This is a genomic window from Nonomuraea monospora, from assembly GCF_039531895.1.
In the GTDB taxonomy this organism is placed as follows: Bacteria; Actinomycetota; Actinomycetes; order Streptosporangiales; family Streptosporangiaceae; genus Nonomuraea; species Nonomuraea monospora.
In genome coordinates this window covers 1-56,916 of record NZ_BAAAQX010000042.1, presented here as the reverse complement: position 1 = coordinate 56,916, position 56,916 = coordinate 1, and the positions used below count along the sequence as shown (strand labels likewise).

The following is a 56,916-nucleotide window of genomic DNA, read 5'->3' as shown; positions in this document are numbered from 1 at the left end:
GAACGTCCGGAACATCACCCTCAAGGGCCTGAAGCTGAACGGCACCACCGGCACCGGCGTCCGCCTGCTGGACGCGGAGTCGTCCACCGTGGACGGCCTGGAGATCCTCAACGTCAGCATGGACGCGGTCGCGATCGGCGAGGCCAACGACGCGATCACGGCCATCGCCGAATACCGCACCAGCCGGGGCGGCCACCGCAACCGCGTCGTCAACAGCAAGCTGCACGACCTGGGCGGCGGCGGCGTCTTCACCGCCGGCGGCGACCGCGACTCGCTCGAACGCGGCAACCACGTGGTCGAGCAGAACGAGATCTACGACTTCTCGAAGCTGGCCACCTACACACCGGCCGGATACCTGTACGGCGTCGGCAACACCTTCCGCCGCAACCACGTCCACGACGCGCCGCACATGGCGATCCAGATCATGGGCAACGACATGGAGATCAGCCACAACAGGTTCGAACGCCTCGTGACGCACGCCTCCGACCAGGGCGTCATCTACTCGGGCCGCGACTACACGTACCTGAACAACGTGGTGGCGTACAACCTGTTCAAGGACATCGGCGCGGACGGTAACCAGGCCATCTACATGGACGACGGTATGTCGGGCATGGTCGTCCACCACAACCTCTTCGACAACGTCCAGCATGGCCTGTTCTACCAGTCCGGCCACGGCAACGTGGCAGCGGACAACGTGTTCAAGGACGTCAAGTACCTCGGCCACGACAAGCTCTACCACGAGGGCGGCAAGCGCCTGCCGGTCGCCAACGCGAAGGTCGTCGTCGAACGCTTCAACGACATGCTCAAGATCGGCGACGGCACCGGCTTCACCAACACCCGCTCGAACGTCGAGAAGTGGCACCGCCGCTACGCCAAGCAGTACCCGAACATCCGCGACTGGTACGTCCCCGTCGACTCCCAGGGCCAGGTGTGCACGGCGATCGGCACCACCGACTGCACCGACGAGTACGTGTGGAGCAACCCGAACTCCGTCTACGTCCCGGCGGGCAACGTGCTGACGCGGTCGGTGAGCATCGCGACGGGCGACTTCGCCTACACGGACGACGCGGGCGGGCTCACCAACAAGACCTTCAACCCGGACTTCGACTCCTACAACGTGAAGAGGGCCACTGCCGCCGAGCTGGCCTTCGACCCGGCCACCGGCAAGTTCGACGAACGCGCCACGCCGCTGTCGTCGGTGGAGGGGTTCGGGCGCGCGTGGGTGCAGGAGTGGAACAGGGGCTTCACGCTGGACGGGATCGGGCCGCGGAAGTAGGAGGCAGGAGGAAGGCGCGGCGTTCGTCGTCGGTGAGGGGGCGGAAGACGCGGGCGCGCGCCCTGGCCAGGAGCTCTTCGAGGTCCGAGGCGGGGTCGTGCACCTCCCAGATCCGGACGGTGCGGTCGCTCGAGCCGGTGGCCAGCCGAGTGCCGTCTGGATGCCAGGACAAGCTGTTGACGTGATCATCGTGAACCCCGATGACGGCCGACTCGTGCCCGCCATCGGGGTTCCACAGACGGACGGTCCCGTCCCATGAGGTGCTGGCAAGGGACCGTCCGTCCGGGGACCAGGCGACAGCGGAGACCCGCCCTTCGTGGCCGGTGGCGACGGCGAGTTCGGCACCGGTGCGGGGATCCCAGACGCGGATGCTCTGATCGCGGGAGCCAGTGGCGATCCGGCCGTCGCGGGCCCAGTCGATACTCCAGGTGTGGTCGCGGTGTCCCTTGAGCGTGGCCTCCACCGTCATGTTCAAGGTGTCCCTGATGACGACTTCGGCCCGGTTGGACGATGTGGCCAGGTATCGGCTGTCGGGGGACCAGCACACGTCCCCGGCCTCGTCGCCGTGGCCGGGAAACTTGGCGAGGTGAGCGCCGTTTCCAGCGGCCCACAGGTGGATGTTCTGGTCGAGGGATGCCGTGGCCACACGCAGGCCGTCCGGGGACCAGGCGACAGCGGTGAGGTTGTGGAGGTGATGCTGGACGGCATCGTCCTCCAGCCAGGCGGACTCTCCTGGGTGGAAGGGGAACCAGCCCATCTGATCGGATCCGAGGAGATCGCAGACGACCGCGCCCATGAGGACGCGTCCGCCATCAGGGGACCACGCACACGCTGGGCCGTACTGTTCCCATCCTTGCGTCGTGAGCACCGGACGTGCTCCTTCGATGTCCCAGATCATCGGGTGCACCTGCTGGACGATCGCCAGGTGATGGCCATCCGGAGACCAGGCCACGGCGGTGATCGTGCCCGTGTGCCCGGCGAGCGTGGTGCCCGATCCACCTCGCGGGGTGGCATCCCACAGGGTCACCGTGCGGTCGCGGGACGCGGTGGCGATCGTGTCGCCGTGCCAGGCGATGTCGTCGACGGTCTCGGCGTGGCCGACGAGAGGCGTGTGGACCGAAAAATCGGCATCCCACCAGATATGAACGTCGCCATGATCGTCCCCGGCTGCGAGCCGTGTACCTGCCTGAGCCCAGGTCAAGCACGGCATTCGACGCGGACCCAGCAAAATTCCAGTGAGCCGCTGTCCATGAGCGCCGTCTCGGATCACCACGGTCTCGGCTGCTTCGGTCGAAGCGAGCATCAGCCCGTCAGGGGACCACGACAAGGACATGGCGGAACCGGTGCCGATGGTCGGCTCGACCGGCAAGAACGGCTGGTCGAGATCCCAGCACCACACCCCCTCCGCATCTGCCGCCGCCGCGAGCCGGCGTCCGTCCGGGGACCAGGCGAGATCCCGAAAGGTCCGGTAGTCCGCATTGAGCGTCATCAGCGGGGCCAGCGCCTGTACATCCCAAATCTGCACGGTTCCGTCCAAGGCCGCCGTGGCCAGCCGTTCTCCGTCCGGTGACCAGGCGGTGGCACCACCACTCACACCGGGCAGCACTCCGTACACCGCCCAGGTCCCGGTGCTCCAGACGGTGGCCGGGCGGCCCCACGACCCCGCCGCCAGCCAGCGCCCGCAGGGGGACCACGCCACGCTCCACAGGGGATCGTCACCGTCGGCAAGCACGATCGGCCCCGCTTCCCCGCGCACGTTCCAGATCCGCACGGTGCCGTCGTCACCTGCACTGGCCAGCAGGCTACCGTCGGGTGACCACGCGACCCCGCGCACGCCGCTGTCATGTCCACGCAGCACCGCCAGCACCCTGGAGACGGACAGAGCGGTCTGCAGCGCTTGCCTTGCCGCGGTGGTAGGCGCGCACTCCTCGACCACGGCCAGCCCAGCGAGGATGGCAACCTCCGAGTCGCGCCCGGCCCGCTCGATGACCCGCCGGGCCGCCGCGTCGGCGACCCGCTCCATGGTGGCTCTCTCCTGCCGCCTGGAGCCTTCCAAGAACTCCTCGCCCAATGGCGTCACCGATCCGATCACCCCCGTCCTGACCAGCGACAGACGCTGCCCGCTCAGCAGATAGGCGTCCTGCCTGCCCGACTGTTCCCACTCCCGCGCCCACCGCTCCAGCTCGGAGCGCCGCCGCAACCGCTCCGCGTCCGCCTCGACGGCCCTGCGCAGCGGTGGCCACTGCCGGAAGAGCGTCTCGTGCGCGACGTCCAGCATGTCCCCATCACTGACCAGCAGCCGCCCCGCCACGAACGCGTCGACCACGGCGAGCTCGCCACCGCCCACGTCCTGTCGGCGCACGCGCCGCCGGGTGGGTTCGGCGCCTTCCAGGCTCACGAATCGCAGCAACGTCGGCACCACCGCGTCGGCCCCGCCCAGCGCCGCGGTGATGCGATCGGCCTGTGCGGACAGGGCGCCGCTCACCCCGCCCAGCCGCAGGTAGTCGTCCTCGGTGACCGTCCCGCCCGGGCCGGCCTTCAGGAACAGCTCCTGCAGCGTGTACGCCAGCAGCGGCAGCGCGTCCCCGCCGCCGGTGTCGTCCACCATCCGGGAGACCACTCCGGGAGCGAAGCTCAGCCCGGCCCGCTCCCCCGGCTTCTCGATGACTTCCCGTAGCTCGGCCCGCCCGAGCGCGCCCACGGTCATCGGCTCGCGGAGCAGCCCGGCGTGCCCGGCCTCCAGGAAGGCGGTCAGGAAGTCCGACCGTAACGTGGCCACCACCCACAGCCTGGGCTCGGCGGCCAGCGCGCCTGCGATCAGCTCCAGGAACGCCGTGTCGGCGGGCAGCTCTTCGAGCTGGTCGATGACGACGAGCAGGTTCGCGCCGCGCGCCCGTTGCACGCACCACCGCAGCCCGGTGACCCCGCCGGCCAGTTCGCTGCGCACCGCCTGCTCGCTCATGCCCGGCAGCGCCGCCGCCAGGCCGTGTGCCAGCCCGGCCACCGGGTCGGCGCCGGGGGTGAACGGCGGCACGACCACCCAGCGCTCCCGCCGTCGTTGCAGCGCGGGCAGCAGCCCTGCCCGTACGAGGGAGGACTTGCCCGAGCCCGACGGGCCGAGCACGAGCACGAAGCGGTGTGCGACCGGCGGCTGGAAGCGGGCGGCGAGGTCGCGGATCTCCTCGTCGCGGCCGAAGAAGACGCCGGCGTCGGCCTCGGTGAACGCCTCCAGCCCGGGGTAGGGCGGTTTGCCGGAGGGGTCCCACTTCCGCACGATCGTGGCCGGCCGGTCGAGCGTGTGCAGCCACACCTGCCCGGCCACGAGCAGCACGACGACGGTGACCAGCAGCGGGAAGGACCATTCCTGCAGCAGGCGCAGCGGGCCGGGATCGGGGTCGTTGGTGGTGTAGTTGGCGACCAGGCCGAGAAGCGCGCCGAACAGCACGAGCAGGATGTTGACGACGAGCTTGATCCGGCGACGATTCATACCCGCCCCCGCGAACGACTGCGGGCACCCTCGTCGAGGGTGCCCGTTCGTGGAGTGCGCCGCCAGGGACTCGAACCCCGGACCCGCTGATTAAGAGTCAGCTGCTCTGACCAACTGAGCTAGCGGCGCGCTGGCAGAAAGGAATATACCGGTGATCCGCATCCTGGTCGAATCGGTATCCGCGGCACATCACCGGCTAGAATAAAGTTCGGCTCACAGGCTCAACGGCCCCGGCAGACAGGATCATGCATGTTCGACTCGCCCGCCGAAGTGACGGAGCGGCTCGCCGCCGTGGACTACCTCTCCGACGACGCCATCTCCACCTCGGTGTTCCTGGCCGCGGCGCTGGGCAAGCCGCTGCTGGTCGAGGGCCCGGCGGGAGTCGGGAAGACGCAGCTCGCCAAGGCCGTCGCGCGGACGACCGGCGCCGACCTGATCAGGTTGCAGTGTTACGAGGGGCTCGACGAGGCCAGGGCCCTGTACGAGTGGAACTACAAGAAGCAGCTCCTGCGGATCCAGGCCACCAGCGCCGACGACGACATCTTCAGCGAGGAGTTCCTGCTGGAGCGGCCGCTGCTCAAGGCCATCAGGTCCAACAGGCCGACCGTGCTGCTCATCGACGAGACCGACAAGGCGGACGTCGAGGTGGAGGGGCTGCTGCTGGAGCTGCTGTCCGACTTCCAGGTGACGATCCCCGAGCTGGGCACGATCGCGGCCACGCGCAGGCCGTACGTGGTGCTGACCTCCAACGCGACGCGCGAGCTGTCGGAGGCGCTCAAGCGGCGCTGCCTCTACCTGCACATCGAGTACCCCACTCCGGAGCGCGAGCGGGACATCGTGCTGGCGCAGGTGCCGGACATCCGGGCCGAGCTGGCCGAGCAGCTCGCCAGGACGGTGGCGACGCTGCGGGCGCTGGAGCTGAAGAAGGCGCCGTCCGTGGCGGAGACCGTCGACTGGGCCAACACGCTGCTGGCGCTGGGGCGCGACGAGCTGGACGAGGCGACCGTGGCCGGGACGCTGGGCGTGGTGCTCAAGCACGCCTCCGACCACGAGCGGGCGGCCAAGGAGCTGGGGCTTCCCGATGCCTGAGCCGGCGGCCGTGACGGCCGCTGAGCCGGGGGCGTCCGCCGAGTCGAGGGCGTCCGCGCCCGGTAAGGCGTCGCTGGTCGACCGGCACGTCGGGTTCGTGCACGCGCTGAGGGCGGCCGGGGTGCCGGTCTCGGTGGCCGAGGGGCTGGACGCGGCCAACGCGATGCGGGTGATCGAGCTGGCCGACCGCGAGTCGCTGCGGGCGGCGTACGCGGCGACGCTGGTGAAGAAACCGGCTTACCGGCCGGGCTTCGACGTGCTGTTCGACCTGTGGTTCCCGTCCTCGACGACCGGCCTGTCCGCCGCACGGGACACCGACCTGGCGACGGCGAGCGTCAAGGAGCTGCGTGAGCACCTGGCGGGACTGCTGGCCGGCACGACGTCCGACCAGGAGATGCGCGAGTTCGCCGAGGCCATGGTGGAGCGCTTCGGCAGGCAGGAGGCGACGGGGCCCGGCCGGCAGAACTGGTTCTCCTACAGCGTCATGCGCGCCCTGTCGCCCGAGACGCTGATGGCCGCCATCCTGCGCAACGTGCTGCAGGGCCGCGAGCGCGGCGGGCTGGCGGAGAAGACGGTGCGCCGGCAGGTCACCGCCGGGATCAAGCGCTTCGAGGACGCCGTGGCCACCGACGTGCGCCGCCGCATCGCCGAGGACGGGGGCATCGAGCGGATCGCCCGCTCGGCCGTGCGCCCGCCGCTCGACCAGATCGACTTCCTGCGCATCACCAAGGCCGACCTGGCCAGGCTGCGCAGGGAGGTGTATCCGCTGGCCAGGCGGCTGGCCGCGCGTCTGACGATCAAGCATCGCAAGGGCAGGCGGGGCAGGCTCGACTTCCGCAGGACGGTGCGGGCCTCGCTGCAGAGCGGCGGCGTGCCGCTGACCACCCACTTCAAGCCTCCTCGCCCGCACAAGCCGGAGCTGGTCATCCTCTGCGACACCAGCGACTCGGTCTCGTCGTTCGCGCACTTCACGCTGCTGCTGACGTACGCGTTGCGCGAGCAGTTCACGAAGGTGCGGGCGTTCGGGTTCGTGGACACCGTGGACGAGATCACCCGGTTCTTCCAGCCCGGCTCGGACGTGGTCGAGGCCATGACCCGGCTGGTGAACGAGGCGGACATGGTGCGCTTCGGCCGTACCAACTACGGGCACAGCCTGGAGGGCTTCGCCGAGCGGTACGCCGACGCGCTCGGCCCGAAGACGTCCCTGCTGATCCTGGGCGACGCCCGCTCCAACTACCAGCCACCCGCCCTGGACGTGCTGAAGTCGCTGGTGTCGAAGACCCGCTCCGCCTACTGGCTCAACCCCGAGCCGAGGCAGCAGTGGGACACGGGCGACTCGGTCGCGAGCGAGTACGGCACGGTCGTGCCCATGCACGAGTGCCGCAACGTCTCGCAGCTCACCGCGTTCATCGAGACGCTGGCCTGACCCCCTTACATGGCTGACCCTAGATCCGCTGCAGCTCGCGGGCGGCGGTGCGGGCGAGCAGCTCGATCTGCGAGTCGTTCAGCACGCCGGTGTCGGCGGCCTTCATCACCCGGGCCGCCGTGCGCGGCCTGAGCAGGGTCAGGCCCTCGGCGGCCACCACGCCGTTCCTGGGCAGGATGCCGCAGTGGACCGCGATCATGGGGTTGATCGTGACCGGCACGCCGGTCTCGCGGGTGAGCAGCGCGGCGAACGCCTCGGCCTTCTCGACCAGCGCCTTGGCGGTCTTGCTGCCGTACTTCTCGCCGAAGAACAGCCGGCCCACGTAGCACGCGATCTCGATGTCGGGCGCCCAGGACTCGTTGTCGACGATCCATACGCCGCCGGGGCCGATCACGAGATGGTCGATGGAGGCCTGGCCGCGGATGGCTCGCCCGTCCAGGACCTGGTAGCCGTGGCGGCGCAGTGAGCGGCGCAGCAGGCGGCCGGTGATGGCCTCGCCGCGCCGGGCGCCCCGCCACACGGCGGTGCGGTAGAAGGAGTACCAGTCGAGCAACCAGTCTCCGCCGTAGACGATCCCCGCGAGCAGCAGGCCGGTCAGGACGGAGGCGGCGGCGAGGTCGAACCTCAGGCCGAGCGCCACGCCGATGACGAATCCCACTCCGGCCTTGACATAGCGGTACTTACGCCGGTTCGGCGCGTCCTCGCGCCAGAACTTCTCGTACCACCACTGCGGGGAAGATCCTGTGTACTTCTCGTTGGGCTGCACGTAGATAGAGCCACCGGGCACGGCAAACTCCCCGAATGAGTAGGTGTTGTGCAGGATCTGCCACGCCGAAGATCCCTCGCCGGTCAAGAGATACCCGTTCCCCAACCAAGGCGAGCCTAAGGTGACGGAATTAGTACCCGCAAGACCATCAACCGACCAGTCGGTATGCTAAGGCGGTGACCAAGGGGGACGATGTGAAAGACGAACCGGTCAGACAGCGCCTGCTGGCCGAGGCGACCCGGCTCTTCGCCGAGCGTGGCTTCGAGAGCACCTCGGTACAGGAGATCGTAGTGGCGGCCGGTGTCACCAAGGGCGCCATGTACCACTATTTCGATTCCAAGGATGATCTGCTGCACGAGATCTACGCCCGCGTCCTGCGCATGCAGATGGACCGGCTGACGCAGATCGCCGACGGCGCCGGCACCGTCCGGCAGCGGCTGCACAGGGCCGCGGCCGACGTCGTGGAGACGACGGCCGCCAACCTCGACGACTCCAAGATCTTCTTCAGGTCGATCCACCTGCTCGCGCCCGAGACGCAGAAGACCGTGCGGGCCGAGCGCCGCCGCTACCACGAGCGCTTCCGCGGCCTCGTGGCCGAGGGGCAGCGCACCGGCGTCTTCAGCACCCGCGTCCCGGCGGAGCTGGTCGTCGACTTCTTCTTCGGCTCGGTGCACCACCTGGGCTCCTGGTTCCACGCGGACGGGCCGCTGACCGGCGCCCAGGTGGGCAAGCACTTCGCCGACCTGCTGCTGACGTCCCTCGACGCCCCGCCGTCAGGAGGGCCCGGGCACGTCGACGAGTGAGGCCAGCGCCGCCCGGTGATCCCCCGGCGAGCCCAGCGCGATCTCCGTCGCCTTGGCCCGCTTGAGGTACAGATGCACCGGGTGCTCCCAGGTCATCCCGATCCCGCCGTGCAACTGCAGGGCCTCCTCGGCCGCGTGCACGGCCACCCCCGCGTTCCACGCCTGCGCCACCGCCACGGAGATGGACGACGCGTCCGCCACCGCGTTCCTGGCGGCGGCCCTGGCCCGCACCACGTCCAGCCAGAGATCGGCCAGCCGGTGCTTGACCGACTGGAACGAGCCGATCGGCCGGGCGAACTGGTGGCGCTCCTTGACGTAGGCCAGCGTCGTCTCCAGGCACCACTCGGCCACGCCGAGTTGCTCGGAGGCCAGCAGCCCCGCCCCGAACCTGAGCACCGCCGCCAGGTCGCACGCCCCGACCCGCCGCCCCCGCGCCTTCGCGAACGTCACCGTGGCCACCGGCCTGGTCAGGTCCAGCGACGGCCCGACCTCGACCGAGGCGCCCTCGACCGCGTACAGGTCGCCGTCCACCGGCACCAGCAGCACGTCGGCCACCTCCGCCCCGGCCACGCCGGTGACGGTCCCCGACAGCCGCCCGTCGCCGTCCACGCTCACCGACGAGCCACGCCCCGGCGCGTACGGCGACGCCGCGAACGACACGGCCAGCGCCGCCGTCCGCCGCCCCTCGGCCAGCTCGCCGAGCAGCGCGTCACGCGTCGGCAGCAGCGCCCGCGTGGCCAGCACCGAGCTGGTCAGGAACGGCACCGGCGCCACCGCCCGGCCCAGCTCCTCCAGCACCACGGCCGCCTCACTGGCCGACGCGCCCGCGCCGCCCAGCTCCTCCGGGATCAGCAGCCCGGCCACGCCGATCTCGCCGGCCAGCGTCTTCCACAGATCCAGGTCGTACGGCTCCGCCTCGACGCGCTTCAGCACCGCCGCGGACGGGCAGCGGTCGGCGAGCAGCCCGCGCACGGAGGACCTGAGCTCCTCCTCGACCTCGGAATACAGCAGGGTCATCGCGGCAGGTCCTTCCAGGGCACGTCCTTGTCGACACGGGGTTCAGAAGGCAGGCCGAGCACCCGCTCGGAGATGATGTTGCGCAGGATCTCGGACGTGCCGCCCTCGATCGAGTTGCCCTTGGCACGCAGGTAGCGGTAGCCGGGGCCGCGACCGTAGAAGTCGACGTCCTCAGAACGGCGGAAGGTCCAGTCGTCGTAGCCCAGATCGCGCCGCAGCTCGACGTCCAGGCCCGTCAGCGCCTGGTTGAGCCGGGCGAACGACAGCTTCATCCCCGACCCCTCCGGCCCCGGCTGCCCGGCGGCGAGCTGCTCGCGCAGCCGCGCACCCGACAGGCGGGTCACCTCGGCCTCCACCCACAGCGACAACAACCGCTGGTGCAGGTCGTGGGTGCGCAGCTCGGGCTGCTCACGCCAGGCCGACAGCACGGTCGCCATGACGCCGCCGCCGCGCCGCGTGGGCGCACCGCCGATGGCGACGCGCTCGTTCATCAGCGTCGTCTGCGCGACCCGCCAGCCGTCGCCCACCTCGCCCAGCCGCAGGTCGTCGCCGAGCCGCACGCCGGTCAGGAACACCTCGTTGAACTCGGCCTCACCGGTGATCTGCCGCAGCGGGCGCACCTCGACGCCGGGCGCCTGCATGTCGCACACGAAGTACGTCATGCCGCGGTGCTTGGGCACGTCCGGGTCGGTGCGGGTGACGAGGATGGCCCAGCGGGAGTGGTGCGCGCCGGACGTCCACACCTTCTGGCCGTCCACCACCCACTCGTCGCCGTCCCTGACGGCCCGCGTCGCCAGCGTGGCCAGGTCGGAACCGGCGCCGGGCTCGCTGAAGAGCTGGCACCAGATCTCCTCCCCGGTCCACAGCGGCTTCAGGAACCGGCGCTTCTGCTCCTCGGTCCCGAACGCCAGGATCGTCGGCGCCGCCATGCCCAGGCCGATGCCCTGCTTCCCGCCGTTGATCTGCGGCGTGTCGGCCAGCTCCCGCTCGACGACCTGCTGCAGCTCCCGGGAAGCCCCCAGCCCGCCGAGCCCCTCGGGGTACCAGACCCACGCCAGCCCGGCGTCGAACCTGGCGCGCAGGAACTCCAGCCGGTCCCCGCTCGGGTCGTGCTCGCCGAGGAACGCCGCCACGCGCTCCTTGATCTCAGCTTCGTTCACAGTCCGCCCACCCATGGGGAGGCCGGCTCCGTTGAGCCAGGAAGAAGATGCTTCACGATTCCCTCTCTTTTCGTGACTCTGAGCGATAATCTGGTTACATGCTGGTGACCGAGTTGCTGAAACTCGCTCCGGACGCCGATCAGCACGAAGCGCTGCTGGCGACCATGCGTGCGTGTAACGCGGCCGCCAACCAGGCAGCCGAGGTCGCGTTCGCGCATCGGACCGCCAATAAGATCAATCTGCAGCGGCTCGTCTACTTCGATCTGCGGGTCTCGTACGGGTTGCCCGCGCAACTGGCGATCCGCGTCATCGCCAAGGCATGCGACGCCTACAAGCGCGACAAGACCATCCGTCCCCGTTTCCGTGAACTGGGTGCCGTTGCCTACGACCCTCGTGTCCTGTCCTACAAGGGCGGTGACCGGATCTCCATCGCGACGCTGACCGGCCGCATCATCGTGCCCGTTATGTACATAAACCGCTGGTCGTCCGTCAGTGGCGCGATCCGGCGCGGCCAGGCCGACCTCATTCACCGCGACGGAGTGTTCTACCTGGCGAGCGTCATCCAAGTACCGGAGCCGGAACCGGGCACCCCCCAGGACTGGCTCGGAGTGGACCTGGGCATCGTCAACCTCGCCACGGACTCCACAGGAGCCGTCCACTCCGGTAAGGCCGTCCGGGCGGCGCGCCACCGCAACCGAATACTCCGCGCCCGCCTTCAGCTCAAGGGCAGCAAGAGCGCCAAGCGACTGCTGAAGAAACGGCGCCGCAAGGAAGCCCGGTTCGCTCGCGACATCAACCATGTGATCAGCAAACGGCTGGTCGGCAAGGCCAAAGACACCCAGGCAGGCATCGCTCTGGAAGATCTGAGCGGCATCCGTGCCCGGGTAACGGTTTCCAAGGCCCAGCGTGCCGATCTTCACGCATGGTCGTTCCGCCAACTGCGGCTGTTCGTCACCTACAAGGCCGCGTTGGCCGGGGTGCGCGTGCGACTGGTGGATCCTCGCAACACGTCTCGCACCTGTCCGTCCTGCGGTCACTGTGCGAAACGCAACCGTCCTCACCGGGACTCCTTTCTCTGTGTGGCGTGCGGCTTCGCTGGGCCTGCCGACCACATCGCGGCGATCAACATCGGTCGCCGGGCAGTGAGTCACGCTGCCGACGACGCGGCCCACACCACCGAAGCCGTCGGCGGCATGGAGCTGCAGCTCTTCCCATCACGTCAGGGTTGAGAAGTTGACATCCACCTCTTCAGCTCGCGATAGGCCAGCGACCGCTTGTGCACCTCGTCAGGGCCGTCGGCCAGGCGCAGGGAGCGGGCTCCGGCCCAGAGGCCGGCCAGGGGGAAGTCCTGGGAGACGCCGCCCGCGCCGTGCACCTGCACGGCCTTGTCGAGGATCCACTCCACGGTGATGGGAGTGGAGATCTTGATGGCCTGGATCTCGGTGTGGGCGCCCTGGTTGCCCACCGTGTCCATGAGCCAGGCCGTCTTGAGGACGAGCAGGCGGGCCTGCTCGATCTTGATTCTGGATTCGGCGATCCAGTCCTGGACGACGCCCTGCTGCGCGATGGGCTTGCCGAACGTCGTTCTGGCCAGGGCCCGCTTGCACATCATCTCGACCGCGCGCTCGGCCATGCCGATCAGGCGCATGCAGTGGTGGATGCGGCCGGGGCCGAGCCTGGCCTGGGCGATGGCGAAGCCGCCGCCGTCCTCGCCGATGAGGTTGGCCGCCGGGACGCGGACGTCCTCGAAGAGGATCTCGGCATGGCCCCCGTGGTCGGCGTCGGTGTAGCCGAAGACGTGCATGCCGCGTTTGATGTGCAGGCCAGGGGTGTCGCGGGGGACGAGGATCATGCTCTGCTGCCGGTGCTTGGGCGCGTCCGGGTTCGTCTTCCCCATGACGATGAAGATCTTGCAGTTGGGGTTCATGGCGCCGGAGATGAACCACTTGCGGCCGTTGATGACGTACTCGTCGCCGTCTCTGGTGATGGAGGTGGCGATGTTGGTGGCGTCGGAGGAGGCCACGTCGGGCTCGGTCATCGCGAACGCGGAGCGGATCTCGCCGTCGAGCAGGGGTTGCAGCCACTCCTTGCGCTGCCACTCGCTGCCGAACATGGACAGCACTTCCATGTTGCCCGTGTCGGGGGCCGCGCAGTTGGTGGCGACGGGGGCGAGGGACGGACTCCGGCCCATGATCTCGGCGAGCGGCGCGTACTGGAGGTTCGTCAGGCCCGCGCCGTGCTCCCCCGGCAGGAACAGGTTCCACAGGCCGCGCTTCCTGGCCTCGTCCTTGAGGTCCTCCAGCAGGGGCGGCGGGCTCCAGCCGCTGGCCTGAGCCTGTTCCTCGAAGGCGGACTCTGCTGGATAGACGCATTCGTCCATGAAGCGGAGCAGGCGCTCGCGCAGGTCCTCGGTGACTTGGTCAAAGGCGAAGTCCATGGGCGTGAGCCTACCGACCGGCCGGTATGCGTGTCGACAGGTGGTTCCCCGCAAAAAGGTGCAGGTGGCCATAAAAGTGCCACAAGTGGTCTCGTAAGGTGTGCGGCATGACCGCGAAGCTGCCTGCGCCTGTGGTGCTCGAGAACGACGTCGTCCGCCTCGAGCCGCTCACCATGGACCACGTACCCGACCTGTTCGCCGCCGGCGGCGGTGACGACGAGCTGTGGCGCTGGCTGCCCATCGACACCCCGCGCACCGAGGAGGAGCTGGGCAAGGTCGCCAGGAAGCTGATCGACGACGACGTGCACGTGCCGCACGCCGTCGTCCTCAAGGAGAGCGGGCGCGCCGTCGGCTGGACCACCTACGCCGACGTGCCCGGCTTCGAGGCCAGCATCGAGATCGGCTGGACCTGGTACGGCAGAGCCGTCTGGCGCACCGCCGTGAACACGAGCTGCAAGCTGCTGCTGATCGACCACGCCTTCTCGCTCGGCTACAACCGCGTCCTGCTCAAGACCGACAACCTCAACCTCCGCTCGCAGAACGCCATCAAGCGCATCGGCGGCGTGCACGAGGGCACCCTGCGCCGCCACCGCAAGCGCTCGGACGGCACCTGGCGCGACACCGTCTGTTTCGGCATCCTCGAAGAGGAATGGCCGCAGCACCGCGACCGGCTGCGCGCTTCGTGAACCTTTCTTAGAAGGGCGGCGTCTCATCCCGCATGACCGACCGGCTGGGGGGCTACTGGCTCGGCGCCCGGCTCGACAGGGGCGGGCAGGTCGTCGTGCGCGAGGCGTACGACGAGTCGGGGGGCCGTCACGCGCTGGGCGTGCCGTGCCTGCCTGACGCCGACGCGCGGATCCGGCTGGCCGCCTCCGCCGAGGCCGCCGCGCTGGTCCGGTCGCTGTCGGTGGCCCGGGTCACCGCGGTGTGCCTGGACGGGGAGCCGCCCTACCTGGTCAGCGAGTACATCGAAGGGCCGACGCTGCGGCAGGTGGTGCGGCTGCACGGGCCGTACTCCGGCGACGACCTCTACCGGCTGGCCACCGCGACGGCCACCGCGCTGGCGGCGGTGCACGAGGCGGGCGCCACGCACGGGGCCCTGACGCCGGACAAGATCGTGCTGGGGGGCGAGGGGCCGCGGCTGGTCGGGCTGGGGCTGTCGGGTGACGGTGGCGGGCCGCCCGCGGACGTGCAGGCGTGGGGACGGCTGCTGGTCTTCGCCGCCTACGGGCCCGAAGAACCAGGGGATGGCGGGGAGCGGTTCGATCGTCTGTTACGCGGTCTCGTGGCCGCCGCGTTGCGCCGCGACCCGGAGCGCCGCCCGAGCGCCCGCCAGCTCCTGATGTCCCTCCTCGACGCGCCCCCCTCGCAGCAGGGCCGCCTGCTTCCTCCCGAGCCCGTGGACGACCCGCCGCTCGGCGCCCGCGCAGAGGCCGTGCACGCCACGCTGAGCCCGGCGGAGCAGGACCTGGTGCCGGACGTGTTCCTGCGGCTGGTGGGCGTCGACTCCGAGGGCGCGGACACGGTCGTCACCGTCGGCAGGGACGAACTGGTCGCCGGACGCGCGGCCGACGAGGTGGCGGCGATCGAAGGGGTGCTGGCCGCGTACGGGAAGGCCGGGCTGATCGAGGAGCCGCCGGCGATCGCGCACGCCGCGCTGTTACGGGCCTGGCCCCGGCTGCGGGAGTGGCTGGACGGCGAGCGCGCGGGGCTGGCCGTGCACAGGGAGCTGGCGGAGGCGGCGCGGCGGTGGGAGGCGGGCGGGCGCGGCGAGTCGCTGCTGTTCCAGGGGGAGCCGCTGGACAGGGCGCTGGCGTGGGCGGCCGGCGGGCGGCGGCGGGTGACGTTGAGCGCGGGCGAGCAGACGTTCCTGGACGCGGGCCTCGCGCTGACCCGGCGGGAGACGCGGCGGCACGCCCGCAGGCGGCGCACGGCCACGGCGGGCCTGCTGTCGGTGGCCATGGTGGCCGTGCTGCTCGCGCTCTGGCAGCGCGGCGTGGCGGACGGGCGGCTGGACGAGACGATGGCCAGGGTGGCGGCCTCGCGGGCCGAGGCGGTGCGGGTGGCCGACCCGGTGACCGCGCGCAAGCTGGGCCTGGCGGCCTGGCTGCTGGCGCCGATCCCCGAGAGCAGGCGGGCGCTGACGGCGCCCGATCCTGCGGTGGAGGTGTTCGCCGACCCGCACGCGGGGCCGCGCACGCTGCACGCCATCACCGCCGACGGCGCCACGCTCGCCGCCCTGGACGAGGGCACGCTGCGGCTGTACGACGTCGCCTCCGGCCGGCTGGTGACCACCACGGGAGGCCCGGCGCAGAGCGTGCGGGCGATGGCCTGGTCGCCGGACGGCGCGACCCTGGCGCTGGTGGGCGTGGACCGCTCGTACCTGTACGACCCGCGTACCGGCGAGATGGGCCGCCCCTTCGGCCGGGGGCTGGGCACGCCCGGCGAGCAGTCGGCGTGGTTCAGCCCGGGAGGCGGGCTGCTGTTCGCGGCGGCCAGGCAGTCGGGCGAGCGGTGGGCGTGGGACCTGCGGGCGCGCCGGGCCGCCTACGTCGGCGAGTACGCGGTGATCGGCCCGGGTGACCGGCTGGCGCTGGTGTTCGACGGCAGGCGCTCGCAGATCAGGCGGTCCGGCAAGGCGTCGCCGGCGCCGTGGCTGGACAGGATGCCGTGGGAGTACACGACGTTCGCCCCCGACGGCGTGCGGGTGGCCATCGCCGAGGAGACCGGCATCCAGATCTACGGGCTGGACGGCGTGCCCACCCACAACAGCCGCTACCGGCCCTCCCCCGGCCATCTGCGCTTCAGCTGGGACGGGCGGCTGCTGGTCAGCACCGACAGCGACCGCGTGCGGGTGTGGCGGCTCGACCACGGCACGCAGATCGCCGACCGGCGGGTGCCGGCGTCCGTCGATCGGCAGGCTCAGGCGGCGATCTCGGCGGACGGGCGGTGGCTGCGGGTGCTGGCGGGGCGCGGCACCGTCCTGACCATCGACCTGGCGGCGCCGGCGGCTCCGGCACGGCCCGAGGTGTGGGTGTGCGAGCGCTACGGGCCGCTGACGGCCGAGGAGTGGGGACGGCACCTGCCCGAGGTGCCCTACCAGCAGACGTGCTGAAGCGCGGCTGGGACGAGACGGCACCGTGACGCCACGCTCACTAGGTTGTGTACTTGATCGTATGCGAACCTGGTTCTTAAAGGGGTGCCCATGAAGACAGGCGCGACCCTGCGCGCGGTCATGACCGCGCTCAGCGGCCCGGTGACCGGGCTCGTCACCGCCCCCGGCGGCCTGGACGTCGAGCTGCGCGCCGTCGTCATAGCCGAGCCGGGCGACCCGGTCGGGCCGGGTGACCTGGTGCTGGTGGCGGGCGCGCGCGGCGAGGCGGCCGTGCCGGTGATCGAGGCCGCGGCCGGGTGCGGCGCGGCGGCGGTGGCGGTGAAGGGCGCCCCGGTCGAGGCGATGCGGCAGGCCGGGATCGCGGTGCTCGGCGTCGCCGCGGACGCCCGCTGGGACCAGGTGGAGACGCTCGCCCGCGCCGTCATCGAGGGCGCGGGCGCCGACGGCGACAGCCACCAGGACCTGTTCTCGCTGGCGCAGACCGTCGCCACGCTGACCGGCGGCGCGGTGACGATCGAGGACACCGCGCACCGCGTGCTGGCCTACTCGGAGTCCGACGACGAGGTGGACGAGCTGCGCCGCCAGTCGATCCTGGGCCGCAACTGCCCGGAGCCCTACCTGGCCCACCTGCGCGAGTGGGGCGTCTACCAGCGGTTGTGGGCCGGCGAGGAGATCGTCGACATCGCCGAGCGGCCCGACCTGGGCGTGCGCCGCAGGCTGGTGGTCGGCGTGCACGCCGGCAGCAGGCCGCTGGGCAGCATCTGGGTGCAGGAGGGACGGGCGCCGCTGGCCGGGCGCAGCGGCGAGGTGCTGCGTGGCGCGGGCCGGCTGGCCGCGCTGCACCTGGCCCGCCTGTACGGCGGCACCGCCACGGCCCGCGCCGAGGAGGACCTGGCGGTGGGCCTGCTGACGGGCAGCTTCGACTCGGAGGGGCTGGCCAGGCACCTGGGGGTCGATCCCGCCACGCCCACCGCGGTGATCGCCGTGGACCTGCGGGAGCGGCCCGACCGCTCCTGGCTGGAGCTGCGCAGGACCCAGGCCACCGAGATCATCTCGGTGCACGCCGCCGCCTACCGGCGCGACGCCATGGTCATCCCGGCGTGCGGCTTCATCTACATCCTGCTGCCGGACCCCGCCGGCGCCACGCTGCCCGCCTGGACCACCGACCTGGTGGCGGCGCTGCGGCGGCACATGGGCACGCCCGTGCAGGCGGCCGTCTCCGGTGTGGCCGCGCACGTGAGCGAGGTGCCGAGGGCGAAGAAGGAGGGCAGCAGGATCCTGGAGATCATCGCGCCCGCGCCCGAGCGGCTGGTGGCCACGCTGGAGGAGGTGCGCTCCTCGCTGGTGCTGCGCGAGATGCTGAACGTGCTGCGCGGCAGCGGCCTGCGCGACCCGTCGCTCGACGCGCTGGAGCCGGAGCTGGCGCACACGCTGCTGGCCTACCTGGACTCGTTCGGGGACGTGGCGGCCGCGGCGGAGGTCCTGCACGTGCATCCGAACACGGTGCGGCACCGGCTGCGCCGCGCCGGCGCGATCACCGGGATCGACCTGTCCGACCCGGAGCAGCGGCTGGTCGCCATGATCCAGTTACGGCTGGGCTCCTGACCGCGCCCGCTCGCCCGCCGACCTCATCGGCTGGGCTCCTGACCGCGTCTACTCCTCCGCCGACTTCATCAGCTTCGCGTACGCGAGCTGCAGCCAGTCCGACACCGCCACCGCCGTCATCGTCGCTCCCACGAGCCTGGTCACCCGCGGAGCCAGCACCAGCCCTGCCGCGTACGCCGTGGCCACCCACTGGGCCAGGCAGAACGGGCAGGCGAGCAGCTCGCCGATCGCCCCGCGCGGCTTCTCCTGCACCTCGGAGGGGCCGCCCTGCCCCTCGTACGTGGTGAAGGGGGCCCGCAGCGGGCTGGTGACGGGGTCCTTGGCCAGGCGGCGCGACACCTTGTGCGTGCAGGCCGCCATCAGCGCCAGGTCCATGAGGCCGACGTGCTCGGGGGCCTTGCGCCCGGCGAGCATCGCCGTGACGGCGGCCACCGCGACCGTTCCGCCGTACGCGCTGAGCAGGCCGACGTATCCCCCCAACGGCCGGTCGTGCCCGTTCTCGTAGGCTCGTTCCGTCTTTTCCAGAATGTCGGTCATAGCTCCCCGCGCTACCCGGAACCCCTCACCTCCAACGTCTACTTGACGATCGTTTGGGTAGCCCGACCACATGAGTAGCCACGGTCACGCGGTCACCGACGCCATCCTCGACACGCTCAAGCGCGCCAGTTCGGGGCTGAAGGACGCCGGAGTGAAATTCGCGCTGGCCGGCGGGTGCGCCGCGTACGCGCGAGGCGCCGCACCCTCCCTCCACGACGTGGATTTCGTCCTCACCGAACACGATGTGCCCGCCGCGCTGGAGGCGCTGCGCGGGCTGGGCTTCCAGACGGCCAAGCCGCCCGAGGACTGGCTGGTCAAGGCGTACGACGACGGGCGGCTGGTCGATCTGATCTTCCGGGTGTCCGATTTGGAGATCACCGACGCGCTGCTCGACCGGGCGGAGCCGTTGAAGGCGTCGGCGGTGATCGTCCCGGTGCTGGAGGCCACCGACCTGGTCATCTCCTGGCTGCTGCCGCTGTCGGAGCACGCCTGCGACTACGGCGCGCTGCTGGCCCAGGTGCGGGCGCTGCGCGAGCAGGTCGACTGGCCGCGGGTGGCGGCCGTGACGGCCGAGTCGCCGTACGCGACCACGTTCATCACTCTGCTGGAGCGGCTGGGCGTGCTGAGCGGGCCGGTCGTGCCGTCGGGCGACCCGAAGTGGCCCTGATCGCCTCTGATCAGCCCCTGCGGGTGGCCGCCGTGACCCGCTTGAGGATGCGGTCCCACTCGGTGCCGAACGGGTTGTCCTGCACGAGGTAGGTCCACGTCGCCGTGGGCCGCTTCAGGTCGGGCTCGGGCGACTCGAACGACTCCAGCGAGCGCTTCTCCACCTCGGCCAGCAGCGCCTTGTACTCGGCCACCGCCTCCCGCTGGAACTCGTCGACCGGGCTCATCCGGCCCAGCGCCCGCAGGTGGATGCCCTCGCGCAGGTCGGTCAGGAACGCCAGGTGCTCGGTCCAGCAGCGGTCGATGGCGTGCAGCACGATCTGGCGGGCCGTCTCGTCCCTGGTGTCCTCGGGCATCGACGCCCAGCGCTCGGGGTCGGCCTCGGCCAGCGCCTTGGCGGCGGCGTCGCCGCGCAGCACCTTGTCGCGCCACTCCAGGATCAGCTCGCGCTGGTGCTCCAGCAGCCGGGTGTAACGCCACGTGTTGCGGTGGATCTCCAGGTTGACGCCCTCGGCGACGCGCTGGGCGTGGCCCACGAGGTACGCGCCGCGCCGGTGGCGCACGACACCGTCGGCGTCGGCGGCGGGCGGGCGCTCGTCGGGGACGAACTGGGTGATCAGGTCGTCCTTGGTGCTGACGAAGAAGACGGAGCCGCCCGGGTCGCCCTGGCGGCCCGCACGGCCGCGGAGCTGGTCGTCGAGGCGGCTGCTGGCGTGGCGGCCCGAGCCGATCACGTACAGGCCGCCCAGCTCGGCCACGCCGTCGCCGAGGCGGATGTCGGTGCCGCGGCCGGCCATCTGGGTGGAGACGGTGATGGCGTCGCGCTCGCCCGCCCTGGCGATGATCGCGGCCTCTTCCGCGTCGTTCTTGGCGTTGAGCACGACGGGCTCCAGGCCGCGCCGCTGCAGCAGCTTGGCGAGGTTCTCCGACTCGGCGACGTCGAGCGTGCCGATGAGGATCGGCCGGCCGGTCTCGTGGACGGCCTGGATCTCCTCCACCAGCGCCGCGTCCTTGTCGGGCACGGTCGGGTAGATGCGGTCGGGCTCGTCCACGCGCACGCACGGCCGGTTCGGCGGGATCACCGCGACCTTGAGCCCGTAGAACTCGCCGAGCTGCTCGCTGACGGCCACGGCGGTGCCGGTCATGCCGCAGATGCGCGGGTAGCGGCGGATCAGGCCCTGCACGGTGATGGAGTCGAGGATCTCGCCCTTCTCGCTGGGCGCCAGCGCCTCCTTGGCCTCCACCGCCGCCTGGAGGCCGTTGGGCCAGCGCTGCAGCAGCGCCACCCGGCCGCGCGAGGGGTTGATGAGCTGCACCTTGCCGTCGCGCACGATGTAGTCGACGTCGCGGGTCAGCAGCGCGTGGGCGTGCAGGGCCAGGTTCAGCTCGATGAGCGTGCCTGGCTCGTGCTCGTCGTAGAGCTCCACCCCGAGCAGGTTCTCGACGCTGTCGGCGCCCTTGGGCGTGAGGTAGACGTTGCGGGCCTGCTCGTCGATCTCGTAGTGGTAGCCGCGCACGAGCTGCCGCACCAGCGCCGCCATCTCGGGCACCGCGTCGCCGGGGTCGGCCGCGCCGGCCATGACCAGCGGCACGCGGGCCTCGTCCACGAGCACGGAGTCGGCCTCGTCGATGAGGGCCACCTCGGGCGCGGGCACGATGATCTCGCCTGCGTCCGTGCGCAGGCGGTCGCGCAGCACGTCGAAGCCGATCTCGCTGACCGGCCCGTACGTGACGTCCTTGGCGTACGCCTCGCGCCGCTCCTCGGGCGTGGAGTTCTGGTCGATCCAGCCGACGCTGACGCCGAGCGCCTCGTAGAAGGGGCCCATCCACTCGGCGTCGCGCCTGGCCAGGTAGTCGTTGACCGAGATGACGTGCACGCGCTTGCCCTGCAGCGCGTATCCGGCCGCCGCCATGGCGCCGGACAGCGTCTTGCCCTCGCCGGTGGCCATCTCGGCGACCTTGCCGTCGAGCAGGGCGAGCGTGCCCAGCAGTTGCACGTCGTACGGCCGCAGGCCCAGGGTCCGGTCGGCGGCCTCGCGCGCGACGGCGCAGAACTCGGCCAGATCGCTCATGTCGGGCCTGGGCAGCTCGTCGAGCTTCCTGACCTGGTCGACCCGGCCGTCGGCCGTTTTGACGATCTTCTGGTAGGGCGTCAGAGGGACGCCTCCCGGACGATCCAGGAGGTTCCTCAGTATTCCCTTAATCGAGGCCACAGTTCCTCCAACGCACGCTACGCCGACACCGTTCCCTTCTTCATTCGCCTGAGACCGGGGAGCGGAGCGACGATTCGGCAAGCGTCGCCGTACCGGACCTTAGCTCATCCCGCGTCCCGAGCCGTCACTTCACGCCGCGTCGGCACGTGCGGCGAGCACCGTTACGGCGGCGAGCAGCAGCACGCAGCCGCACCACGCCACCGGGGTGAGGTGCTCGCCGAACAGCAGCACGCCCAGCAGCGCCGCCCCGACCGCCTCGCCGAGCGAGATGATCGACACGGTGGTGGCGCTCAGGGCGGTCAGCGCGCGGAAGAACAGGCCGTACGCGAGCGCGGTCGGCACCGCGCCCAGGTAGACCAGCAGCGCCACCGACGTCCAGCTCACCTCGGGCACCACCCCTTCGGCCAGCGCGAACGGCGCCAGGCACACCGCGCCCACCACGAACCCGCCGACGGCCACGGCCCGCGAGTCGTCGTCCCTGCCGTGGCGGGACAGCAGCGTGACGCCCGCGTACCCGGCGGCCGAGACCAGCGCGAAGCCGACGCCGAGGGACGCCCCCGTCTCCAGCGCGGCCTCGCCGGTGAGCAGGAGCAGCCCGGCCAGCGCGGCGGCCAGGGCGCCCAGCGCGACCCGGCCGAGCCGCTCGCGCAGCAGGAAGCGGCTGCCCAGGGCGGTGAAGATCGGGGTGGCGCCCATCGTGACGACGGTGGCCACGGCGACGCCGGAGTGCGCGATCGCGGCGAAGTACGCCGTCTGGTAGACGGCCATCCCGGCGCCGACCAGCAGCGTCCTGCCGTTCCAGGTCAGGGGTGCGCTTCTGGTCAGGACGAGGAGGAAGGCGGCGCCGAGGAGGTAGCGCCACAGGGAGACGCCGACGGGGCCGAGGCCGCCGGTGTCGAAGAGGAGGGATCCGGCTGCGCCGCCGGTGCCCCAGGCGGTCGCGGCCACGGACACGTACAGGGCGCCCCGCCGGGCGGAGACATGGGTCATGACAGGGTTCTCCGGGAGGAGTGGTCGGAATGGGCCCGGTGTGCGGGCAGCGACCACCCCCGGATCCGTCAGACCCGGAGAGATCAGGAAACGCCGCCCGCTAGCGGGCGGGGGGCGGGGAGCAGATCAGACGTCTCGGCACGGGTGACAGCCTAGGGCCTGCGGGCGGCTCCACCCAACAGCCAGGGCTCGCGGGCCGCTCCGCCCAGCGGCTAGGGCTTGCGGGCGACTCCGCCCAGCAGGAGTTCCTCCCAGGGCGCGAGCGGCCCGGGCACCCGCTCGTCCGGATGCCACTCGGGGAAGTGCACCACGCCGGGCTCCACCAGGTGGAGGCCGTCGAAGAAGCGGGTGATGGCCGCTTGGTCGCGGAAGTAGCCGGTGCCCATCGTGGCCTGCAACATCACCTCCAGCGCCTTGGCCTTGGGGTTCTCCGAGGCCAGGAAGTTGGAGACGGCCAGGTAGCTGCCGGGCGGCAGCGCGTCCATGTAGGCCCTGATCATCGCGTGCGGGTCGTCGCGGTCGGAGAAGAGGTGCAGCAGGCCGACGGCCAGGATCGCCGTGGGCTGCGACAGGTCGATCAGGCGGCGCATGACCGGGTGGCCGAGCACGCCCGCCACGTCGCGGGCGTCGGCGGTGATGGCGTCGGCGTTGGGGTTGCCGCTGAGTATCGCGCGGGCGTGCGGCTCGACCATGGGGTCGATGTCCACGTACACCACTCTGGACCTGGGGTCGGCGAAGTGGGCGACCTCGTGGGTGTTCTCCACCGTGGGCAGGCCCGCGCCGAGGTCGATGATCTGCCTGATGCCGGCCTCGCGGATGAGGAAGTCGACGACGCGTCCGATGAAGGCGCGGTTGCACCAGACGAGGTCGACCACCTCGGGCACCGCGTCCTTGAGCTTGCGCGCCACCGAGCGGTCGGAGGCGAAGTTCTCCATGCCGCCCAGCAGCGCGTCGTGCACCCGCGCCACGCTCGGCTGTTCCGGATCGACCCCTGGAGGCGCCCACTCAACGCTCATCCGACCTCCTCGCGCGGATCGTATCCGCACCTGGGGCTCCGGCGCTCCGGCTGGCTTGCGGTTGTCAGAAGAGTCAGATCACCTTGTCGGAGTCGTTACCGGGGCCGCCGCGTGCGCGGGCTGACGCTTGGACAGCAGGCGTTTGAGCCAGGGCGCGAGCGGCCGCTCCACGAACCGGTGCACCAGGTACGCCGCCGCCAGCATGACCGCGATCATCGCGACGAGCAGCACGTACTTGTTGACCGTGCCCTCCAGCCGGGCGAACAGGATGAAGCCGACGTGCGCGTGCAGCAGGTACAGCGGGTACGTCAGCGCGCCCGCCGTCACCAGCCATGGCCTGGCCAGCCGGTGCGTGACCCGCAGCGCCACGAACGTCATGATCAGGAAGATCGCCACGACCACGGCCGTGATGACGGCCGGCGAGTAGGTCACGTGGTAGCGCTCGCCGACCGCCTCGGCGTACCCGATGGCCCGGTAGACCGCGTTGCCCAGGCAGATCGGCACGAGCAGCGCGATCTGCCAGTCCAGCCCGAACCGGTAGAGCATGAACAGCGCCATCCCGGCGATGAAGTAGTGCGAGAACTCCGACTGCACGACCAGGTCCGCGATCCCGGGCAGCACGCCCAACTCGACCAGGAACGTCAGCGCCAGCCATCCCCACAGGCCGGCCATGATCCGGCCCCGCGTGATCCCGATCCAGGTGGCGACCAGCATCAGCACGTAGAACCGCATCTCGGTCCACAACGTCCAGTAGACGACGTCCACGTTCTCGATGTTCGGCACGGCCTGGAACATCGTCAGGTTGGCCAGCACCTGCGGTAACGACACATGGAACAGCCCCTGCCCCAGCGTCACGGTGACCACCGCGGTGATCGCGATGCCCACCCAGTAGGCCGGATAGAGCCGCACCACCCGGGAGACCACGAACTGGCGCGGGGTCCTGCCCCACGCGCTCATCAGCACGACGAAACCGCTGATCAAGAAGAACAGGTCGACGCCGAGATAGCCGTACTTGGCCACCCCGCTCTCCGCCACGAACGTCACCGTCGTCTTGCCTCCGGCCCAGCCGGAGAAAACGTAGTGGTACAGGACCACGCACAGCGCCGCCAGCAGCCGGAGCCCGTCGATCTCGTAGAGCCGTTCTGGCCTGCTTCGCATGGCTGTCTCCCTTCCGTGTGGAGATGGTGGCGGCATCAGCTTGAAGGTTGGTTAAGGGTCGCCAAAGGCATTCTTACGGGTTTACACGAATACCGACGGGTAGTTGATGGCTTGCCCGAGAAGACGGAAGAAGAGAGGAAGAGAGCACCAATGGAGCTCTGGGACTATCGAGCTGACGTCTACGACCGTGGGCAGGCGCTGGACTTGGTCGGGTACCACGTCCAGGCGACCGACGGCAAGATCGGGTCCGTCGACGAGGCGACTTACGAGGTCGGCGAGAGTTACATCATCGTCGACACGGGTCCGTGGATCTTCGGTAAGAAGGTCCTGCTCCCGGCTCAGGTGATCACGAACATCGATCCCCAGGAACGCAACGTGTTCGTGGCCCGCACCAAGGCCGAGATCAAGGACGCGCCCGAGTTCGACGAGGGCACGTTCAAGGAGCCCGAGTACCGGACGCGGCTGGGGGACTACTACGGCCGCTTCCCCGGGTGACTTGATGCCGTTAGCGGAGGGCCGCGCCTGTCGGGCGCGGCCCTCTGGCATTCTCCGCCACCTTCTGGCGTACCTGACAGAAGGTGTCACGTACGGCTGGAAGGCTGATGCTCATGACGACGCAAGCAAGCCTCATGGCCTTCACCATCGACTGCGACGACCCCAAGTCGCTCGCCGCGTTCTACCACGAGGTGACGGGGATGGAGGTCACCTACTCCGAGGACGAGTACGCCGCCATCAGCGACGGGACCGTCAACATCTACTTCGGCCGGGTGCCCGACCGGAAGCCCGTCCAGTGGCCGAGCCCCGACAAGCAGTTCCACCTCGACCTTCAGGTGGCCGACGTGGAGAAGGCCGCCGCCGAGTACGTCGCGCTGGGGGCCACCAGGCCCGAGTTCCAGCCGGGCGTCACGGAGGAGGGCACGCGGTGGATCGTGCTCCAGGACCCGCAGGGGCATCTTTTCTGCGTGTGCCGCAAGTCCTGATCGCGAGTGCCGCCGGAGGGCTCCGCGAGGCCCGTCCGGCCACCGCCGGCTCAAGGATGCGCCACATGTTCGTGCAGGTCGGACGCAACTTATGCCGATTTATCAGCCTAAAGGATGATTCTGGCGCTTCTGCGGCCTCTTAAGCTGGAGCAATGCTCCTGAAAGGATCCCTGCTCCTGCGCGGGCCGCGATGACCTGGGTCGGCATGCTGATCGCCCTGGCCGGAGCGCTGGGATACGCGCTCGGCGCGGCGATGCAACAGTACGAGGTCGTGGCCGAGGGCGCCTCGCTCAGCCTGGTCAGACGCCCCCGCTGGTGGGTCGGCGGCGCCATCTCCTTCTCCGGCGCCTGCCTGCACGCCGTCGCGCTGAGCTTCGCCCCGCTGGTCGCCGTGCAGCCCATCAGCGTCGCCACGCTGGTGTTCGCCGTGCCGCTGGCCGCGTTCATGTACGGGCGCAGGCCGTACCGCGCCGAGATCCTCGGCTCCATCGCCGTGGCCGTCGGCCTGCTGTGGCTCATGCTGCTGGTGCCCGCGCACAACGTGACCCCGGTGCTGGGCGACGGCGCGGCGGTGGTGTTCATCGCGGTGATCGCCGCGGTCGCGCTGGTCACGCAGCTCCTCGCGAGCCGCGTGCACGGGCCGGCCAAGGCGATGCTGCTGTCCGTGGGGGCGGGGGCCGTGACGGCGAGCGTGTCCACGTTCGTCCGGGTGATCGGCGGCGGGATGCAGGGCGACTGGGGGCGGCTGATCCACTGGTTCAGCCTCGCCGTGCCCGTGCTGCTGATCTGCGCGGTCGTGCTGCTGCAACGCTCGTACGCCGTGGGCTACTTCGGCATCGCCTACGCCGGCGTGCAGGTCATCGACCCGATCACGTCCGTGCTGGCGGGGGCCATCCTGCTCGGGGAGCCGCTGCCGACCTCCCCCTCGACGGCCGTCCCCGCCGTGCTGGCCGCCGCGCTGACCATCGGGGGCACGATCACACTCGGACGGCTCGCCCCCGATCATCACGCCAAGCCCGCCGCCGCACCCCGGCTGGAGCAGCGCCCGGTCGCCGTTCAGACGTCGGTCAGCGCCCAGCCTCAGCCGGTGGACGCCAGCCCAGCACCTCGTCCATCGACCGCAACATCAGATCTGGGCTGAGCCGGGCCGCGGCCGACACGCCGAGGTCGCGCACCGCCACCGCCAGGGGGTTGCGCAGGCTGCTCATGCGGCAGAGCGTCCAGGAGCGCCGCACGATCTTCGCGGTCCGCTCCACGCGTGCGGCGCTGTAGGCGGCCGGCGCCCCCTCGGGCAGAGCACCTCCACCTGCGCCCTCACCAGCGCCCCCATCTATGCCTTCGCCCGCGCCGCCACCCACGCCACCTGCCGCGCCGCCACCCGAACCGGCACCGCTGCGAGACCTGTCGCCGCGGTCGCCACCGTCCAGCGAGCCTCCGCCGCGCAAGCCTCCACCGAGCGAGGCGCCGCTGGGCGAGGCGCTGCTGAGCGAGCCTCCGCCGCGCAAGCCTCCGCCGCGCAAGCCGCCGCGCGAGGCGCCGCCGGCGTGGTGGGCGAGCACCACCGCGTCCTCGATCGCCTGGCAGGCGCCCTGCCCCAGGTTGGGCGTCATCGCGTGCGCCGCGTCCCCTACCAGCGCCACCCTCCCCCGGTGGAAGGCGGCCAGCGGCTCGGCGTTGTAGTAGACGTCGTTGCGGATGATCCGCGCCGGGTCGGCCGCCCGCAGCAGGGCCGGAATCGGGTCGTGCCAGTCGCCGAACCTGCGCAGCAGCTCCGCCCGCTCATCCGCGTGCGCGGCACCGGCGGGCACCACGTCGGTCGCGTAGACGTACACGACGTCGCCGGCCAGCAGGTGGATGCCGAACACCTTGCCCCGCCCCCAGCTCTCGGAGCGCGGCACCGTCAGCCCGCCGAGCGGGATGAGCCCGCGCCACGCCGTCACCCCCGAGTACACGGGCCCGGGGTGGGCGGGGAACAGCGCCCGCCGGGTGGCGGAGTTGATCCCGTCGGCACCGACCACGAGGTCGGCCTCCAGGTCTCCGGCGTCGGTCCGTACGAGGCCCTTGTCGGCGTCCACCTCGGTAACGGTCGTCCCGAGGCGCAGGTGCTCGCGGCCGAGCGCGTCCGTGAGGACCTCCAGCAGGGTGGCGCGCAGCGTGACCACGACCGAGTCGCCGTACTTGGCGTCCGCGACGGCCTCGGTGGTGTGGGTGAGCCACCTGCCGTCCGCGCGGCGCAGCCCGAGCCGCCCCTCGGCGGTGGCGAGCCGTCTGATGCGGTCGCCGACGCCGAGGACGTCGAGCGCCTTGAGGGCGTTGGCGGCGATCGCCAGCCCCGAGCCGACGGGCTCGATGACGGCGGCCCGTTCGAGCACGGTCACGTCCCAGCCCTTGCGCCGCAGCGCCGCTCCGGCGGCCAGCCCGCCGACGCCCGCGCCGATCACCACAGCCCTGGCCATGACAGCCTCCCCTTCACTACGTCTGTAGTGTCACCATACTACGCCTGTAGTGCGGCCTCACTACCGCTGTAGTATCGGGTTCCGTGAAGCGTTCCGACCTCGTCGCCGACACGGCCATCACCCTGCTCGCCGAGCGGGGCATGCGCGGCCTGACCCACCGCGCCGTGGACGAGGCCGCCGACCTGCCGCCCGGCTCCACGTCCAATCTCGCCCGCACCCGCGCGGCCCTGCTGGAGCTGACGTTGTCGCGGCTCACCGAGCTGGAGCTGCGTGCGCTGAGCGGCGCGTACGGCAGCGACGCCTACGAGCTGGCCCACCTGCCGAAACTGATGGCGCAGGCGCTGCACATCCAGCTCATGGACCGCCGCCGCACCCTGGCCCGCTACGAACTGGCCCTGGAGGCGACCAGGCGGCCGGAGCTGCGCACCATCTACGACCAGGCCGGGCGGCGCTTCCGCGACCCGGCCGTGGCCATGCTGGCGGCCATGGGCTCGGCCGATCCGGTGGCGCACGCGCGCAACCTGGTGGCGTTCGGGGAAGGGCTGATGTTCGACGCGATCGCGGGCGCCGGCAGCGTCCCCACGCTGGAGGAGCTGGAGGACGCGCTGAGCGACCTCCTCACGGGCATGCTCCGGCCGGGCGGTCAGCGGACCAGCGGCAGCACCTCGCGCTCGTAGAAGTCGAAGAACGCGTCCTGTTCCGTCCCGATCTGGTTGACGTAGACCTCGTCGAAGCCGGCGTCCACGTACTGCCTGATCGCCTGGGCGTGCACCTCGGGGTCGGGGCCGACCGGGCTGCCGGCGACGGCCTCGTCCTCGGAGACCATCCCGGCGAGCTGCTCGAAGTGCCGGGGCAGCGGCAGGAGCTGCGCGGCCTCGCCCTTGATGCCCTGCGTGGGCCACAGGCGGTGCACGGTCTTGCGGGCCGCCGCCTCGTCGGCGGCGTAGCAGGCCTTGAGGCCGCCCAGCGCGGGCTTGCCGGTGCCGCCCGCCTCGCGGAAGGCGCGTACGGCGTCGGCGTCCGGCGCGACCGAGACGTAGCCGTCGCCCAGCCGCCCGGCCAGCGCCGTGGACTTCTCGCCCAGCCCCGACACCAGGATGGGCGCCGGCTCGTCGGGCAGTGTGTAGAGCCTGGCGGTGTCCACGCGGTAGTGGCGGCCCCGGTGCGTGACCAGCTTGCCGGTGAACAGCTCCCGCATCAGCTCGATGGCCTCTTCCAGCATCTCCAGCCGCTCGCTGAGCGGCGGCCAGCGGGACTCGACGACGTGCTCGTTGAGCGCCTCGCCGGTGCCCACGCCGAGCCGGAAGCGCCCGCCGGTGAGCGCGGCGGTGGTGGCGGCGGCCTGGGCGATCACCACCGGGTGCGTACGGACCAGCGGGCAGGTCACCGCGGTGGCGATGGGCAGGGACGTGGCCTCGGCGATGGCGCCGATCACCGACCAGACGAACGGCGCCTGGCCCTGCTCGTCCAGCCAGGGGTGGAAGTGGTCGGAGATCCACAGGGCCTCGAAACCGGCGCGTTCGGCGGCCTTGGCCTGACGCACCAGCTCCGCGGGACCGTGTTCCTCACACGACAGGAAATATCCGAAGGTCGTCATGAGTTCGTCCCCTGCCCCGAAAAGATATGTTATGCGGCGCTCGCCTGGGGCAGATGCCAGCCCATGGCTACTTTGCTCTGGATCATCGCGGTAATTCTCGTCATCTCCGGGATCTATGTGATCCTGGCCCGGCGCGACCTGCTATGGGGGATCGTGCTCATCGTCCTCGGTTTCCTGGTCGGGCCTGGCGGGGTCAGCATCTTCAATGTGTAGGGGCGCCGTTCGGATTCGACCGGTCAGCCGCCCCTACCGCACCGCTGGGCCGATCCCCGAGAACGGTCCAGCGGTTTCTACGTTTTGCTGAAATATCATTGGTGACGCTCCTTGATTCCCGCATGCCGGGAATGAGGAGCGTGTGAGTAGATTTCCGCCGTTCAGCCGCTACGAGACAGGCGCTGCCTCGGCGAGGCTCCGCGACCTGCTCGTACGGCTGCGCCTGCGCATGCGCGACGAGGCCATCCTCGACGAGGCCATCGCCCGCCTGGCCACTGAGTTGAACATCCGGCCCGGCGAGGCGGCCGAGCAGCTTTCGAGGATGGCCCAGCACAGCGGCCTGGAGCTCGTCGAGGTGGCCAGGGGCATCGAACGCCCGCCCGACGAGCCCAGGCAGACACTCGACGTGCCCGCCTGGGTGAGCGCCATGCTGGACGCCGTCCACGCCTCGGCCCTCTACCTCGCCCCCGTCGAGGACGGGACCGGCCGCGTCGTGGACTTCCTGATCGTCGCCGCCAACCGCTACGCCAGGACGGCCGCCGGGCGCACCGCGTCCGAGCTGGCCGGACGCCGGCTCATGGCCGTCAGCCCCGGCGTCGCGGGCTCGGGCCTGCTGGACGACTACATCAGCGTCTACGAGACCGGCGAGCCCGTCCACCGGGAGGGGCTGGAGTTCGTCGAGGTGCTCGACTACCTGCCCTGGCCCTCCACGCTGAACGTGCGGGCGTCCCGGGTGGACGACGGCCTCCTGGTGAGCTGGCGCACCGTGGACGACGAGGAGCTGCTCGTCTCCGGCTGGGACCGCGCGCAGCGGCTGGCCGAGCTGGGCTGGGGCGAGTGGAACCTGGCCACGCAGCGCACGCTGTGGACACCCCAGATGTATGAGATGTTCGGCCGCGACCGCGAGCAGGGCCCGATGGCGCTGGAGGACCTGCCGTCCGTGGTGGTGCCGGAGGACCTGCCGGTCGTCGAGGACCAGGTGCGTTCCCTGGTGGAGCACCGGGAGGCGGTCGAGACGGAGTTCAGGATCCAGCACCGGCACGGGGTGCGGCACCTGAACGTCTACAGCGAGCCGATCCTCGACGCCGACGGCGTGCCCGTCAAGGTGCGCTGCCTGGTGCAGGACGTGACGAAGAACCGGCGCAGGGAGCGGGCCCTGGCCGTGGCGCACGAGCAGGCCCACCGGCAGCGGCAGCGGGCCGAGGAGGAGCACCGGGTCACCGTCCAGCTCCAGGACACGATCGTGCCGATCAGGCGCGGCCTCATCCACCTGCCGGGACTGACCGTCGGCGTGCGCTACCTGCCGGGCGAGGAGCTCGTCCGGCTCGGCGGCGACTGGTTCAAGGCCCGCCTCATCCCGGACGGCAGGGTGCTGATCGCCATCGGCGACGCCATGGGACACGGCCTGACCGCCGCCAGCATCATGCTGCAGATGCGTTCCGGCCTGGCGGGCCTGGCCTACACACAGGCGCCCGCCGGACAGCTCGCCACCTGGCTGAACGACCTCATCGTGCACTCCAACGAGGGCATCACCGTGACCGGCACGGCCATCATCGGCCACTTCGACCCGCAGGACTGCACCTTCCGCTGGACGAACGCCGGCCACCCGGCGCCCCTGCTGATCAGGGACGGCCGGGCCGTGCCGATCGACGGCGTGCAGGGGATGATGCTCGGCGCGTTCGACATGACCGAGTACCAGATGACGACGACGCACCTCCAGTCGGGCGACGTCCTGCTGCTCTACACCGACGGGGTGGTCGAGCGGCGCGGGCAGGACCTGGAGGCGGGCATGGAGGCCCTGCTCCAGGCCGCGCACCAGTGCACCGACGACGACCCCGAGCAGATGATCGCCTGCCTGCTGAAGAGGCTGGGCGGCGAGGCCGCCGAGGACGACGTGTGCGTCATCGCCGTACGGGTGCTCTAGCGGATCAGCCCGGGTGGGGCTGCAGGTCGTCCTCGCAGTCGAGGCAGTACACGCAGTACGCCCTGCCGAGCACCGGCAGCGCCACGTTGCGCACCCGGATCCCGCCCGGCGTCATGCCCTTCTCGCTGCCCTTGTGCGCGTGCCCGTGCAGGATCAGGTCGGCGCCCGCCGTGTCGACCGCCTCCGCCAGCAGGTAGCTGCCGAGGAACGGGTAGATCTCGGGCGGCTCGCCCTCCAGCGTCTCCTTGATCGGCGAGTAGTGCGACAGCACCACGCGGTAGTCGGCCACGATCTCCTTCAGCGCCACCTTCCACGCCTCGGCGATGTAGCGCGTGTGGGAGACGAAGTTCTTGATCTCGCGCTCGCCGAACTCGCTGGCGCACTTGCCCGCGTAGCCGCCGCCGAACCCCTTGCCGCCGACCACGCCCAGTTTCTTGTCCCCGCACTGGATGACGACGCCGTTGTCGTCGAGCACGATGACGCCCGCGTCGCGCAGCTCGCTGGCGATCTCGTACTGCAGGTCGGAGTGGTAGTCGTGGTTGCCGAGCACCGCGACGCACGGGATCGGCAGGCCGCGCAGCTCGTCGGCCACCACCCGGCCCTCCTCCAGGGTGCCGTGCCGGGTGAGGTCGCCCGCCAGCATGAACACGTCCGCGCGGTCCTCGATGCCTTCGAGCTTCTTCCTGTACTGGCCTCTGACGTCCTCGCCGAGGTGAATGTCCCCCACGGCGGCTATGCGAAGGTCAGTCAAGATGCTCATCCTCCCCCGGCGCGTTCGCCTCAACGACGTTGATCTCGTTGTGCACATGGAGCTCGGGCGCGACCTCGTGCGCCACCTGGCCGAGCCGCTCGCGCTGCTCGGCGCCGCTCACCTGTCCGCGCAGGAAAAGCTGGTCGCCTCTGATGTCGACGCGAATGCCGAGCTCGTGCGTGCGTCCGTCCTCGGCCAGCGCCTGCTGGACACGGGCCGCGACGTACTGCGGAGCTTCCATCGCTCGCCTCCTTCTCTTGTCGGCGCATGCCCGTGCTCGAACAGCTCAAACGGCCCGGATCAGCTCGATGACCGCCCGTTCCACCGGGCCCGCCGTGGCGAGCTGCCCGAAATCCGCGTCCGCCCCGAGCTCGGTGAGCGCCGCCGCGATCGTTCTGTCCTGGTCGTACGCCTCCACCACGCGCGGATCCACGTACGACGCCCGCGCCACCGTCGGGGTGTTGCCCAGGTACTCGGAGACCTCCCGCATCACCCGGGTGACGGCGCGCTTCTTGCTGGTGACGCCCTCGCGCGCCGGCCTGGACACCGCCAGCCCCACCGCCGCCAGGACGGTGGCGTGCCAGGTGCGGAAGTCCTTGGCCGTGACCTCGTAGCCGATGATCTCGCGCAGGTAGTCGTTGATGTCCTCGCTCCTGATGTCGCTCCACCCGCCGTCGTGCCGGTAGCGCAGCAGCTCGCCGTCCACGCGCAGCGCCTTCAGCGAGCGCAGCACCTTGCACGCGTCCGGGTCGGCCACCTCGACCTCCCGCGATATGTCGCCCTTGGCCTGGTAGGCGCAGGTCACGACGCCGTTCTTGCAGGTGACGTGCTCCATCCTGAGCGTGGCCAGGCCGTAGGTGTCGTAGCTCTCCCCGCCGATGCGGAAGAAGCCGATGTCGAGCAGCCGGGCGGCGGCGGCCAGCACCCGCTGCCTGGTCAGCCCTCTGCCCTGGAGCTGGTCGTCCACCGTCTTCCTGAACGCCGGCAGCCGCTCCGCCACCTCCAGCACGCGGTCGAACTTGGCCCGGTCCTGCTGCTCCCGCCACACGTCGTGGTAGCGGTACTGCCGCCGGCCCGCCGCGTCCGTCCCCACGGCCTGCAAGTGGCCCTGGGGTGAGGTGCAGATCCACACGTCCCGCCAGGCAGGCGGGATGGCCAGCGCCTTGATCCGGGCGAGCGTCGCCGGGTCGCGCAGCGGCCGGCCGTCGGGGCCCTCGTAGCTGAACCCGCGCCCGCGCCGCCGCCGCACGATGCCCGGCTCGCTCTGGTCGCTGGGGTGCAACTCGTCGCTGCGTCGATCTCGCTCGGGCACGCAGGGCGGGCTACCCGCGACGTTAGGCGGCAAACGGTACGGGCAGGTGAGCCGCATGTCTGACAACGGAGAATGGCACGAGGAACGGGACCACAGAGGCCATGCCATGGTGCCCGCCACCCCGCGTGACTACATGCACGTGCGGGTGGGTTCCTTCATCTTGGTGTTCCTGTTCGCGTTCGCGGTGCTGGGGCTCCTCACCGGAGCGCTGGTCCTGACGGGCATCGCCGTCGTGCTGGCCATCGCCACGGCGGTCGACATGGTGCTGGCCGTACGACGCCAGAAGCACCGCGGCACTGACGGAGAGGCGGGCTGATCACGACATGACACCACTTCGTGGACGAGTGGTAGTGGTGACGGGCGCGAGTGGCGGCGTCGGGCGCGCGGTGGTCCGCGAGCTCGGCGCGCAGGGCGCCAAGGTGGCGCTCATCGCCCGCGGCACGGCCGGCCTGGGCGCGGCGGCCGTGGACGTGGGCGTGGAAGGCGGCACCGGGCAGGTGTACGAGGCCGACGTGGCCGACTACGAGCAGGTGCGCGCCGCGGCGGAACGCATCGAGAAGGAGATGGGCCCGATCTCCGTCTGGATAAACACCGCCTTCTCCTCCGTCTTCGCCAAGTTCACCGACATCTCCCCCGACGAGTACGAGCGCACCACCGCCGTGACCTACCTCGGGTACGTCTGGGGCACCAAGGTCGCGCTCGACCTGATGCGCCCCCGCAACGCCGGCGCCATCGTGCAGACCGGATCGGCGCTGTCGTACCGCGGCATCCCCCTCCAATCGGCCTACTGCGGGGCCAAGCACGCCATCAAGGGCTTCACCGAGTCGGTGCGCACCGAGCTGATGGCGGACCGCAGCAACGTGCGGGTCACCCTCGTCCAGTTGCCTGCGGTCAACACGCCGCAGTTCGACTGGGTGCTGTCCAAGCTGCGCCGCCACCCGCAGCCCGTCCCGCCGATCTACCAGCCTGAGGTGGCGGCGCGGGCCATCGTGCACGCCGCCATGCACCCCGAGCGCAAGGAGTACTGGGTCGGCACCAGCACCGTCGCCACCCTGCTCGCGCAGCGGGTCGCGCCCGCGCTGGTGGATCGGTACCTGGCGCGGACGGGCACGCAGTCGCAGGTCACCGAGGAGAAGGCGCCCACCGGGGTGGCCAACCTCTGGGAGCCCGCCGACGAGGACACCGACTACGGGGCGCACGGGTCGTTCGACGACCGGTCGCACGGGCGCAGCCCGCAGGTCTGGCTCTCGCAGCATCGGCGGTCGGTGCTGCTCACCCTCGCGGGCGGTGCCGCCGCCGCGACCTTCGCCGCCGTACGGCGAGCCCGGCGCGCCTGACCCCACCCCCCGTGTTGCCTGACCCGACCCCCCACCCGCACATCCCAGCGCCCGCCTCCGCGTCGCTCTGAGACCCACTTCGCGACAGGACACCGGCGGGCGCCGCCGCATGCGCGCGACCCTCGGGCGGGCGGCGCCCCGGGTGCCGAGTTAAGCGGCCACGCCGGGGTAGACGGGCCTGAACCCACCTCTAGGGAGGTCATGATGCCTGACCGCGATCTTCAGTACCTGGCCGAGCTATCCGCCCAGCTACGTGTGGACTCCGTACGGGCAGCGGCCGAAGCCGGTTCCGGACATCCGACCTCGTCCATGTCCGCAGCCGACCTGATGGCCGTGCTCTTCGCCTGCCACCTGCACTACGACTTCGACAACCCCGGCAACCCGGCCAACGACCACCTGATCTTCTCCAAGGGCCACGCCTCCCCCCTGCTCTACTCGCTCTACAAGGCGGCCGGGGTGATCAGCGACGAGGAGCTGCTGTCGTTCCGCCGGAGAGGCAGCCGGTTGGAGGGGCATCCCACGCCCCGGCTGCCCTGGGTGGACGTGGCCACCGGTTCGCTGGGGCAGGGGCTGCCCGTCGGCGTCGGAGTGGCGATGGCCGGACGGCTGGAGCGGTTGCCGTACCGGGTGTGGGTGTTGTGCGGGGACAGCGAGCTGGCCGAGGGCTCCATCTGGGAGGCGGCCGAGCACGCGGGCAGCGAGGGGCTGGCGAACCTGACGGCGATCGTGGACGTGAACCGGCTCGGCCAGCGCGGCCCCACCAGGCACGGCTGGGACACCGGCGCGTACGCGCGCAGGTTCGGGGCCTTCGGCTGGCACACGATCGAGATCGACGGGCACGACCCCGGCCAGATCGACTTCGCCCTGAGCGACGCCCGCAACACGCGGCGCCGTCCGACCGTGATCCTGGCGAAGACCCGCAAGGGCGAGGGCGTCCTGGAGGTGGAGAACCGGGAGGGCGCCCACGGCAAGGCGCTGAAGGATCCCGGCAAGGCGGTCCAGGAGCTGGGCGGGCCGCGCAGCGTGCGGGTCGAGGTGCATCGGCCGGAGGTGGACGCGGCGCCGTTCCGGTTCTCCGGCAACGGGATGAAGCTGCCGTCGTACCCGGTGGGCGAGCGGGTGGCGACACGGACGGCGTACGGGGCGGCGCTGGCGGCGCTCGGCGCGGCACGCGGCGACGTGGTGGCGCTGGACGGCGAGGTGGCGGACTCGACGAAGACGGAGACGTTCGGCAAGGAGCATCCTGAGCGGTTCTTCGAGATGTACATCGCCGAGCAGCAGCTCGTCGCGGCGGCCGTCGGGATGCAGGTGCGGGGCTGGAAGCCGTACGCGGCGACGTTCGCGGCGTTCCTGACGCGGGCGCACGACTTCATCAGGATGGCGGGCGTGAGCCGGGCGGACATCCGGCTGGTCGGCTCGCACGCCGGGGTGGCGATCGGCGAGGACGGCCCGTCCCAGATGGGCCTGGAGGACCTGGCGATGATGCGGACGGTGCACGGCAGCACCGTGCTCTACCCGTGCGACGCCAACCAGACGGCGGCGCTGATCGCCGAGATGGCGGACCTGGAGGGCGTGTCCTACCTGCGCACCACGCGGGGTGACACGCCGGTGATCTACCAGCCCGGCGAGCGGTTCACCGTGGGCGGGTCGCGGGTGCTGCAGCACACGCCAGGCGACCGGGCCACGATCGTGGCGGCGGGCGTGACCGTGCACGAGGCGCTGGCCGCCGCCGACGACCTTCAGGCGGAGGGCGTCCCCGTCGGCGTCATCGACCTGTACTCGATCAAGCCCGTGGACACGGCCGTGCTGGTCGAGGCGGCGACCACCACCGGCAACCTGATCACGGTGGAGGACCACCGGGTCGAGGGCGGCCTGGGCGACGCGGTGATGGACGCGGTGAGCGAGCTGGGGCCGCGGGTGGTGAAGCTCGCGGTGACCGACCTGCCCGGTTCCGCGACGCCGCAGGAGCAGCTCGCCGACGCCCGCATCGACCGCCACGCCATCATCGACGCCGTCAAGCGGCTGCTGTGAACCGCCCGGCGGGCGCGGGAGGACATGACTGAGGGCCGGCGATCCAGCGAGATCGGCGGCCCTCAGGTGGTTCTGCCGGACGGGTCAGCGGGACTTGGCCTTGGTGCTGCCCTTCTTGGACGTGGACTTGGACGTCGAGGACTTGGGCCCCGACTTCGTCTTGGACGTCGTCGTCTTCTTGGGTCCAGTCTTGGACGTCACCTTGGACGTCGTCCTGGAGCCGGTCCTCGACGAGGTGGCGGCCTTGGTACCGGACGACTTCGAAGTACCGGACTTCGAAGTACCCGACTTGGTCGTCGAGGACTTCGTCGTCCCGGACTTCGTGGTGGACGACTTGGTGCTGGACTTCGTGCTCGTCCTCGATCCGTTGGACTTCGCCGCGACGGACTTGGCGCCGGTGGACTTGGCGCCGTTGGACTTCGCAGTCGAGCGGGACTTCGCCGTGGCCGTCCTGTTGGCCTTTTTGATGGCGGTGACCAGCTCCTGCTTGGTCATCTTCGAGCGCCCGGTCACGCCCAGCCGCGCGGCCACCTTCTGCAGGTGTTCCTTGCTGGCGTTGGCGTCCACGCCTTCGGCCGTGCGGCCGGAGCGGTCGGTGGCGCCCTTGTCGGAAGGGCCCTTGCCGTTCTTCGCTTCCCAGTGATCGCCGACCTTCTCGAAGGAGTGTTTCAGCGCGGCGAACGCGGTCATGTGGGCGCGCCGCCCCTCGCCGTACTCCTTGACGGCCGAGTCGTGCGCCTTGACCCACGTGTTCTGCGCCTTCTTCGGAGAACGCTTGACGGTCGACGGCAGCTCTTGGACAGCCGGCATGTCGATTACCTCCTACAGCGGTGGTTCGTCGTAGTGGCGACGCTCCTCGTAGACGGTGGTCCTGCGCGTCTCCGGCTCCTCGTAGATCTCGTGCCGGTGAACCGGCTCGTCGATCGGGCCGACCGCGCGGCGCGTGACGGTGATCCTGTATATGCCGAACAGGAGCCCGACCAGGCCACCGAGCATGAGGATGACGCCCACTACGTTGATGTCGAGGCCGGCGAGGTCGAACTCGACGGCCCAGGTGAGGATCGCACCGAGCATGATGAGGATGATGCTTCCGGCGATGGTCATCAGATTTACCTCCTTGACACGAAGGAACCTCTATCCACATGTCGAAAAACAAACCAGTCGTGATGATCGGGCTCATGGGCGCGGGCAAGTCGACCTCCGGTCGCTTGATCGCTGAGGCGCTCGGGCTGCCGTTAAGCGACAGCGACCAGTACCTTCAGGAGAGGTACGGCGCCACGTCCGCGCCGATCGCCGCCCGCGAGGGCAAGGAGAGGCTGCATCGGTACGAGGCGGAGCACGTGCTGGAGGAGCTGGCCGGCGAGCCGAAGGTGATCGCGGCGGCGTCCAGCACGCTGGAGAACGCCGAGGTGCGGGAGGCGATGCGCAAGGCGTTCGTGGTCTGGGTGGACGCCGACGACGCGGTGCTGGCCGAGCGGATGCGCACCAGCAAGCACCGTCCCGACTACGACCCGCGCGAGATGCGGGCCCGCCGGGAGGCGTTCTTCCGTGAGGTGGCCGACCTGGTGTGCGACGTCGGCGTGCTGACTCCTGAGCAGGTCAGGGACGAGGCGTTGCGGAAAATGGGATTGCCCGCCGTTGATCGCGACTGATAGCCAATGAGGATGTTCGCCGAGAAACCCACACTGAAGGGCGAGCGCGTGACGCTGCGCCCGGTCGGTCCCGAGCACGTCGACGGCCTGGCCGAGCTGGTCTCCGACCCCGACGTGCGCCGGTTGACGGGCTCGCACGCCGGCTTCGAGGCCGAGCAGCTCCGCCTGTGGTACGCCACGCGCGGCGACCAGCCCGACCGGCTCGACCTGGCGATCATGGCGGGCGACGAGTTCGTCGGCGAGGTCGTGCTGAACGAGCTCGACCCGCCCAACCTGGCGTGCAACCTGCGCATCGGGCTGATCGGGCCGCGCGTGTTCGGCAAGGGGTACGGCTCCGAGGCCATCGAGCTGGTCCTCGACCACGCCTTCGGCACCACGCCGCTGCACCGGATCAGGCTGGGCGTCTACGCCTTCAACGAACGGGCGCGGCACGTCTACGAGAAGCTCGGCTTCGTCGAGGAGGGCGTCGAGCGCGACGCCCTCCTGTGGGACGGTGAGTGGCACGACGCGGTCCTGATGGCCATCCTGCGTCCGGAGTGGCGGGCCAGATCGCGAAGCCTGGCATAATGATCATGACATGGGTCCCCCGAGGCGCGCGGGGGACCTGTGGCGTCCCTCCCGGTCAAGTGGCTCCGGACAACCAACTGGCGGTGTCGTGCATCTAAGCTCCAGTGACGATGCGCTTGGTGCCCGGTGACCCCGAGAGGCTTGGCGGCTGTTGGCTGGCCGCCAGGCTGGGCGCGGGCGGGCGCGGGGTCGTCTACGACGCCTACGACGACGAGGGGCGCAGGTTCGCCGTCACGGTGCCGCGCGGCGAGGTCGGGCACCGGTACGAGCGGGTGACCTGCCGCCATCTGGCGGAGGTGGTCTCCGTCGGGTCCGACGGGGGCGTCCCCTACGTGGTGAGCGAGTTCGTCGACGGCCCCGATCTGCGGCAGGCCGTCGCGCTGCACGGGCCGTACACGGGTGACGAGCTGGTCGCCCTGGCCGGAGCGCTGGCGGAGGTGCTGCGCGCGCTGCACGAAGCCGGGCTGACCCATCGGGGGCTGAACCCGGAGAGCGTGCTGCTGGCCGACGACGGGCCCAAGGTGATCGAGCTGGGCCTGCCGGTGTCCGGGCCCGTGGGGGCGTACACGTACCAGGCGCCCGAGGTTCTCACCGGGCAGGCGGCCGAGTCGGCGGCGGACGTGTTCGCGTGGGGCGCGGTGGTGCTGTTCGCGGCGACGGGGCACGACCCGTTTTGTGGGGAGAGCCTGGGCGGCATCATGCACCGGCTGCTGACCGTCGACCCCGACCTGAGCTGTCTGCCCGACTCCCTGTGCGACCTGGTGGGGCGGGCACTGGCCAAGGACCCCGCCGACCGTCCCACGGCGGCGGAGCTGCTGGTGGGAGGCGAAGCCGAGCCGCCGGCGGAGGGCGGGGCGGAGCTGCCGGTGAAGGGGCGTGCCGGGCTGTGCCCGCCGGAGGCGTACGTGCGGCAGCCGTCACTCGGCGAGCTGGCCGAGGAGGTGTACGCGCGGCTCACCCCCGCCCAGCAGCAGGAGGTGCCCGGCCTGCTGCTGCGCCTGCTCGACGGCGACACCCCGCACGACGAGGGCGACGTGCTGCGGCCGCTCATGGAGGCCGGTCTGGTGGTACGCCGCAGCGTCCGCGTGCCGGCCGTCGAGACGTCCGCCGGAAAGCTGGTGGCCGTCAGCGACGACCGCGTGGCGCCGGCCAGCGCCGCGCTCTACCGGGCCTGGCCCCGGCTGCGCGGCTGGGTGGCCGACGAGCGCGAGGGCATGGCGGTGCACCGTCACATCCGCGAGGCCGCCACGACCTGGTCGCAGCGCCGGCGCGGGCGCGGCCTCCTGCTGCGCGGCCAGGACCTGGACACGGCGCTCGGCTGGGCCGCCACCAAACGCCGCCACGTACGCCTGAACCAGCTCGAACGCGACTTCATCAACGACAGCGTCACCCTGTCCAAACAGCGCAGGAAGCTGCGGGTGCCCGTGCTGGCGACGGTGGCGGCGGTGCTGGCGGTGGCGGTCACCATGACGGTCGTGTCCGTCCACGGGCAGAACGACCTGCGCGAACGCCTCATCCAGGCCGACGCCCGCGCCGTGGCCGCCAGGGCGGAGGCGCTGCGGCCCGCCGACCCGCGCACCGCGATGCGGCTGAGCGTGGCCGCGTGGCGGCTGGCGCCGGTGTTCGAGGCGCGGGCGGCGCTGCAGGCCTCGCTGGTGCAGCCGGAGCTGGGCGTCTTCACCGACCCTGACGCCGACGCGCGGGCCCGCTACCTGCTGCGCGGCGACACCCTGGTCAAGTGGGAGGCCGGTGCCGTCACCGTCTGGGACGTGCCCGCGCGGCGGCGCGTCGCCTCGTACGTGCTGCCCGCCGGGGTGGCGGCGCTGAGCGACGACGGCCGGTACGCGGAGGCGGTCGGCGGCGGCCCCATCGACGTGACCACCGGGCGCCCGCCCGCCGAGACCGTCTACGCGATCAGCCGGGGCAACCGCACCCGGGTCTACCGGGGGACCCGCACTCTGCTCGACGTGAAGGACGCGAAGGTGACCGTCTCCCCCGACGGGGCCCGCGCGGCCGTCTCCCGCCGCAACGGGCGGGTCGAGCTGTGGGACCTGGCCGCGCGCCGCCCCTCCCGGGCTGAGGTGGTCGTGGTGGACCCGGTCACGGGCGCGGACGCGGCTGCTCCCGCGCTCGCCTTCAGCCCCGACGGTCGCACGCTGGCGGTGGCCGGGCGCGACGGGGTCACGCTGGTGGGGGGCGACGATGAGCGGACGGGGGCGGCGGAGAAGTTCGGTGCGGCCGTCGAGCCCGGGCCCGGCACGCCCGCCGAACTAGGGCGGGACCTGGGGGCCTCGACTCCGGCTCCGGGAGTGCTGGCGCTCCCGGCCCCGACACCCGCCCAGGCCCAGCCCTCGGCCCCGGCGGCATCCCAAGCACCGACTGCGGTCCAGGCCCCGACCGCTTCCCAGGCCGCGGCGGCGTCCCGGACCCCGGCGGCGGGGGCGTCCGAGGCTGCGTCCGCCTCTCAAGCGCCGCAGGCGGACGCGTCCCAACCTGCGGGCGCGTCCCAGGCTCCGGCGGCGAGCGCCTCTCAAGCACCGCGCGCGTCGCAGCCCGCAAGCGTTGCCCAGGCCCCGGCAGCGGGCGCGTCCCAGAGCGCCGACGGCAGCCGGACCGCCGCGCCGCAGACGCGCGCCACCGGCGCGGCGCAGCCGGACGCGGGCGGCGGCGACCAGGCGGGCGGCCCGGACGACGCGGGCGCCGGGCGACCCGGGAGCGGCGACCCACAGGCGTCACGCACCGGCGACGGCGAGGCGGCACGCACGCGCGACGCCGAGGCAGCGCGCGCCCAGGGCAGCGACGCGGCGCGCGCCCAGGGCAGCGACGCGGCGCGCGCCCAGGACGGCGAGGCCGCGCGTTCCCGCAACGACCAGGCGAAGCGCCCGGACAGCGACACGAAGGGCGGAACCACAGGCGGCCCATGGGGCGTCGTGGACGGCCTGGAGACGACCGCGGGCACGTCGGCGGGCCCCCTGGTCTTCAGCCCCGACGGCCACCTGCTGGCACTCCCCGGCGACGGCGAGGTACGCGTCTGGAACGTCACCGAACGCCGCCTGTCCGGCTCCTACCCCCTCAAGGACCCCGGCCACGGCCTGTCCTTCTCCTCGGACGGCCATCAGTTGCGCTACCTCAGCGGCGTCGGCTCGGTCGTCTCGCTGGACGTGTCCGGCCTGCCCGCGCCGGATGACGACGGCCACGTCGCCGCGTTCTCCGGCAACGGCCGCGTCGCCGCCAAGGAGGTCGGCAACGCCATCGAGCTGACCGACACCGAGGAGCGCAGGAAGCTGGGCCGCATCGCGGCGGCCGGCGACCTGGCGTTCGACGCGGCCGGGCGGCTGCTGGCGGTGGCGGGCGACCCGGTGACCGTGTGGGAGGTGGCGGGCGGCAGGCAGGTGGCCACCGTGCAGGCGGGCGGCGACGTCCCTGCCGTGGCGCTCTCCCCCGACGGCGGCACCCTGGCCACCGCCCGCGGCAGCACCCTGGAGACGTGGGACGTGCGCACGGGCCGGCGCGTCAAGGAGTACCCGGGCGCGGGCGACCTGGCGCTCGCCTTCAGCCCCGACGGCTCGACGCTGGCCGCCGGGCGGAACCTGCTCGACCTGCCCACCGGCCGGATCACCCCGCTCGACCTGACCGACGGCACGGCCCCGGTCGCGCTGGCCTTCTCCCCCGACGGCGGCAGGCTGGCGATCGCGCTGGAGGGCGGCCGGGTGCTGCTGTGGGACGTGCGCGAGCGCGAGCCCATCGGCGCCATCGAGACCGGCTCCGCCCCGGTGGACGGGCTGCGTTTCTCCCCCGGCGGCGACCTGCTGGCCGTGGACGCCGCCCGTACCTCGTTGTGGGACACCGGCGCGCTGCGCGAGGTCGGCCAGGTCGGGTCGTGGGCCGCGGGGCTGGCCTTCAGCCAGGACGGCAGGCGGCTGCGCGGGGTGGCGCTGGACGGGACCGTACGGGAGGTCGCGGTCGATCCCGGGCTGACGGCGCGCGAGGTGTGCGCGCGGGCGGGCGGCGCGCTGACCAGGGCGGAGTGGGCCCGGCTGATCCCCGAGAGCGGCTACCAGGAGAGCTGCTGAGTGCTCAGCTCACCACCCTGAGCACCTTGCCCTGGGGGCTGGCCACCAGGTAGCCGCCGCGGCTGTACTCGTCGGAGGCGTAGACCAGCAGCACCTGCTTGGTCGAGGTGAAGGTGTAGTCGGGGTCCACGATCAGGTGGTGGGAGATCGGGGCGCGCGCGCCGAGGTCGCTCTTCGCCTTCTTCAGCAGGGCCGGCAGGGCGTTCCAGTTGAACTTGGCCAGGTCCACCAGGGGGGTGTCGAACGTGCTGCCCTTGCTGGGGCCGGTGACGTCGCCGTCGCGGTAGGTGTAGCTGTCGTAGACCTCCGCGTCGTCCTTGCTGGGGACGTCCACGGAGGCGTGAGTCGGGTGGATCGTCATCCTGACGACCTTGGTGCCGCCGATGACCGGCTTCAGGTCGGCGATCATGCCGCGCATGCCGGCGGGGGTGAGCAGGTTCTTCTCGGCGGGCTCCTGGGTGGGCTCTTCCGAGGGCTCCTCTGCGGGGTCCTCGGCGACGTCGGTGGTGGGGTCGTCCCTGAGGGTGAGGCTGGTGACCTCGGGCTCGCCGCCGCCGGAGAGGAGCGGGGGGATGAACTGCCACGCCAGCACGGCCAGCACCGCGATCACCGCCACCGACAAGGACGCCGCCACCGCCGCGCCGCGCGCGCCTCGGCGGCTGCGGCGCGTGTTCGCGGTGTCCCCGCTCCAGTGGGGCGGGACGGTGTGCGCGGGCGGCACGGGCTTTCCCGCAAACGGCCCCGATCCATGCGCGGGCGGCACAGGCCCGGCCGCATACGGCCCCGACCCGGGCATGGCGCCACCGAACGCACCGCCCGGCGCCATCGCGGGCCCGGATGGCGGTGACACGACACCGGGTGGCGGCATCGCGGGGCCGGACGGCCTTGGCGCGACACCGGGCCCCGGCGCGAAACCAGGCCCTGACGCGACACCCGGCGCAGGCGCGACACCAGGCCCTGGCGCGACACCAGCCGCCGGCGCGACACCGGGCGGCGCGATGCCGGTCTCGGCCGCCGCCAGCATCCGGTCCAGCGTCTCAGGATCGGGCCGCGCCCCGGGGTCCCGCACCAGCAGCGCCCCCAGCACAGGCCCGAGCGCCCCGGCCCGCTCCGCCGGCGGCACGTCCTGGTTGAGCACCGCCGCCAAGGTGGCCAGCGTGGTGCTGCGCCGCAGCGGATGCCGCCCCTCCACCGCGACGTACAGCAGCATCCCGAGCGACCAGAAGTCGGAGGCCGGATCACCTTCGACCCCGTTGATGCGCTCGGGCGCCATGTACTCGGGCGAGCCGATGAACGACCCGGTGGCGGTGAGGCTGGTGGACTCGCGCATCGCCGCGATGCCGAAGTCGGTCAGCACGGACCGGCCGTCCTCGCGCAGCAGGACGTTGGCGGGCTTGACGTCGCGGTGCTGGATGCCGACGGCGTGGGCGGCGCGCAGCCCGGACAGGACCTCGCGCCCCAGCCGCGCCGCCTCCCGCACCGGTAACGGCCCGCGCTGGAGGTGGTCCTGGAGCGAGCCGCCGGTGACGAGCTCCATGACGATCCAGGGGTAGCCCTGCTCGCCCGGGTCCACGATGTGGTGGATGGTGGCCACGTGGGGGTGGTTGAGCCGGGCCAGGGCGCGGGCCTCGCGCAGCACCCTGGAGCGCAGCTCGCGGGCGAGGGTGGGGTCGTGCTCCTCCATGGAGGGGTCGGGCGGGCGTACCTCCTTGAGCGCGACCTCGCGGTGCAGGGCCACGTCCCAGGCCCGCCAGACCAGGCCCATGCCCCCGCCACCGAGCCGCTCCACGAGCTCGAAGCGGCCGTCGATCACCCTCTTGTGCATGCAGAGCAGCGTAGGGCCGCCCCGCCCGGCGCCGCTACGCGGTCGGCTTGTCCTCCAGGCGCGGGAACAGGATGGCGCCCTTGGTGACGGTGGCGCCCGCGGGAAGCCTGCCCCACTCGCCGGCGTCCTGGACCCGCTGGTCGGCGAGGGCGCCGAGGGCGGGTTCGGCGCCGAGCGACTCCCAGAGCCGCTGGGAGCTGGCCGGCATGAACGGGTTCAGCAGCACCGCGACCGCGCGCAGGGACTCGGCGGCGGTGTAGAGGATCGTCGCCAGGCGGGCCCTGCCCTCCGGCGAGTCGTCCTTGGCCACCTTCCACGGCTCCTGGTCGGAGATGTAGCCGTTGACCTGCTTGACGAAGTCGAAGATGGCCTGGATGCCGGCCTGGAACTCGACGTCGTCGCCGATCTTCCTGTCGGCGTCGGCGACGGCCTTGGCGAGGCCGTCGTGGATGGCCTTCTCCGCGTCGCCGTCGGCCTTCGCCTCGGGCAGGACGCCGTCGAAGTACTTGCCGACCATGGCGGCCACCCGGGAGGCCAGGTTGCCGTAGTCGTTGGCCAGCTCGGAGGTGTAGCGGGCGGCGAGGTCCTCCCAGGAGAACGAGCCGTCCTGACCGTAGGCGATGGCGCGCAGCAGGTACCAGCGGAAGGCGTCCACGCCGAAGTGGGAGGTGATGTCGCGGGGGCTGATGCCGGTGAGGTTCGACTTCGACATCTTCTCGCCGCCGACGAGCAGCCAGCCGTTGGCGACGATGCGGCCGGGCAGCCGCAGCCCGTTGGCCATGAGCAGGGCCGGCCAGATGACGGCGTGGAAGCGGAGGATGTCCTTGCCGAGGAGGTGGACGTCGGCGGGGAAGGTGGCGTCGAACGTGTCCTGGTTCTGGTTGTAGCCGACCGCCGTCGCGTAGTTGAGCAGCGCGTCCACCCACACGTAGATGACGTGCCTGTCGTCCCACGGGATGGGCACGCCCCAGTCGAAGGTGGAGCGGGAGATGGACAGGTCCTGCAGGCCCTGGCGGACGAAGTTGACCACCTCGTTGCGGGCCGACTCGGGCTGGATGAAGCCGGGGTTGGCCTCGTAATGGGCGAGCAGCTTGTCGCCGTACTCGCTCAGCTTGAAAAAGTAGTTCTCCTCCTTGAGGATTTCCACCGGCCGCTTGTGGATCGGGCAAAGCTGCTTACCGGCGTGCTCCCCCTCGCCGGCGAGCAATTCGCCGGGGAGTTTGTACTCCTCGCAGCCGACGCAGTACGGGCCCTCGTATCCGCCCTGGTAGATTTCCCCCTTATCGTACAGGTCCTGGACGAACTCGCGCACCCGGTCGGTGTGCCGTTTCTCGGTGGTGCGGATGAAATCGTCGTTGGCGATCTCCAGGTGCCGCCAGAGGGGTTTCCACGCCTCCTCGACCAGCTTGTCGCACCACTCCTGCGGCGTGACGCCCTTGGCCTCGGCGGTGCGCAGCACCTTCTGGCCGTGCTCGTCGGTGCCCGTGAGGAACCACACCTGCTCGCCGCGCTGCCTGCGCCAGCGGGTCAGCACATCGCCCGCGACCGTCGTGTAGGCGTGGCCCAAGTGCGGGGCGTCGTTGACGTAGTAAATGGGAGTGGTGACGTAGAACGCCTTTCCACTCTGATTTCCGGTTCCGGTGGCCACCATGGGCGAGATCCTACTGGCCGGGCGACAGCCGTTTCACATGATTGGCGAGGCGGTCAATTCCGGTCAGGCGAGGGTGGGCAGTTCCGCCGCCGCCACGCCGTGCGCGAATGGCACGCCCCGGGCGTACCTGTCCAGTTCGTCCACGGCGAGGTCGGCGATGCGGGCCAGCTCGCCGCCGAGCGATCCGGCGATGTGCGGGGTGAGCAGGACGTTGGGCAGGTCGTACAGGGGCGAGTCGGCGGGCAGCGGGTCGGGCTCGGTGACGTCGATGACGGCGTACAGCCGGCCTGAGGCCAGCTCGGCGACGAGCGCGTCCTGGTCGACGAGGGCGCCGCGGGCGGTGTTGATGAGGGTGGCGCCGTCGCGCATGCGGGCCAGGCGGGCGGCGCTGACGAGGTGGCGGGTCTCGGGCAGCGCGGGCGCGTGCACGCTGACGACGTCGCTGCGCGCGAACAGCTCGTCCAGCTCGACGTGCTGGACGCCCAGGTCCTCGGTCAGGTACGGGTCGGCGACCAGCACGTCCAGCTCGAACGGCCGGAGCAGCTCGATGACCCGCCGCCCGATCTTGGACGCGCCGATGACGCCGACGGTGCGCCGGTAGTTGCCGAACCCGGGGAACATCGCGTCGAGGTCGAGCGGCGCGCCCCTGCGCTCGCGGTGGAGCCGGGCGATGTCGGTGACGCGCTTCCCGGCGAACAGGATCGCGGCCAGGGTGTACTCGGCGACGGGCTCGGCGTTGGCGGTGGCTGCCGAGGAGACGAGCAGGCCGCGCTCCCAGCACGCCTCGGTGACGTGGTGCTTGACGGAGCCGGCCGCGTGCACGACGGCGCGCAGGCGCGGGGCGGAGGCCAGCACCTCGGCGGTGATGGGCGGGCACCACCAGCTCGTGTAGAGCACCTCCGCCTCGGCCAGCGCCGGGGCCACGGCGGGGTCGGCGAAGTCGGCGGCCACCAGGTCGGGGTCCACGTCGGCGATCGCGACCAGGCGTTCGCGCACCGGCTCGGTGATGAGCTTGGCGGCGATCTGCGGGCCCATCGCGAGCAGGGTCTTCGGCCGCGAAACGGTCATCACGCTCCCCCGAACGTCAACGTAGGTCAACGCGATCATAACGATCGTGCCGGGACCGCCTCGTTCCAGGCCCCGCGCGCGGGCGTCACCCACCGAGGTCGCTCAGCTTCCCGATCAGCGCGGTGCGGGAGGTGATGCCGAGCTTGGTGTAGATGTGGCTCAGGTGGTACTCGACGGTCTTGACGCTCAGCACCAGCTTGCGCGCCGCCTGCCGGTTGGTGAGCCCCCTGCTGATCAGCACGGCGACGGTGTGCTCCTGCGGCGTCAGGCCGAGCCTGGCGGTGTCCTGGGGGCGCAGCACCGCCCGCCCGCTCGCTGCCAGCTCCAGGTCGCACTGCTCCAGGTACGGCAGCGCGCCCAGCCGGGAGAGCGTGAGCTGGGCCGCTTCGAGCTGCTCGGCGGCGGCCGAGCGGCGGCCCCTGCGGCGTAGGAACGTTCCGTACGCGAGCTGGATCCTGGCCTCCTCGAACGGCGTCTCGATCTTGGCCGTGTGCTCCAGCGCCACCTGGTAGCAGGCCTCCGCCTCGCCCGGCTCGTGCCTGGCGGCGTGCAGCCCGGCCCTGGCGCGGGCGGCGGCGGCCAGCACGCTGCGCCGTTCCCTGTCCAGGGCGAGCAGCTCGCACGGGATGAGCACCTCTTCCGCGTCCTCCGGACGTCCGGCGCTGACCAGGGCGTCGGCCAGGAGGGTGCGCCAGAGCGCGACGGCCGGCTCGTCGGGCAGGTCGGTCCTGATGAGCGGGGTGAGCGTGGTGACGACCGCGTCGTGGTCGCCGCGCGCCGTGGCCACCAGGGCTTCGGCGACGGCCGTGCCGAGCTGGGCGGAGACGTTGCCCGGCGAGCAGGCGGCGCGGGCGGCGCGCACGTGGCCGGCGGCCCGCTCCCACTCGCCGCGCGCCGCCGGGACCAGGGCCGCCACGGAGTGGGCGTAGCTCGCCAGCCAGAACTGGCCGAAGTCGTCGGCGGTGGAGGCGCCGATCTCGGCGTGCCCGGCGGCGTCGTCCCACCGGCCCAGCCGGTATTCGGCCTGGGCCAGCGAGCTGGCCGCGATGAGCTGGAACGGGGCCGACCTGCCGGCGCTCACGGCCAGCAGGCCGAGCAGGTCGGCCTGGGCGCCCGCCAGGTCGTCGGCCCACAGGCGCAGGGTGGCGCGGCCGAGCAGCGCGTCCAGCTCGCCCGGCGTGGCCTGCGCGGGCACCGGCAGCTCGGCCGTCTCGGCCAGCCCGGCTTCGACGTCGCCCACCAGGCCCAGGCCGACGAGCCGGGCGAACCGCTCGAACTCGCTCCCCGCGCAGGGCGTGGCTGTGGCGCGTTCCGCCCAGCGGGCGGCGTCCGTGCCGCAGCCGCGCAGCAGACCGGCCATCGCCTGCCGGGTCGCGATGGCCGAAACGAGCCACGCGTCGCCGCCCGCGTGTGTCCAGGCGTCGCCGAGCAGCCGTTCGGCCTCCTCCACGCGCCCCGCCACCAGCGCGACCGCCCCCTGCACGTAGCCGTGCACGCCGGGGTCCACGCCGGACGCGACCTGCGCTCCCAGCGCCCCCGCCTCTCCCGGACGGCCGGCGGCCAGCAGCGCCTCCACGGTCTCGGCGATGAGCCGGTCGCGGCCCGGCCCGTCCTCGGTGAGCTGCACGGCCCGGGTCAGGCAGCCGCACGCGCTGCCCCACCGCCCGGCCGCCGCCTGCCGCCGCCCCACCAGCGCGACCTCCCGGACGAGCTCGTCGTCCACCTGGTCGGCGGCGGCGAGCCGGTGGTGCAGCCGGTGCACCGCGTCGTCGGCCAGGGAGGCGGCCAGCAGGTGCAGCCGCCGCCGGGTGGCGGGCCCGAGGTCGTGGTAGACGGCCGCCCTGACCAGCGGGTTCGGGAAGCCCACCGACACCCCGGCGCCCGTACGCCACTCCACGAGCAGCCCGGCGCCGGTGAGCTGCTCCAGCGCGGGCAGCGGCTCGGCCAGCTCGGCCATGCGGGCCACGAGGTGCAGGGGCGCGGACGTGCCGAGCACGGCGGCGGCGGTGAGCAGCCGCTGCGCGGAGCCCTCGCACTCCCCCAGCCGCCCGCGCACCAGCGTGGCGTACGCGCGCGGCGCGGGCAGCGGCGCGTCCACGTCGGCCAGCGTCTCGGCGCGCACCTGCTGGAGCAGCGCCCGCGCGTGCAGGGGCACGCCCTTGGTGTGCTCGTGCAGCCGCTCGGCGGCCTGGGGCGTCAGCCGTACGGGGCCGAGCCTGGCGCTGAGCGCCTGCAGCTCGCGCGCGCTCAGCCCGCCCAGCGGCAGCCGCAGCGCCGCGCTGCTGCGCAGCAGCCGCCGCAGCCCGTCGGGCAGCCGGGGATGGTCGCTCTCCCTGACGATGACGATGGCCAGCACCCGGTCGGTACGCAGCCGCCGCAGCGCGAACGTCATCGCCTGCAACGACGGCAGGTCCGCCCAGTCGGCCCCGTCGATGGCGATGACCACGGGCGCGCCGAGCTGGAGCTGGGCCAGCAGCTCCAGCAGCGCGGCCCCGACGACCAGGGGGTCGGGCGTGACCCCGGTGGCGGGCCTGGCCAGCCCCGCCAGCGCCTCGGGGGCGTGCTGCGCCTGTGCCCCTAGCTGCCCCAGCATGCCGTACGGCAGCTCGGACTCGCCTTCGTCGCCGCTGCACTCCAGCACGACCGCGTTCTCGATCATCGACAGGAACTCTCCTGCCAGCGCCGTCTTGCCGATCCCGGCCGGCCCGTGCAGCACGACGAGGCTCGACCGTCCCTCGCAGACCCTTCCGAGCTGGGCGTGGAGCACCGCCAGTTCCCGGCTTCGGCCGACGAACTGTTCGTCCCTTGAACGCTCGGGTCCATTGCGGAGGGCGCGAGCTGCCATCGGACTCACCCCCTCGCCGGATGTTCCCTAGGCCAAAGTTCATCGTGTGCCTTGGCCCGGCGGGCGTCCAGTGTCCTTGACCCGAGTCAGCTCTTTCGGTCATTAGGGAAACGCCCCGGGGTTATCCCCAGGGCGTTCCCTGATGCTCGCGGCAAAAGCCATTCATAGCGTCCAACGTGGACGAATGCCCCAAAACGCCGGGAGAACATGATGCCGTCCTACATCGCAGAGGAGCAGCGGGGAGCGGAAGCACGGATTCTCAACGTGCTGTTCCCCACGATCCTCCAGGGACTCCAGCTGACCCACCAGGCAGCGGACCAGTTCGGCGCCCGTCCGCAACAGGCGCAAACGCTGCCGATGAGGCCGCGCATGGAGCACCGGCCCGTGGAGTACCAGCAGCAACAGCAGCGGTTCGCCACCCCGGAGACCTACGCCCAGCTCGCCGCCGACCGCTCGTTCATGGACGTCGCCGCCGTCCTCATGCCGGTCGTGCAGTCCATCATCCCGCCGCTCGTGGAACAGCTCCTGTCGTTCGGCCCGCCCAAGGCCGACACCGACCAGAACGAGGAGGAGCGCTTCCTGCAGTTCGTGCCGCAACTGCTCGGCACGGTCACGCCGATCATGATGCAGGTGCTGCCGGGCCTGCTCCAGACGATGCACGGCATGCGCGCCGAGCACCCCGTACGCGTGACCGACCGCGAGCTCAACCAGCGCTACTTCGGCCCCATCGTGCAGGCCACGCTGCCCGCGATCGTCTCGCAGCTCCCCGAGCTGCTCGCCATCGTCCACGGCGACCAGCGCTCGCCCGTCCGGTACGACCGCATGCCCGGCCGCGGCCCGATCCAGCTCATGCGGATCACCAGGAACGACCTGATCAACGCCCACCGGCTGCGCGACGGCGACGTCCTGCACATGACCGAGACCCCCGCCCAGCCCGGCACCACCGAGATCCGCATCACCTGCGCGCCGCACTGCATGTGGTGGAAGGGCCTCCAGGTCACCGACGACACCGACAGGCAGCTCTGCTTCGTCGAGACCGACGGCGACCGCTACGCCGTCTTCGAGTCCAGGGCCGTGCAGGCCGGCGGCGCGATCGTGCTGTGGAAGGCGCGCATGTTCGGCGAGCACACGCCGATGTACGTCATCCCCATCAGCGAGCTGTCGCCTGACGGCAAGTGCTTCAACTTCCACTGGGCCGCCGACTGATGGCCGGGCCCACGCTGCGGCTCGGCAGCAGAGGGGAAGAGGTCAGGCGGCTCCAGGAGCTGCTGCGCGCCCGCGGCTACCGGGTACAGGCCGACGGGTACTTCGGCGGCTCCACCTACGGGGCCGTGCTGAGCATCCAGCAGCGCGAGGGGCTGCCCGCCGACGGCGTGGCGGGCCCCGGCACGTGGCGGGTGCTCGGCCAGACGCAGAGCATGGCGGACGAGCCCCGCTCGGAGGAGCAGGCCGAGTGGAACGTCATGATCTACATGGCAGGCAACAACAACCTGTCCGACGCCGCCGGGCGCGACCTGGAGGAGCTGCGCGCCGTCCAGTCGTTCAACGGCGTCCGCGTCACCTGCTTCGTCAAGCGGCAGGACGCCGGCGGCCGGGCCCAGCACATGGAGATCAGGGCGGGCGGCGCGCCCGACCTGATCGACGAGCTGCACCCGCCCGTCGACTCCGGCCACCCGCAGACGCTGCTGGACTTCGTGCGCTGGTCCACCAGGCGCGCGCCCGCCAGGCGGCACGCCCTGGTGATCTGGAACCACGGCGGCGGCTGGACCCCCGACGACCTCGACCAGATCTACACCCAGGTCAGGGGCCGCGCGGTCCGGCGTGACGTGGAGAGCGGATACGTCCGCAGGGCGCCGCGCGCGAGCATGGCCGACGGCGAGCCGGCCTTCTCGGAGCTGTCCAGGCTGACGGAGTCGCAGGAGATCACCAAGGCGGTGTTCACCACGTCGCTGACCGAGGTGCTCCGCCTGCCGAACGGCCAGGACCGGGCCATCGCCAGCGACGACGGCACCCTGCACTCGCTGGACACCATCGAGCTGTGCAACGTCATGCGCGCCATCCACCAGGACCTCGGCCGGCCGGTCGACCTGCTCGGCATGGACGCCTGCCTCATGAGCAACCTCGAGGTCTGCTACGAGCTCCGCGAGCACGCGGGCGTCGTGGTGGGCTCTGAGGAGCTCGAACCCAACGAGGGCTGGCCGTACACCGAGATCCTTTCCGCGCTGGCGGCCAACCCGCGCATGGACGCGCGCGAGCTCGGCCACCACGTCGTGGAGGAGTACCTCAAGGCCTACCGCGGCACGCACCAGACCGTCACCCAGTGCGCGGTGGACGCGACGCGGATCGAGGAGTTCATGCGCGAGTTCCAGACACTGGCCGAGTGCATGCGCCGCCAGGTGCAGGTCAACCGGTCCGTGGTGGACAGCGTGCAGTCGGTCGCCACCCGCTTCCACATCGACCGCTCGCTGACCGACCTGCGCACGCTCTGCCTGGCGCTGGTGGCCGACTCGCGCACCGACCCGACGCTGGCCTCGGTCGCCGACAAGCTGCTGGCCATCCAGGGGCCCGGCGGCTTCGTGATCAACGAGGGCCACCAGGGCGAGAAGGTCGAGGAGTGCGGCGGGCTGAGCGCGTACTTCCCGATGGAGCGCACGATCTCGCGCTACTACGCGGACCTCCAGCTCGCCCAGCACTCCGAGTGGGACGAATTCCTCAGGGACTACGCGAAGGCGCGTACCATCAGGCGGTAGGAGGGCGTCACAAGGCCACAAGCCGGCGTTCCGCCGGCGTCGCTGGGGCTATTGCGGCCCGGGACCGGCCGCAATAGCCCCTACCTTTGCTTCATGGATCCCCTCATCAGCCGCAGGGCGCTCAACCGGGCCACGCTGGAGCGCCAGCACCTGCTGCGCCGCACCGACCGCACCGTGATCGAGGTCGTGGAGCAGCTCGGCGGGCTGCAGGCGCAGACCCCGCACACCTGGTACACCGGCCTGTGGAGCCGCATCGCCGGGTTCGACCCCGCCGCCGCCGGCGAGCTGCTGCTCTCGCGCGAGCTGGTGCGCATCGCGTTGCAGCGCTCCACCATCCACCTCGTCTCCGCCCGCGACTGCCTAGCCATGCGGCCGCTGCTGCAGCCGGTGACCGAGCGCGGGACGCGCACGACGTTCGGCAAGCGGCTGGCCGGCGTGGACCTCGACGAGCTGGCGGCGGCCGGGCGGGCGCTGCTGGAGGAACGGCCGATGACATTCGCCGACCTGGGGCGGGCGCTGGCCGAGCGCTGGCCTGACACCGACCCGCACGCGCTGGGCCAGGGGGTGCGCTGCTTCGTGCCGCTGGTGCAGGTGCCGCCGCGCGGCGTGTGGGGCAGGAGCGGCCCCGTCGCGCACACCAGCGCGGAGTCCTGGATCGGCTACGAGGTGCCGCCCATGACGCCCGCCGAGCTGGTGCGCCGCTACCTCGCCGCGTTCGGGCCCGCGTCGGTGCAGGACGCGCAGACCTGGTCGGGCCTGACCAGGCTGGGCGAGGTGTTCGAGTCGATGGACCTGCTCCGCTTCCGTGACGAGAACGGCAGGGTTCTGTACGACCTGCCGGACGCGCCCCGGCCCGGCGAGGACGTGCCCGCCCCCGTGCGGCTCATGTACGACTTCGACAACCTCTTCCTGTCCTACGCCGACCGGTCCAGGGCGATCAGCGACACGGGCGCGGCGGCACTGCAGGGCTTCATGGGCACGAACGTGGTGCCGCGGGCGATCCTGGTGGACGGCTTCACGGCGGGCGACTGGACCGTCACCCGCGCCAAGGGCGTCTCCACCCTCAACCTCCACCAGTGGGAGCCGATCAAGGCCATCGAGGAGGCCGAGGAGGAAGGCCTGCGGCTGCTGCAGTTCCTGGCCCCGGGCGACCGGCACGAGATCGCGGTGCTCGACGGCCCCTCCAAGACCTGAGGTTGTGCACTGCACAACAGCGTGTTGCAGTAGGGTAGGCACGTGGAAGAACGCAACCGGTCCGCCTCGCTCCGGCGCGCGCTGACCGTGCTCGACCACGTACGCGCGCACCCGGGCCTGACGCTCACCCAGCTCGCCGAGGCGGTCGGCCTGTCCAAGAGCACGGTACTGCGGCTGACCGCGCCGCTCATCGAGGCCGGGCTGCTCGACCGCGACCGCGACAGCGGCCTCTACCGCCTCGGGCACGGCGCGCTCAGGCTCGGCCAGGCCTACCTCGACACGCTCGACCTGCGCGCCGTGGCCGCCGAGGAGTCGCACCGGCTGATGGCCGAGGTGGGCGAGACCGTCCACCTCGTCGTGCCCGACCACCCGCACGTCGTCTACATCGACAAGGTCGAGAACGAGGCGAGCGTGCGCATGGCCTCCCGCATCGGCAGCCGCGGGCCCGTCCACTGCACCGCCGTCGGCAAGGCCATCCTGGCCTGGCAGCCCGCCGAGCTCCTGACCGGGCTCGTCCTGGAGCCCAGGACGAGACACACGATCACCGACGTCGAGCGGCTGCGCGCCGAGCTGGCGCAGATCAGGCGCCGCGGCTACGCCGTGGACGACCGCGAGAACGAGCCCGAGGTGCGCTGCGTCGCCGCACCGATCTTCGACCATCAGGACGCCGTCGCCGCGGCCGTCTCCGTCTCCGGCCTCACCTCGCGGATCACCGCCGCGCGGGTGCGCGAGCTGGGGCCGTTGGTCGCCGCGGCGGCGGCCCGCATTTCAAGCAAGCTGGGGAGCACGACCCGATGACCGACCTGGTGACCTTCGGCGAGACCATGGCCCTGTTCGCCGCCCGCCGCACAGGCCCGCTGCGCTTCGCCCGCGACTTCGACCTGGGGCTGGGCGGCGCGGAGTCCAACGTGGCCATCGGCGTCGCCCGGCTCGGCCACGACGCCACCTGGATCGGCAGGGTCGGCGCCGACGAATTCGGCGACCTCATCCGCGCCACGCTCACCGGCGAGGGCGTGCACGCGCACGCGATCCCCGACCCGGCCGCGCCCACCGGCCTGATGATCAAGGGCAGGCGCACCGCCGACCTCATCGACGTGCGCTACTACCGCAAGGACAGCGCGGGCTCCCGGCTGAGCCCCGCCGACCTCGACCCCGGCCTCATCAGGTCGGCCAGGGTCCTGCACGTCTCCGCCATCACGCCCGCCCTATCCGCGTCGGCCCGCGAGGCCGTCCGCCACGCGATGAGCGTCGCCCGCTCCGCCGGCGTGACCGTCTCGCTCGACGTCAACTACCGGCGCGCCCTCTGGACGCCCGAGGAGGCCGGGACGTGGCTGCGGGACGTGGTCGGCGACGTGGACGTGCTGTTCGCCACCGAGGCGGAGGGCCGGCTGGTCGCCGACGTCAAGGGGGCGCGTGAGCTGGCCGAGGCGCTGGCGGGGCTGGGGCCTCGGCACGTGCTGCTCAAGTTCGGCGCCGAGGGGGCCATGGAGCTGTCGGAGGGCGTGGTGCGGCGGGCGGAGCCGTACCGGGTGACGGAGGTCGACTCGGTCGGCGCCGGCGACGCCTTCGCGGCGGGCTGGCTGGCCGACTGGCTGGCGGGCGCCGAACCCGAGCAGCGGCTCGCCACCGCGTGCGCGGCCGGGGCGTTCGCGGTCACCAGCCAGGGCGACTGGGAAAGCCTCCCCCGCCGCGCCGACCTCAACCTCCTGCGCCACCCCACCGACGGCGTCAACCGCTGACCCCGCCACCCACCGCCACCACCGCCGCCGACACACCGCCACTTACAGTGCAGCATCTTCTACGCTGCCGCCTCACCGACCACGCCACTGACGGCGCCGCTGACGGCATAGACGGGCCTGCGGCGTCACTAACGGCGTCGGGCGCAGGCCGCGGCGGCCGGCGGGCGGCGGCGGGCGGCGGGCGGGGGCG

46 protein-coding genes, 1 tRNA gene and 1 pseudogene (1 of these 48 only partly in view) are annotated in these 56,916 nt (G+C 71.6%); 26 read left to right on the top strand and 22 right to left on the bottom strand.

Annotated elements, in window-relative coordinates:
• On the top strand, nt 1–1,276 hold the 3' portion of the coding sequence (locus ABD331_RS49705; protein ID WP_344492406.1) for a right-handed parallel beta-helix repeat-containing protein. 1,073 nt of this gene lie to the left of the window's left edge; the window shows 1,276 of its 2,349 coding nt (coding positions 1,074–2,349); the start codon falls outside the window, past its left edge; the stop codon is at nt 1,274–1,276.
• Here ABD331_RS49705 and ABD331_RS49700 read toward each other — a convergent pair.
• Together ABD331_RS49700 and ABD331_RS49695 are read right to left on the bottom strand one after the other, a co-directional pair.
• On the bottom strand, nt 1,245–4,763 hold the full coding sequence (locus tag ABD331_RS49700; RefSeq protein WP_344492403.1) for an nSTAND1 domain-containing NTPase: 3,519 nt from the start codon (nt 4,761–4,763) through the stop codon (nt 1,245–1,247). The genes ABD331_RS49705 and ABD331_RS49700 overlap by 32 nt on opposite strands.
• Before the next feature lie 55 nt (nt 4,764–4,818).
• Nucleotides 4,819–4,892 (bottom strand) — tRNA-Lys (locus tag ABD331_RS49695).
• A 120-nt stretch (nt 4,893–5,012) separates the two neighbouring features.
• On the opposite strand from ABD331_RS49695, the gene ABD331_RS49690 reads away from it, so the two are divergent.
• The gene (locus ABD331_RS49690; RefSeq protein ID WP_344492400.1) at nt 5,013–5,852 is read left to right on the top strand and encodes an AAA family ATPase; all 840 of its coding nucleotides are present in this window, start codon (nt 5,013–5,015) and stop codon (nt 5,850–5,852) included.
• Nucleotides 5,845–7,278 (top strand): vWA domain-containing protein, encoded by a 1,434-nt coding sequence (locus ABD331_RS49685; RefSeq protein WP_344492397.1) that lies wholly within the window; start codon nt 5,845–5,847, stop codon nt 7,276–7,278. The genes ABD331_RS49690 and ABD331_RS49685 overlap by 8 nt, the downstream gene beginning before the upstream one ends.
• 19 nt (nt 7,279–7,297) lie before the next feature.
• Here ABD331_RS49685 and ABD331_RS49680 read toward each other — a convergent pair whose 3' ends face one another.
• Nucleotides 7,298–8,065: a nuclease-related domain-containing protein gene (locus ABD331_RS49680; RefSeq protein WP_344492394.1), complete on the bottom strand. Its 768-nt coding sequence runs from the start codon at nt 8,063–8,065 to the stop codon at nt 7,298–7,300.
• A 173-nt stretch (nt 8,066–8,238) separates the two neighbouring features.
• Between ABD331_RS49680 and ABD331_RS49675 the strand changes: the two genes are divergently transcribed.
• On the top strand, nt 8,239–8,847 hold the full coding sequence (locus ABD331_RS49675; RefSeq protein ID WP_344492391.1) for a TetR/AcrR family transcriptional regulator: 609 nt from the start codon (nt 8,239–8,241) through the stop codon (nt 8,845–8,847).
• On the opposite strand, the gene ABD331_RS49670 is transcribed toward ABD331_RS49675, so the two are convergent.
• Nucleotides 8,818–9,864 carry an acyl-CoA dehydrogenase family protein gene (locus ABD331_RS49670; protein ID WP_344492388.1) on the bottom strand — a complete coding sequence of 349 codons (1,047 nt, stop codon included), beginning with the start codon at nt 9,862–9,864 and terminating at the stop codon, nt 8,818–8,820. The two genes, ABD331_RS49675 and ABD331_RS49670, sit on opposite strands and share 30 nt — an antisense overlap.
• On the bottom strand, nt 9,861–11,039 hold the full coding sequence (locus ABD331_RS49665; RefSeq protein WP_344492385.1) for an acyl-CoA dehydrogenase family protein: 1,179 nt from the start codon (nt 11,037–11,039) through the stop codon (nt 9,861–9,863). Before ABD331_RS49665 ends, ABD331_RS49670 begins: the two co-directional genes overlap by 4 nt.
• A gap of 83 nt (nt 11,040–11,122) precedes the next feature.
• On the opposite strand from ABD331_RS49665, the gene ABD331_RS49660 reads away from it, so the two are divergent.
• Nucleotides 11,123–12,253, top strand: coding sequence for an RNA-guided endonuclease TnpB family protein (locus ABD331_RS49660; protein ID WP_344492382.1), 1,131 nt, complete (start codon nt 11,123–11,125; stop codon nt 12,251–12,253).
• On the opposite strand, the gene ABD331_RS49655 is transcribed toward ABD331_RS49660, so the two are convergent.
• Nucleotides 12,244–13,461, bottom strand: a complete 1,218-nt coding sequence (locus tag ABD331_RS49655) for an acyl-CoA dehydrogenase family protein (RefSeq protein WP_344492379.1) — start codon at nt 13,459–13,461, stop codon at nt 12,244–12,246. The two genes, ABD331_RS49660 and ABD331_RS49655, sit on opposite strands and share 10 nt — an antisense overlap.
• A gap of 107 nt (nt 13,462–13,568) precedes the next feature.
• Here ABD331_RS49655 and ABD331_RS49650 point away from each other — a divergent pair, with 107 nt between their 5' ends.
• The 3 genes from ABD331_RS49650 to ABD331_RS49640 all read left to right on the top strand — a co-directional run bounded on the left by ABD331_RS49650 (nt 13,569) and on the right by ABD331_RS49640 (nt 18,181).
• Nucleotides 13,569–14,147, top strand: a complete 579-nt coding sequence (locus ABD331_RS49650) for a GNAT family N-acetyltransferase (protein ID WP_344492376.1) — start codon at nt 13,569–13,571, stop codon at nt 14,145–14,147.
• A 32-nt stretch (nt 14,148–14,179) separates the two neighbouring features.
• A complete protein-coding gene (locus ABD331_RS49645; protein WP_344492373.1) occupies nt 14,180–16,576 on the top strand; it encodes an nSTAND1 domain-containing NTPase in 2,397 nt (798 codons plus the stop codon).
• 90 nt (nt 16,577–16,666) lie between these two features.
• Nucleotides 16,667–18,181, top strand: coding sequence for a PucR family transcriptional regulator (locus ABD331_RS49640; RefSeq protein WP_344492370.1), 1,515 nt, complete (start codon nt 16,667–16,669; stop codon nt 18,179–18,181).
• Between the two features lie 48 nt (nt 18,182–18,229).
• On the opposite strand, the gene ABD331_RS49635 is transcribed toward ABD331_RS49640, so the two are convergent.
• Entirely contained in the window at nt 18,230–18,718 is a 489-nt protein-coding gene (locus tag ABD331_RS49635; RefSeq protein ID WP_344492367.1) for a DUF1360 domain-containing protein, read from the bottom strand.
• Nucleotides 18,719–18,788: 70 nt separating this feature from the next.
• On the opposite strand from ABD331_RS49635, the gene ABD331_RS49630 reads away from it, so the two are divergent.
• Complete coding sequence (locus ABD331_RS49630; protein WP_148442227.1) at nt 18,789–19,385, top strand: nucleotidyltransferase; 597 nt, start codon at nt 18,789–18,791, stop codon at nt 19,383–19,385.
• Between the two features lie 10 nt (nt 19,386–19,395).
• On the opposite strand, the gene secA2 is transcribed toward ABD331_RS49630, so the two are convergent.
• The 4 genes from secA2 to ABD331_RS49610 all read right to left on the bottom strand — a co-directional run bounded on the left by secA2 (nt 19,396) and on the right by ABD331_RS49610 (nt 24,761).
• Nucleotides 19,396–21,597 carry an accessory Sec system translocase SecA2 gene (secA2, locus tag ABD331_RS49625; RefSeq protein ID WP_344492362.1) on the bottom strand — a complete coding sequence of 734 codons (2,202 nt, stop codon included), beginning with the start codon at nt 21,595–21,597 and terminating at the stop codon, nt 19,396–19,398.
• A gap of 129 nt (nt 21,598–21,726) precedes the next feature.
• Complete coding sequence (locus ABD331_RS49620) at nt 21,727–22,587, bottom strand: DMT family transporter (RefSeq protein ID WP_344492359.1); 861 nt, start codon at nt 22,585–22,587, stop codon at nt 21,727–21,729.
• 212 nt (nt 22,588–22,799) lie between these two features.
• A complete protein-coding gene (locus ABD331_RS49615) occupies nt 22,800–23,603 on the bottom strand; it encodes an SAM-dependent methyltransferase (RefSeq protein WP_344492356.1) in 804 nt (267 codons plus the stop codon).
• A 78-nt stretch (nt 23,604–23,681) separates the two neighbouring features.
• Nucleotides 23,682–24,761 (bottom strand): acyltransferase family protein, encoded by a 1,080-nt coding sequence (locus tag ABD331_RS49610; RefSeq protein WP_344492353.1) that lies wholly within the window; start codon nt 24,759–24,761, stop codon nt 23,682–23,684.
• Nucleotides 24,762–24,911: 150 nt separating this feature from the next.
• Between ABD331_RS49610 and ABD331_RS49605 the strand changes: the two genes are divergently transcribed.
• From ABD331_RS49605 to ABD331_RS49595, 3 genes are all read left to right on the top strand, one after another.
• Entirely contained in the window at nt 24,912–25,256 is a 345-nt protein-coding gene (locus ABD331_RS49605) for a PRC-barrel domain-containing protein (protein WP_148442232.1), read from the top strand.
• A 113-nt stretch (nt 25,257–25,369) separates the two neighbouring features.
• Nucleotides 25,370–25,741, top strand: coding sequence for a VOC family protein (locus tag ABD331_RS49600; protein WP_344492347.1), 372 nt, complete (start codon nt 25,370–25,372; stop codon nt 25,739–25,741).
• A 190-nt stretch (nt 25,742–25,931) separates the two neighbouring features.
• Nucleotides 25,932–26,882 (top strand): DMT family protein, encoded by a 951-nt coding sequence (locus tag ABD331_RS49595; protein ID WP_344492344.1) that lies wholly within the window; start codon nt 25,932–25,934, stop codon nt 26,880–26,882.
• On the opposite strand, the gene ABD331_RS49590 is transcribed toward ABD331_RS49595, so the two are convergent.
• Entirely contained in the window at nt 26,809–28,197 is a 1,389-nt protein-coding gene (locus ABD331_RS49590) for an FAD-dependent monooxygenase (RefSeq protein ID WP_344492342.1), read from the bottom strand. The two genes, ABD331_RS49595 and ABD331_RS49590, sit on opposite strands and share 74 nt — an antisense overlap.
• A gap of 83 nt (nt 28,198–28,280) precedes the next feature.
• Here ABD331_RS49590 and ABD331_RS49585 point away from each other — a divergent pair, with 83 nt between their 5' ends.
• On the top strand, nt 28,281–28,874 hold the full coding sequence (locus tag ABD331_RS49585) for a TetR/AcrR family transcriptional regulator (protein ID WP_344492339.1): 594 nt from the start codon (nt 28,281–28,283) through the stop codon (nt 28,872–28,874).
• On the opposite strand, the gene ABD331_RS49580 is transcribed toward ABD331_RS49585, so the two are convergent.
• Entirely contained in the window at nt 28,841–29,794 is a 954-nt protein-coding gene (locus ABD331_RS49580) for a TIGR03557 family F420-dependent LLM class oxidoreductase (protein WP_344492336.1), read from the bottom strand. The genes ABD331_RS49585 and ABD331_RS49580 overlap by 34 nt on opposite strands.
• A gap of 63 nt (nt 29,795–29,857) precedes the next feature.
• On the opposite strand from ABD331_RS49580, the gene ABD331_RS49575 reads away from it, so the two are divergent.
• Both ABD331_RS49575 and ABD331_RS49570 read left to right on the top strand, forming a co-directional pair.
• On the top strand, nt 29,858–30,007 hold the full coding sequence (locus ABD331_RS49575; RefSeq protein WP_165959640.1) for a GPGG-motif small membrane protein: 150 nt from the start codon (nt 29,858–29,860) through the stop codon (nt 30,005–30,007).
• Between the two features lie 142 nt (nt 30,008–30,149).
• Nucleotides 30,150–31,931: a PP2C family protein-serine/threonine phosphatase gene (locus ABD331_RS49570; RefSeq protein ID WP_344492333.1), complete on the top strand. Its 1,782-nt coding sequence runs from the start codon at nt 30,150–30,152 to the stop codon at nt 31,929–31,931.
• A gap of 4 nt (nt 31,932–31,935) precedes the next feature.
• Here ABD331_RS49570 and ABD331_RS49565 read toward each other — a convergent pair whose 3' ends face one another.
• The 3 genes from ABD331_RS49565 to ABD331_RS49555 are packed head-to-tail and all read right to left on the bottom strand — an operon-like array spanning nt 31,936 to nt 33,994.
• Nucleotides 31,936–32,682: a metallophosphoesterase family protein gene (locus ABD331_RS49565; protein WP_344492330.1), complete on the bottom strand. Its 747-nt coding sequence runs from the start codon at nt 32,680–32,682 to the stop codon at nt 31,936–31,938.
• On the bottom strand, nt 32,675–32,923 hold the full coding sequence (locus ABD331_RS49560; protein WP_148442239.1) for a BON domain-containing protein: 249 nt from the start codon (nt 32,921–32,923) through the stop codon (nt 32,675–32,677). Before ABD331_RS49560 ends, ABD331_RS49565 begins: the two co-directional genes overlap by 8 nt.
• Nucleotides 32,924–32,968: 45 nt before the next feature.
• Nucleotides 32,969–33,994: a DNA topoisomerase IB gene (locus ABD331_RS49555; RefSeq protein WP_344492326.1), complete on the bottom strand. Its 1,026-nt coding sequence runs from the start codon at nt 33,992–33,994 to the stop codon at nt 32,969–32,971.
• 55 nt (nt 33,995–34,049) lie between these two features.
• Between ABD331_RS49555 and ABD331_RS49550 the strand changes: the two genes are divergently transcribed.
• The 3 genes from ABD331_RS49550 (at nt 34,050) to ABD331_RS49540 (ending at nt 37,362) form a co-directional block, all read left to right on the top strand.
• Nucleotides 34,050–34,310: a hypothetical protein gene (locus ABD331_RS49550; RefSeq protein ID WP_344492323.1), complete on the top strand. Its 261-nt coding sequence runs from the start codon at nt 34,050–34,052 to the stop codon at nt 34,308–34,310.
• 7 nt (nt 34,311–34,317) lie between these two features.
• Nucleotides 34,318–35,331, top strand: coding sequence for an SDR family oxidoreductase (locus ABD331_RS49545; protein WP_344492320.1), 1,014 nt, complete (start codon nt 34,318–34,320; stop codon nt 35,329–35,331).
• 204 nt (nt 35,332–35,535) lie between these two features.
• On the top strand, nt 35,536–37,362 hold the full coding sequence (locus tag ABD331_RS49540) for a transketolase (protein ID WP_344492317.1): 1,827 nt from the start codon (nt 35,536–35,538) through the stop codon (nt 37,360–37,362).
• A 429-nt stretch (nt 37,363–37,791) separates the two neighbouring features.
• Here ABD331_RS49540 and ABD331_RS49535 read toward each other — a convergent pair.
• Together ABD331_RS49535 and ABD331_RS49530 are read right to left on the bottom strand one after the other, a co-directional pair.
• A pseudogene (locus tag ABD331_RS49535) lies at nt 37,792–38,172 on the bottom strand (ChaB family protein); the annotation flags it as partial.
• A gap of 12 nt (nt 38,173–38,184) precedes the next feature.
• Nucleotides 38,185–38,466, bottom strand: coding sequence for a hypothetical protein (locus ABD331_RS49530; protein WP_080045654.1), 282 nt, complete (start codon nt 38,464–38,466; stop codon nt 38,185–38,187).
• A gap of 38 nt (nt 38,467–38,504) precedes the next feature.
• Here ABD331_RS49530 and ABD331_RS49525 point away from each other — a divergent pair, with 38 nt between their 5' ends.
• The 3 genes from ABD331_RS49525 to ABD331_RS49515 all read left to right on the top strand — a co-directional run bounded on the left by ABD331_RS49525 (nt 38,505) and on the right by ABD331_RS49515 (nt 43,654).
• Nucleotides 38,505–39,014, top strand: a complete 510-nt coding sequence (locus ABD331_RS49525) for a shikimate kinase (protein ID WP_344492311.1) — start codon at nt 38,505–38,507, stop codon at nt 39,012–39,014.
• A gap of 12 nt (nt 39,015–39,026) precedes the next feature.
• Nucleotides 39,027–39,581: a GNAT family N-acetyltransferase gene (locus ABD331_RS49520; protein ID WP_344492308.1), complete on the top strand. Its 555-nt coding sequence runs from the start codon at nt 39,027–39,029 to the stop codon at nt 39,579–39,581.
• 119 nt (nt 39,582–39,700) lie between these two features.
• Entirely contained in the window at nt 39,701–43,654 is a 3,954-nt protein-coding gene (locus ABD331_RS49515) for a protein kinase domain-containing protein (RefSeq protein WP_344492305.1), read from the top strand.
• 4 nt (nt 43,655–43,658) lie between these two features.
• On the opposite strand, the gene ABD331_RS49510 is transcribed toward ABD331_RS49515, so the two are convergent.
• The 4 genes from ABD331_RS49510 to ABD331_RS49495 form a co-directional block, all read right to left on the bottom strand.
• Nucleotides 43,659–45,479 (bottom strand): protein kinase domain-containing protein, encoded by a 1,821-nt coding sequence (locus ABD331_RS49510; protein WP_344492302.1) that lies wholly within the window; start codon nt 45,477–45,479, stop codon nt 43,659–43,661.
• Between the two features lie 34 nt (nt 45,480–45,513).
• Entirely contained in the window at nt 45,514–47,130 is a 1,617-nt protein-coding gene (gene metG / locus ABD331_RS49505; protein ID WP_344492299.1) for a methionine--tRNA ligase, read from the bottom strand.
• A gap of 63 nt (nt 47,131–47,193) precedes the next feature.
• Nucleotides 47,194–48,198 (bottom strand): hydroxyacid dehydrogenase, encoded by a 1,005-nt coding sequence (locus ABD331_RS49500; protein WP_344492297.1) that lies wholly within the window; start codon nt 48,196–48,198, stop codon nt 47,194–47,196.
• 85 nt (nt 48,199–48,283) lie between these two features.
• The gene (locus ABD331_RS49495; RefSeq protein ID WP_344492295.1) at nt 48,284–51,043 is read right to left on the bottom strand and encodes a helix-turn-helix transcriptional regulator; all 2,760 of its coding nucleotides are present in this window, start codon (nt 51,041–51,043) and stop codon (nt 48,284–48,286) included.
• Nucleotides 51,044–51,253: 210 nt separating this feature from the next.
• On the opposite strand from ABD331_RS49495, the gene ABD331_RS49490 reads away from it, so the two are divergent.
• The 5 genes from ABD331_RS49490 to ABD331_RS49470 all read left to right on the top strand — a co-directional run bounded on the left by ABD331_RS49490 (nt 51,254) and on the right by ABD331_RS49470 (nt 56,726).
• Complete coding sequence (locus tag ABD331_RS49490) at nt 51,254–52,249, top strand: hypothetical protein (protein WP_344492292.1); 996 nt, start codon at nt 51,254–51,256, stop codon at nt 52,247–52,249.
• A complete protein-coding gene (locus tag ABD331_RS49485; protein ID WP_344492289.1) occupies nt 52,219–53,793 on the top strand; it encodes a clostripain-related cysteine peptidase in 1,575 nt (524 codons plus the stop codon). The genes ABD331_RS49490 and ABD331_RS49485 overlap by 31 nt, the downstream gene beginning before the upstream one ends.
• 93 nt (nt 53,794–53,886) lie before the next feature.
• Nucleotides 53,887–54,987, top strand: coding sequence for a winged helix DNA-binding domain-containing protein (locus ABD331_RS49480; protein ID WP_344492286.1), 1,101 nt, complete (start codon nt 53,887–53,889; stop codon nt 54,985–54,987).
• A 42-nt stretch (nt 54,988–55,029) separates the two neighbouring features.
• On the top strand, nt 55,030–55,785 hold the full coding sequence (locus ABD331_RS49475; RefSeq protein ID WP_344492283.1) for an IclR family transcriptional regulator: 756 nt from the start codon (nt 55,030–55,032) through the stop codon (nt 55,783–55,785).
• Nucleotides 55,782–56,726: a sugar kinase gene (locus tag ABD331_RS49470; protein ID WP_344492280.1), complete on the top strand. Its 945-nt coding sequence runs from the start codon at nt 55,782–55,784 to the stop codon at nt 56,724–56,726. Before ABD331_RS49475 ends, ABD331_RS49470 begins: the two co-directional genes overlap by 4 nt.
• Nucleotides 56,727–56,916: the final 190 nt, after the last annotated feature.

What these genes read in the sequence shown, in the direction of transcription:
- ABD331_RS49700 (WP_344492403.1), bottom strand. Translation starts at nt 4,763, where the DNA reads ATGAATCGTCGCCGGATCAAGCTCGTCGTCAACATCCTGCTCGTGCTG.
- ABD331_RS49690 (WP_344492400.1), top strand. Translation starts at nt 5,013, where the DNA reads ATGTTCGACTCGCCCGCCGAAGTGACGGAGCGGCTCGCCGCCGTGGAC.
- ABD331_RS49685 (WP_344492397.1), top strand. Translation starts at nt 5,845, where the DNA reads ATGCCTGAGCCGGCGGCCGTGACGGCCGCTGAGCCGGGGGCGTCCGCC.
- ABD331_RS49670 (WP_344492388.1), bottom strand. Translation starts at nt 9,864, where the DNA reads ATGACCCTGCTGTATTCCGAGGTCGAGGAGGAGCTCAGGTCCTCCGTG.
- ABD331_RS49665 (WP_344492385.1), bottom strand. Translation starts at nt 11,039, where the DNA reads ATGGGTGGGCGGACTGTGAACGAAGCTGAGATCAAGGAGCGCGTGGCG.
- ABD331_RS49660 (WP_344492382.1), top strand. Translation starts at nt 11,123, where the DNA reads ATGCTGGTGACCGAGTTGCTGAAACTCGCTCCGGACGCCGATCAGCAC.
- ABD331_RS49655 (WP_344492379.1), bottom strand. Translation starts at nt 13,461, where the DNA reads ATGGACTTCGCCTTTGACCAAGTCACCGAGGACCTGCGCGAGCGCCTG.
- ABD331_RS49650 (WP_344492376.1), top strand. Translation starts at nt 13,569, where the DNA reads ATGACCGCGAAGCTGCCTGCGCCTGTGGTGCTCGAGAACGACGTCGTC.
- ABD331_RS49645 (WP_344492373.1), top strand. Translation starts at nt 14,180, where the DNA reads ATGACCGACCGGCTGGGGGGCTACTGGCTCGGCGCCCGGCTCGACAGG.
- ABD331_RS49640 (WP_344492370.1), top strand. Translation starts at nt 16,667, where the DNA reads ATGAAGACAGGCGCGACCCTGCGCGCGGTCATGACCGCGCTCAGCGGC.
- ABD331_RS49635 (WP_344492367.1), bottom strand. Translation starts at nt 18,718, where the DNA reads ATGACCGACATTCTGGAAAAGACGGAACGAGCCTACGAGAACGGGCAC.
- ABD331_RS49630 (WP_148442227.1), top strand. Translation starts at nt 18,789, where the DNA reads ATGAGTAGCCACGGTCACGCGGTCACCGACGCCATCCTCGACACGCTC.
- ABD331_RS49620 (WP_344492359.1), bottom strand. Translation starts at nt 22,587, where the DNA reads ATGACCCATGTCTCCGCCCGGCGGGGCGCCCTGTACGTGTCCGTGGCC.
- ABD331_RS49615 (WP_344492356.1), bottom strand. Translation starts at nt 23,603, where the DNA reads ATGAGCGTTGAGTGGGCGCCTCCAGGGGTCGATCCGGAACAGCCGAGC.
- ABD331_RS49610 (WP_344492353.1), bottom strand. Translation starts at nt 24,761, where the DNA reads ATGCGAAGCAGGCCAGAACGGCTCTACGAGATCGACGGGCTCCGGCTG.
- ABD331_RS49605 (WP_148442232.1), top strand. Translation starts at nt 24,912, where the DNA reads ATGGAGCTCTGGGACTATCGAGCTGACGTCTACGACCGTGGGCAGGCG.
- ABD331_RS49600 (WP_344492347.1), top strand. Translation starts at nt 25,370, where the DNA reads ATGACGACGCAAGCAAGCCTCATGGCCTTCACCATCGACTGCGACGAC.
- ABD331_RS49595 (WP_344492344.1), top strand. Translation starts at nt 25,932, where the DNA reads ATGACCTGGGTCGGCATGCTGATCGCCCTGGCCGGAGCGCTGGGATAC.
- ABD331_RS49590 (WP_344492342.1), bottom strand. Translation starts at nt 28,197, where the DNA reads ATGGCCAGGGCTGTGGTGATCGGCGCGGGCGTCGGCGGGCTGGCCGCC.
- ABD331_RS49580 (WP_344492336.1), bottom strand. Translation starts at nt 29,794, where the DNA reads ATGACGACCTTCGGATATTTCCTGTCGTGTGAGGAACACGGTCCCGCG.
- ABD331_RS49575 (WP_165959640.1), top strand. Translation starts at nt 29,858, where the DNA reads ATGGCTACTTTGCTCTGGATCATCGCGGTAATTCTCGTCATCTCCGGG.
- ABD331_RS49560 (WP_148442239.1), bottom strand. Translation starts at nt 32,923, where the DNA reads ATGGAAGCTCCGCAGTACGTCGCGGCCCGTGTCCAGCAGGCGCTGGCC.
- ABD331_RS49550 (WP_344492323.1), top strand. Translation starts at nt 34,050, where the DNA reads ATGTCTGACAACGGAGAATGGCACGAGGAACGGGACCACAGAGGCCAT.
- ABD331_RS49545 (WP_344492320.1), top strand. Translation starts at nt 34,318, where the DNA reads ATGACACCACTTCGTGGACGAGTGGTAGTGGTGACGGGCGCGAGTGGC.
- ABD331_RS49540 (WP_344492317.1), top strand. Translation starts at nt 35,536, where the DNA reads ATGCCTGACCGCGATCTTCAGTACCTGGCCGAGCTATCCGCCCAGCTA.
- ABD331_RS49530 (WP_080045654.1), bottom strand. Translation starts at nt 38,466, where the DNA reads ATGACCATCGCCGGAAGCATCATCCTCATCATGCTCGGTGCGATCCTC.
- ABD331_RS49525 (WP_344492311.1), top strand. Translation starts at nt 38,505, where the DNA reads ATGTCGAAAAACAAACCAGTCGTGATGATCGGGCTCATGGGCGCGGGC.
- ABD331_RS49520 (WP_344492308.1), top strand. Translation starts at nt 39,027, where the DNA reads ATGTTCGCCGAGAAACCCACACTGAAGGGCGAGCGCGTGACGCTGCGC.
- ABD331_RS49510 (WP_344492302.1), bottom strand. Translation starts at nt 45,479, where the DNA reads ATGCACAAGAGGGTGATCGACGGCCGCTTCGAGCTCGTGGAGCGGCTC.
- metG (WP_344492299.1), bottom strand. Translation starts at nt 47,130, where the DNA reads ATGGTGGCCACCGGAACCGGAAATCAGAGTGGAAAGGCGTTCTACGTC.
- ABD331_RS49500 (WP_344492297.1), bottom strand. Translation starts at nt 48,198, where the DNA reads ATGACCGTTTCGCGGCCGAAGACCCTGCTCGCGATGGGCCCGCAGATC.
- ABD331_RS49495 (WP_344492295.1), bottom strand. Translation starts at nt 51,043, where the DNA reads ATGGCAGCTCGCGCCCTCCGCAATGGACCCGAGCGTTCAAGGGACGAA.
- ABD331_RS49490 (WP_344492292.1), top strand. Translation starts at nt 51,254, where the DNA reads ATGCCGTCCTACATCGCAGAGGAGCAGCGGGGAGCGGAAGCACGGATT.
- ABD331_RS49480 (WP_344492286.1), top strand. Translation starts at nt 53,887, where the DNA reads ATGGATCCCCTCATCAGCCGCAGGGCGCTCAACCGGGCCACGCTGGAG.
- ABD331_RS49470 (WP_344492280.1), top strand. Translation starts at nt 55,782, where the DNA reads ATGACCGACCTGGTGACCTTCGGCGAGACCATGGCCCTGTTCGCCGCC.